This is a genomic window from Planococcus lenghuensis, from assembly GCF_001999905.1.
Classification (GTDB): Bacteria; Bacillota; Bacilli; order Bacillales_A; family Planococcaceae; genus Indiicoccus; species Indiicoccus lenghuensis.
In genome coordinates, this window is the sequence record NZ_CP019640.1 from 860,334 (window position 1) to 918,004 (window position 57,671).

General features: G+C 50.0%; 47 protein-coding genes, 3 rRNA genes and 2 riboswitches (2 of these 52 cut by a window edge). Of the genes, 47 read left to right on the forward strand and 3 right to left on the reverse strand.

All coding sequences use genetic code 11. The features are described 5' to 3' along the window. The 5 genes from guaA to rrf form a co-directional block, all read left to right on the forward strand. A protein-coding gene (guaA, locus tag B0X71_RS04350) for a glutamine-hydrolyzing GMP synthase (protein WP_077590891.1) crosses the window boundary here: on the forward strand, nucleotides 1–1,098 show its 3' portion. 441 nt of this gene lie to the left of the window's left edge; the window shows 1,098 of its 1,539 coding nt (coding positions 442–1,539); its start codon lies beyond the left edge, outside the window; it ends in the stop codon at nucleotides 1,096–1,098. Between the two features lie 41 nt (nucleotides 1,099–1,139). After that, a riboswitch (purine riboswitch) is annotated at nucleotides 1,140–1,241 on the forward strand. 116 nt (nucleotides 1,242–1,357) lie between these two features. Further along, nucleotides 1,358–2,692: an NCS2 family permease gene (locus B0X71_RS04355; protein WP_077588303.1), complete on the forward strand. Its 1,335-nt coding sequence runs from the start codon at nucleotides 1,358–1,360 to the stop codon at nucleotides 2,690–2,692. Nucleotides 2,693–3,175: 483 nt separating this feature from the next. After that, a 16S ribosomal RNA gene (locus B0X71_RS04360) occupies nucleotides 3,176–4,729 on the forward strand. Nucleotides 4,730–4,917: 188 nt separating this feature from the next. Further along, nucleotides 4,918–7,851: ribosomal RNA gene (locus B0X71_RS04365) — 23S ribosomal RNA — on the forward strand. A 176-nt stretch (nucleotides 7,852–8,027) separates the two neighbouring features. Beyond that, nucleotides 8,028–8,143: ribosomal RNA gene (rrf, locus tag B0X71_RS04370) — 5S ribosomal RNA — on the forward strand. The 16S, 23S and 5S rRNA genes sit together here, the layout of an rRNA operon. A 2-nt stretch (nucleotides 8,144–8,145) precedes the next feature. Here rrf and B0X71_RS04375 read toward each other — a convergent pair. Further along, nucleotides 8,146–9,942 (reverse strand): IS1182 family transposase, encoded by a 1,797-nt coding sequence (locus tag B0X71_RS04375; protein WP_077588304.1) that lies wholly within the window; start codon nucleotides 9,940–9,942, stop codon nucleotides 8,146–8,148. A 453-nt stretch (nucleotides 9,943–10,395) separates the two neighbouring features. Between B0X71_RS04375 and B0X71_RS04380 the strand changes: the two genes are divergently transcribed. The 37 genes from B0X71_RS04380 to B0X71_RS04560 all read left to right on the forward strand — a co-directional run bounded on the left by B0X71_RS04380 (nucleotide 10,396) and on the right by B0X71_RS04560 (nucleotide 49,843). After that, complete coding sequence (locus tag B0X71_RS04380) at nucleotides 10,396–10,938, forward strand: DUF2179 domain-containing protein (protein WP_077588305.1); 543 nt, start codon at nucleotides 10,396–10,398, stop codon at nucleotides 10,936–10,938. A 151-nt stretch (nucleotides 10,939–11,089) separates the two neighbouring features. Next, complete coding sequence (locus B0X71_RS04385; RefSeq protein WP_077590892.1) at nucleotides 11,090–11,608, forward strand: DUF2179 domain-containing protein; 519 nt, start codon at nucleotides 11,090–11,092, stop codon at nucleotides 11,606–11,608. A gap of 231 nt (nucleotides 11,609–11,839) precedes the next feature. After that, complete coding sequence (locus B0X71_RS04390) at nucleotides 11,840–12,457, forward strand: TerD family protein (RefSeq protein ID WP_077588306.1); 618 nt, start codon at nucleotides 11,840–11,842, stop codon at nucleotides 12,455–12,457. A gap of 15 nt (nucleotides 12,458–12,472) precedes the next feature. Beyond that, nucleotides 12,473–13,048 (forward strand): TerD family protein, encoded by a 576-nt coding sequence (locus B0X71_RS04395; RefSeq protein WP_077588307.1) that lies wholly within the window; start codon nucleotides 12,473–12,475, stop codon nucleotides 13,046–13,048. A gap of 118 nt (nucleotides 13,049–13,166) precedes the next feature. Further along, nucleotides 13,167–14,303 carry an HpcH/HpaI aldolase/citrate lyase family protein gene (locus tag B0X71_RS04400; protein ID WP_077588308.1) on the forward strand — a complete coding sequence of 379 codons (1,137 nt, stop codon included), beginning with the start codon at nucleotides 13,167–13,169 and terminating at the stop codon, nucleotides 14,301–14,303. Then, nucleotides 14,254–15,621: a phosphoribosyltransferase family protein gene (locus tag B0X71_RS04405; RefSeq protein WP_232336784.1), complete on the forward strand. Its 1,368-nt coding sequence runs from the start codon at nucleotides 14,254–14,256 to the stop codon at nucleotides 15,619–15,621. Before B0X71_RS04400 ends, B0X71_RS04405 begins: the two co-directional genes overlap by 50 nt. Then, nucleotides 15,611–16,726 carry a cysteine protease StiP family protein gene (locus B0X71_RS04410; RefSeq protein WP_077588309.1) on the forward strand — a complete coding sequence of 372 codons (1,116 nt, stop codon included), beginning with the start codon at nucleotides 15,611–15,613 and terminating at the stop codon, nucleotides 16,724–16,726. The genes B0X71_RS04405 and B0X71_RS04410 overlap by 11 nt, the downstream gene beginning before the upstream one ends. Continuing rightward, nucleotides 16,723–17,526, forward strand: coding sequence for an HAD hydrolase family protein (locus B0X71_RS04415; RefSeq protein WP_077588310.1), 804 nt, complete (start codon nucleotides 16,723–16,725; stop codon nucleotides 17,524–17,526). Before B0X71_RS04410 ends, B0X71_RS04415 begins: the two co-directional genes overlap by 4 nt. 27 nt (nucleotides 17,527–17,553) lie before the next feature. Beyond that, nucleotides 17,554–19,167 (forward strand): YceG family protein, encoded by a 1,614-nt coding sequence (locus tag B0X71_RS04420; RefSeq protein WP_077588311.1) that lies wholly within the window; start codon nucleotides 17,554–17,556, stop codon nucleotides 19,165–19,167. 18 nt (nucleotides 19,168–19,185) lie between these two features. Beyond that, nucleotides 19,186–20,265 (forward strand): toxic anion resistance protein, encoded by a 1,080-nt coding sequence (locus B0X71_RS04425; protein WP_077588312.1) that lies wholly within the window; start codon nucleotides 19,186–19,188, stop codon nucleotides 20,263–20,265. A gap of 248 nt (nucleotides 20,266–20,513) precedes the next feature. Then, entirely contained in the window at nucleotides 20,514–21,035 is a 522-nt protein-coding gene (locus B0X71_RS04430) for a DUF2179 domain-containing protein (RefSeq protein ID WP_077590894.1), read from the forward strand. Next, the gene (locus B0X71_RS04435; RefSeq protein ID WP_077588313.1) at nucleotides 21,032–21,223 is read left to right on the forward strand and encodes an NETI motif-containing protein; all 192 of its coding nucleotides are present in this window, start codon (nucleotides 21,032–21,034) and stop codon (nucleotides 21,221–21,223) included. Before B0X71_RS04430 ends, B0X71_RS04435 begins: the two co-directional genes overlap by 4 nt. A gap of 80 nt (nucleotides 21,224–21,303) precedes the next feature. Further along, nucleotides 21,304–21,403: riboswitch (purine riboswitch) on the forward strand. Between the two features lie 148 nt (nucleotides 21,404–21,551). After that, on the forward strand, nucleotides 21,552–22,040 hold the full coding sequence (gene purE, locus B0X71_RS04440) for a 5-(carboxyamino)imidazole ribonucleotide mutase (RefSeq protein ID WP_077588314.1): 489 nt from the start codon (nucleotides 21,552–21,554) through the stop codon (nucleotides 22,038–22,040). Beyond that, nucleotides 22,037–23,161 (forward strand): 5-(carboxyamino)imidazole ribonucleotide synthase, encoded by a 1,125-nt coding sequence (gene purK / locus B0X71_RS04445; protein WP_077588315.1) that lies wholly within the window; start codon nucleotides 22,037–22,039, stop codon nucleotides 23,159–23,161. Before purE ends, purK begins: the two co-directional genes overlap by 4 nt. Before the next feature lie 17 nt (nucleotides 23,162–23,178). Next, nucleotides 23,179–24,486 (forward strand): adenylosuccinate lyase, encoded by a 1,308-nt coding sequence (purB, locus tag B0X71_RS04450; protein ID WP_077588316.1) that lies wholly within the window; start codon nucleotides 23,179–23,181, stop codon nucleotides 24,484–24,486. 3 nt (nucleotides 24,487–24,489) lie between these two features. Further along, complete coding sequence (purC, locus tag B0X71_RS04455) at nucleotides 24,490–25,206, forward strand: phosphoribosylaminoimidazolesuccinocarboxamide synthase (protein ID WP_077588317.1); 717 nt, start codon at nucleotides 24,490–24,492, stop codon at nucleotides 25,204–25,206. Continuing rightward, nucleotides 25,203–25,457 carry a phosphoribosylformylglycinamidine synthase subunit PurS gene (gene purS, locus B0X71_RS04460; protein ID WP_077588318.1) on the forward strand — a complete coding sequence of 85 codons (255 nt, stop codon included), beginning with the start codon at nucleotides 25,203–25,205 and terminating at the stop codon, nucleotides 25,455–25,457. The genes purC and purS overlap by 4 nt, the downstream gene beginning before the upstream one ends. After that, nucleotides 25,454–26,137 (forward strand): phosphoribosylformylglycinamidine synthase subunit PurQ, encoded by a 684-nt coding sequence (gene purQ / locus B0X71_RS04465; RefSeq protein WP_077588319.1) that lies wholly within the window; start codon nucleotides 25,454–25,456, stop codon nucleotides 26,135–26,137. The genes purS and purQ overlap by 4 nt, the downstream gene beginning before the upstream one ends. Then, on the forward strand, nucleotides 26,121–28,346 hold the full coding sequence (purL, locus tag B0X71_RS04470) for a phosphoribosylformylglycinamidine synthase subunit PurL (protein ID WP_077588320.1): 2,226 nt from the start codon (nucleotides 26,121–26,123) through the stop codon (nucleotides 28,344–28,346). Before purQ ends, purL begins: the two co-directional genes overlap by 17 nt. Beyond that, the gene (purF, locus tag B0X71_RS04475; RefSeq protein WP_077588321.1) at nucleotides 28,322–29,773 is read left to right on the forward strand and encodes an amidophosphoribosyltransferase; all 1,452 of its coding nucleotides are present in this window, start codon (nucleotides 28,322–28,324) and stop codon (nucleotides 29,771–29,773) included. Before purL ends, purF begins: the two co-directional genes overlap by 25 nt. Further along, nucleotides 29,757–30,824, forward strand: coding sequence for a phosphoribosylformylglycinamidine cyclo-ligase (purM, locus tag B0X71_RS04480; RefSeq protein ID WP_077588322.1), 1,068 nt, complete (start codon nucleotides 29,757–29,759; stop codon nucleotides 30,822–30,824). Before purF ends, purM begins: the two co-directional genes overlap by 17 nt. Next, nucleotides 30,808–31,383, forward strand: coding sequence for a phosphoribosylglycinamide formyltransferase (gene purN / locus B0X71_RS04485; protein ID WP_077588323.1), 576 nt, complete (start codon nucleotides 30,808–30,810; stop codon nucleotides 31,381–31,383). The genes purM and purN overlap by 17 nt, the downstream gene beginning before the upstream one ends. Before the next feature lie 25 nt (nucleotides 31,384–31,408). Next, entirely contained in the window at nucleotides 31,409–32,947 is a 1,539-nt protein-coding gene (gene purH / locus B0X71_RS04490; RefSeq protein WP_077588324.1) for a bifunctional phosphoribosylaminoimidazolecarboxamide formyltransferase/IMP cyclohydrolase, read from the forward strand. A 17-nt stretch (nucleotides 32,948–32,964) separates the two neighbouring features. After that, complete coding sequence (gene purD / locus B0X71_RS04495; RefSeq protein WP_077588325.1) at nucleotides 32,965–34,212, forward strand: phosphoribosylamine--glycine ligase; 1,248 nt, start codon at nucleotides 32,965–32,967, stop codon at nucleotides 34,210–34,212. Nucleotides 34,213–34,409: 197 nt separating this feature from the next. Continuing rightward, complete coding sequence (locus B0X71_RS04500) at nucleotides 34,410–34,994, forward strand: N-acetyltransferase (protein WP_077590895.1); 585 nt, start codon at nucleotides 34,410–34,412, stop codon at nucleotides 34,992–34,994. Between the two features lie 202 nt (nucleotides 34,995–35,196). Further along, nucleotides 35,197–36,927 (forward strand): adenine deaminase C-terminal domain-containing protein, encoded by a 1,731-nt coding sequence (locus tag B0X71_RS04505; RefSeq protein WP_077588326.1) that lies wholly within the window; start codon nucleotides 35,197–35,199, stop codon nucleotides 36,925–36,927. 33 nt (nucleotides 36,928–36,960) lie between these two features. After that, on the forward strand, nucleotides 36,961–37,281 hold the full coding sequence (locus B0X71_RS04510; protein ID WP_077588327.1) for a YerC/YecD family TrpR-related protein: 321 nt from the start codon (nucleotides 36,961–36,963) through the stop codon (nucleotides 37,279–37,281). A gap of 701 nt (nucleotides 37,282–37,982) precedes the next feature. Then, entirely contained in the window at nucleotides 37,983–38,684 is a 702-nt protein-coding gene (gene pcrB / locus B0X71_RS04515) for a heptaprenylglyceryl phosphate synthase (protein WP_077588328.1), read from the forward strand. Between the two features lie 31 nt (nucleotides 38,685–38,715). After that, nucleotides 38,716–40,935 (forward strand): DNA helicase PcrA, encoded by a 2,220-nt coding sequence (gene pcrA / locus B0X71_RS04520; protein ID WP_077588329.1) that lies wholly within the window; start codon nucleotides 38,716–38,718, stop codon nucleotides 40,933–40,935. A 15-nt stretch (nucleotides 40,936–40,950) separates the two neighbouring features. Then, entirely contained in the window at nucleotides 40,951–42,957 is a 2,007-nt protein-coding gene (gene ligA / locus B0X71_RS04525; protein ID WP_077588330.1) for an NAD-dependent DNA ligase LigA, read from the forward strand. Nucleotides 42,958–42,969: 12 nt separating this feature from the next. Continuing rightward, nucleotides 42,970–44,091: a CamS family sex pheromone protein gene (locus B0X71_RS04530; protein WP_077588331.1), complete on the forward strand. Its 1,122-nt coding sequence runs from the start codon at nucleotides 42,970–42,972 to the stop codon at nucleotides 44,089–44,091. A gap of 96 nt (nucleotides 44,092–44,187) precedes the next feature. Next, complete coding sequence (gene gatC / locus B0X71_RS04535) at nucleotides 44,188–44,478, forward strand: Asp-tRNA(Asn)/Glu-tRNA(Gln) amidotransferase subunit GatC (RefSeq protein WP_077588332.1); 291 nt, start codon at nucleotides 44,188–44,190, stop codon at nucleotides 44,476–44,478. Nucleotides 44,479–44,492: 14 nt separating this feature from the next. Then, complete coding sequence (gene gatA / locus B0X71_RS04540) at nucleotides 44,493–45,962, forward strand: Asp-tRNA(Asn)/Glu-tRNA(Gln) amidotransferase subunit GatA (protein WP_077588333.1); 1,470 nt, start codon at nucleotides 44,493–44,495, stop codon at nucleotides 45,960–45,962. Continuing rightward, the gene (gene gatB, locus B0X71_RS04545; protein ID WP_077588334.1) at nucleotides 45,959–47,389 is read left to right on the forward strand and encodes an Asp-tRNA(Asn)/Glu-tRNA(Gln) amidotransferase subunit GatB; all 1,431 of its coding nucleotides are present in this window, start codon (nucleotides 45,959–45,961) and stop codon (nucleotides 47,387–47,389) included. Before gatA ends, gatB begins: the two co-directional genes overlap by 4 nt. Nucleotides 47,390–47,479: 90 nt before the next feature. Continuing rightward, nucleotides 47,480–48,040: a thioredoxin family protein gene (locus B0X71_RS04550; protein WP_077588335.1), complete on the forward strand. Its 561-nt coding sequence runs from the start codon at nucleotides 47,480–47,482 to the stop codon at nucleotides 48,038–48,040. 102 nt (nucleotides 48,041–48,142) lie between these two features. Next, nucleotides 48,143–49,057, forward strand: a complete 915-nt coding sequence (locus B0X71_RS04555) for a diacylglycerol kinase (RefSeq protein ID WP_077588336.1) — start codon at nucleotides 48,143–48,145, stop codon at nucleotides 49,055–49,057. Nucleotides 49,058–49,135: 78 nt separating this feature from the next. After that, the gene (locus B0X71_RS04560; RefSeq protein ID WP_077588337.1) at nucleotides 49,136–49,843 is read left to right on the forward strand and encodes a YjjG family noncanonical pyrimidine nucleotidase; all 708 of its coding nucleotides are present in this window, start codon (nucleotides 49,136–49,138) and stop codon (nucleotides 49,841–49,843) included. 64 nt (nucleotides 49,844–49,907) lie between these two features. Here the strand turns inward: B0X71_RS04560 and B0X71_RS04565 are convergent, their stop codons facing one another. After that, nucleotides 49,908–50,324: an NUDIX hydrolase gene (locus tag B0X71_RS04565; protein ID WP_077588338.1), complete on the reverse strand. Its 417-nt coding sequence runs from the start codon at nucleotides 50,322–50,324 to the stop codon at nucleotides 49,908–49,910. 334 nt (nucleotides 50,325–50,658) lie between these two features. Here B0X71_RS04565 and B0X71_RS04570 point away from each other — a divergent pair, with 334 nt between their 5' ends. The 4 genes from B0X71_RS04570 (at nucleotide 50,659) to rlmD (ending at nucleotide 54,639) form a co-directional block, all read left to right on the forward strand. Beyond that, nucleotides 50,659–52,005, forward strand: a complete 1,347-nt coding sequence (locus B0X71_RS04570; protein ID WP_077588339.1) for a cytochrome ubiquinol oxidase subunit I — start codon at nucleotides 50,659–50,661, stop codon at nucleotides 52,003–52,005. Then, entirely contained in the window at nucleotides 52,002–53,030 is a 1,029-nt protein-coding gene (locus B0X71_RS04575) for a cytochrome d ubiquinol oxidase subunit II (protein WP_077588340.1), read from the forward strand. The genes B0X71_RS04570 and B0X71_RS04575 overlap by 4 nt, the downstream gene beginning before the upstream one ends. 12 nt (nucleotides 53,031–53,042) lie before the next feature. Beyond that, nucleotides 53,043–53,153 (forward strand): cytochrome bd oxidase small subunit CydS family protein, encoded by a 111-nt coding sequence (cydS, locus tag B0X71_RS21720; RefSeq protein ID WP_408634112.1) that lies wholly within the window; start codon nucleotides 53,043–53,045, stop codon nucleotides 53,151–53,153. A 121-nt stretch (nucleotides 53,154–53,274) separates the two neighbouring features. Next, entirely contained in the window at nucleotides 53,275–54,639 is a 1,365-nt protein-coding gene (rlmD, locus tag B0X71_RS04580; protein ID WP_077588341.1) for a 23S rRNA (uracil(1939)-C(5))-methyltransferase RlmD, read from the forward strand. Between the two features lie 609 nt (nucleotides 54,640–55,248). On the opposite strand, the gene B0X71_RS04585 is transcribed toward rlmD, so the two are convergent. Beyond that, a complete protein-coding gene (locus B0X71_RS04585) occupies nucleotides 55,249–55,746 on the reverse strand; it encodes a hypothetical protein (RefSeq protein WP_077588342.1) in 498 nt (165 codons plus the stop codon). 138 nt (nucleotides 55,747–55,884) lie between these two features. On the opposite strand from B0X71_RS04585, the gene B0X71_RS04590 reads away from it, so the two are divergent. After that, nucleotides 55,885–57,671, forward strand: the 5' portion of a protein-coding gene (locus tag B0X71_RS04590; RefSeq protein WP_332309463.1) for a LuxR C-terminal-related transcriptional regulator. It continues 268 nt past the right edge of the window; the window shows 1,787 of its 2,055 coding nt (coding positions 1–1,787); its start codon is at nucleotides 55,885–55,887; its stop codon lies off the right edge, out of view.

Consider the following 57,671-nt stretch of genomic DNA (forward strand, 5'->3'; position numbering starts at 1 on the left):
GCTACAAGTGCCGGCTGTCCGGTTGCTGCAATGGCAGACGAAAGCCGTCGCTTCTATGGCGTGCAATTCCATCCGGAAGTGCGTCACTCAGCATATGGCAATGAACTCCTCCGGCAATTTGTCTTCGATGTATGCGGAATGGAAAACAATTGGTCGATGGAAAGCTTCATAGAGATGGAAATGGAAAAGATCCGCGAGCAGGTGGGGGACCGGAAAGTATTGTGCGCACTGAGTGGCGGTGTCGATTCTTCCGTCGTGGCTGTATTAATCCATAAAGCAATCGGCGATCAGTTGACATGCATGTTCGTCGATCATGGACTGCTCCGGAAAAATGAAGCGGAAAGTGTTATGAAAACATTTGCGGATGGCTTCAATATGAATGTGATTAAAATCGATGCCCATGACCGCTTCCTCAGTAAGCTTAGAGGGGTTTCAGATCCTGAGACGAAACGGAAAATCATCGGCAATGAATTTATTTATGTCTTCGATGATGAAGCATTGAAATTAGAAGGAATGGACTTTCTTGCACAGGGGACGCTTTATACAGATATCATCGAAAGCGGGACGACCACTGCGCAAACGATTAAATCGCATCATAATGTCGGCGGATTGCCGGAAGAAATGCAGTTTAAGCTGATTGAGCCGCTTAACACGCTGTTCAAGGATGAGGTGCGCAAACTTGGTTCGGAACTCGGCATACCAGATGAGATTGTCTGGCGTCAGCCGTTCCCGGGACCGGGACTGGCCATCCGCATTATGGGCGAAGTAACAGATGAGAAGCTGGAGATTGTCCGTGAATCGGATGCGATTTTGCGTGAAGAAGTGAAAAAAGCCGGTCTTGATCGGGATATTTGGCAATACTTTACTGTTCTGCCCGATATCCGGAGTGTCGGTGTCATGGGAGACGCCCGTACGTACGATTATGCGATCGGCATCCGGGCAGTTACGTCGATTGATGGCATGACATCTGATTGGGCCCGTATTCCGTGGGATGTACTTGAGAAGATCAGCGTTCGTCTGGTCAATGAAGTTCCGAATATTAATCGGGTATTGTACGATGTCACGAGCAAGCCGCCAGCAACGATCGAGTGGGAATAAAAAATTCGGTTGTCCGATTCATGCTATTGTGCTATAGTTCCATAGTAATCAAATAACGTTGTCGTATAAAGTTGGGAATAAGGCCCAAAAGTCTCTACCGGATCACCGTAAATGATCCGACTACGATTATTGACTGTCTGCATTATGCAGACAGTCCCTTCTGTTTTATTCAGAAGGAATCGGAGCACGTGCGGCAATATAAACCGCATGTGCTTTTTGTTTTGCCTTATGCGATGGCACACGGAGGAAGAATTCAGTTATGAAGAAGTTTTTTCAATTTGAAGAGCTGGGCACCAATTACCGGCGGGAGTTTATCGGAGGGCTGACGACTTTTCTTGCAATGGCCTATATCCTTGTAGTCAACCCGCTGACGCTATCCCTTGAAACAATTCCGGATCTGCCGGAAGGAATAGGAATGGATTACGGCGCTGTATTCGTCGCGACAGCTTTGGCTGCAGCGGTCGGCTGTTTCTTCATGGGGTTCATTGCAAAATATCCGATTGCTTTAGCGCCGGGAATGGGATTAAATGCATTTTTCGCTTATACCGTAATTTTAACGTATGGAATTCCTTGGCAAACGGCTCTTACAGGTGTGTTGTTCTCAGGTCTGATTTTTATTGCATTGACATTGACTGGGATCCGGGAAACCATCATTAACGCAATTCCTGCTGAGCTGAAGTTTGCGGTGGGGGCCGGAATCGGCTTGTTCATCACGTTTGTCGGTTTCCAGAATGCCGGCATAATTGTCGGGAATGATGCTACGCTTGTCACACTGGGTGATTTATCAACCCCTGCTACACTGCTCGCGATTTTTGGTCTGGTCGTTACAGTGATTTTGATGACGCGCGGTGTAAAAGGCGGCATCTTCTATGGACTTGTGATTGCGGCAGTGGTCGGCGTGTTGTTCGGCGTCATAGACCGGCCAAGCGGTGTGATCGGGAACATACCGAGTATTACACCGACCTTTGGAGCGGCGCTCAGTCCGATTTTCAATGACCCGGCATCGTTGCTGACGATTGAATTTCTGGTGATTGTGCTGACGTTCCTGTTTGTGGATTTTTTTGATACGGCCGGAACATTGGTCGCGGTTGCCAACCAGGCGAACCTGATGAAGGATAATAAACTTCCCCGGGCAGGGAAAGCGCTCCTCGCTGATTCGTTGGCGACCGTAAGTGGTGCGATTTTTGGCACATCGACTACAACCTCTTATATTGAATCTTCTTCCGGTGTGGCAGCGGGAGCAAGATCCGGTTTTGCGGCAGTGGTTACTGGTATCCTGTTCCTGATTTCCATTTTATTTTTCCCGCTGCTTGAAGTAATTACAGGAGCTGTAACAGCGCCGGCTTTAATCATTGTCGGTGTGCTGATGGTCTCGGTAATCGGCAAGATTGACTGGAACCGGTTTGAGGTAGCTGTGCCGGCATTTCTTACTATTATCGCAATGCCACTTGGTTACAGTATTGCAACCGGAATTGCAATCGGGTTTATTTTTTACCCGATCACAATGATCATCAGTGGACGAACTAAAGAAATTCATCCGATTATGTATGGGCTTTTCGTTATATTCGTCCTGTATTTTATTTTCTTGGCATAAGAGAGGAGCCCGCCGATTTTGGCGGGCTTTTTCATGTAACGGAATTGCTTCCTTTCAAAGCTGTTAAAAGTCTGTAGTATTTATTTGAGGGTAAACATGGCCGAGGGTCATTGCCTTTCGAAGCTCCCCGTTTCAATGGGGAGTGGTTCGCAATTTTCTGTTATAATTATTATACGTGCCTAGATAAAAAATGATTTTCATGGTTGACTTTTTATATGGATGTTTTATATACTAGGGAAGTTGCTGTTGAGAGACAGTGGCTATGAAAATTGTTTCGTAATTTCTTGTTGACTTCCGAAAGGTATGTTGATATAATTAAAAAGTTGTCGCAAAGCAAATGGCGGCGATCGAAACTGAACCTTGAAAACTGAACAGCAAAACGCTAAGAAACAAACACGATTCTTAAGTGAATCAAATAGCAGCGCGTCATGCGTCACCTCCGTGACCATGGCCGCTGCGCCAGCAAGAGTCAATCAAGACTCCATATCGGAGAGTTTGATCCTGGCTCAGGACGAACGCTGGCGGCGTGCCTAATACATGCAAGTCGAGCGGACGAATCGGGAGCTTGCTCCTGATTCATTAGCGGCGGACGGGTGAGTAACACGTGGGCAACCTGCCCTGCAGATCGGGATAACTCCGGGAAACCGGTGCTAATACCGGATAGGTCGGAACCTCGCATGAGGTTCCGCGGAAAGACGGCATCTCGCTGTCACTGCAGGATGGGCCCGCGGCGCATTAGCTAGTTGGTGGGGTAGTGGCCCACCAAGGCGACGATGCGTAGCCGACCTGAGAGGGTGATCGGCCACACTGGGACTGAGACACGGCCCAGACTCCTACGGGAGGCAGCAGTAGGGAATCTTCCGCAATGGACGAAAGTCTGACGGAGCAACGCCGCGTGAGTGAAGAAGGTTTTCGGATCGTAAAACTCTGTTGTAAGGGAAGAACACGTACCAGTTAACTGCTGGTACCTTGACGGTACCTTACCAGAAAGCCACGGCTAACTACGTGCCAGCAGCCGCGGTAATACGTAGGTGGCAAGCGTTGTCCGGAATTATTGGGCGTAAAGCGCGCGCAGGCGGTCTTTTAAGTCTGATGTGAAAGCCCACGGCTCAACCGTGGAGGGTCATTGGAAACTGGAGGACTTGAGTGCAGAAGAGGAAAGTGGAATTCCACGTGTAGCGGTGAAATGCGTAGAGATGTGGAGGAACACCAGTGGCGAAGGCGACTTTCTGGTCTGTAACTGACGCTGAGGCGCGAAAGCGTGGGGAGCAAACAGGATTAGATACCCTGGTAGTCCACGCCGTAAACGATGAGTGCTAAGTGTTAGGGGGTTTCCGCCCCTTAGTGCTGCAGCTAACGCATTAAGCACTCCGCCTGGGGAGTACGGCCGCAAGGCTGAAACTCAAAGGAATTGACGGGGGCCCGCACAAGCGGTGGAGCATGTGGTTTAATTCGAAGCAACGCGAAGAACCTTACCAGGTCTTGACATCCCGCTGACCGCCCTGGAGACAGGGCTTCCCCTTCGGGGGCAGCGGTGACAGGTGGTGCATGGTTGTCGTCAGCTCGTGTCGTGAGATGTTGGGTTAAGTCCCGCAACGAGCGCAACCCTTGATCTTAGTTGCCAGCATTCAGTTGGGCACTCTAAGGTGACTGCCGGTGACAAACCGGAGGAAGGTGGGGATGACGTCAAATCATCATGCCCCTTATGACCTGGGCTACACACGTGCTACAATGGACGGTACAAAGGGCAGCAACCCCGCAAGGGCAAGCGAATCCCAGAAAACCGTTCTCAGTTCGGATTGCAGGCTGCAACTCGCCTGCATGAAGCCGGAATCGCTAGTAATCGCGGATCAGCATGCCGCGGTGAATACGTTCCCGGGCCTTGTACACACCGCCCGTCACACCACGAGAGTTTGTAACACCCGAAGTCGGTGGGGTAACCCTTACGGGAGCCAGCCGCCGAAGGTGGGACAGATGATTGGGGTGAAGTCGTAACAAGGTAGCCGTATCGGAAGGTGCGGCTGGATCACCTCCTTTCTAAGGATTTCTGTCGGAAGACAGTTCGGAACGGACCGTTTGGTCCGCTTAGCGTTTTGCGTTCAGTTTTGAAGGTCTCAGGATCTTCACGACTTGTTCTTTGAAAACTGGATAACACGACATTGAAAGCAATAAACCAAAGTAGCACCGTATCACGCGAGTGATGCACGTGATTCTTTTTAATTTGAGGTTAAGTTAGAAAGGGCGCACGGTGGATGCCTTGGCACTAGGAGCCGAAGAAGGACGGCACTAACACCGATATGCTTCGGGGAGCTGTACGTAAGCGACGATCCGGAGATTTCCGAATGGGGAAACCCCCCGCCTGTAATGGGGCGGGATCCATGCGTGAATTCATAGCGCATGAGAAGGCAGACCCGGGGAACTGAAACATCTAAGTACCCGGAGGAAGAGAAAGCAAATGCGATTCCCCAAGTAGCGGCGAGCGAAACGGGAACAGCCCAAACCAAGAGGCTTGCCTCTTGGGGTTGTAGGACACTCAACAGTGGAGTGATAAAAGAAGCGCATAGCTGAAGCGGCCTGGAACGGCCCGCGATACGCGGTAACAGCCCCGTAGGCGAAATGCGCTTCTCTCCCGAGTGGATCCTGAGTACGGCGGAACACGTGGAATTCCGTCGGAATCCGGGAGGACCATCTCCCAAGGCTAAATACTCCCTAGTGACCGATAGTGTACCAGTACCGTGAGGGAAAGGTGAAAAGCACCCCGGAAGGGGAGTGAAACAGATCCTGAAACCGTGTGCCTACAAGTAGTCAGAGCCCGTTAATGGGTGATGGCGTGCCTTTTGTAGAATGAACCGGCGAGTTGCGATTCCTTGCAAGGTTAAGCCGAGAAGGCGGAGCCGCAGCGAAAGCGAGTCTGAATAGGGCGAATGAGTAAGGGGGCGCAGACCCGAAACCAGGTGATCTACCCATGTCCAGGGTGAAGGTGAGGTAACACTCACTGGAGGCCCGAACCCACGCACGTTGAAAAGTGCGGGGATGAGGTGTGGGTAGCGGAGAAATTCCAATCGAACCTGGAGATAGCTGGTTCTCTCCGAAATAGCTTTAGGGCTAGCCTCAAGCGAAAGAGTCCTGGAGGTAGAGCACTGTTTGGATGAGGGGCCCATCCCGGGTTACCGAGTTCAGACAAACTCCGAATGCCAGTGACTTGTGCTTGGGAGTCAGACGGCGAGTGATAAGATCCGTCGTCAAGAGGGAAACAGCCCAGACCGCCAGCTAAGGTCCCCAAATATCCGTTAAGTGGAAAAGGATGTGGCGTTGCTTAGACAACCAGGATGTTGGCTTAGAAGCAGCCATCATTTAAAGAGTGCGTAATAGCTCACTGGTCGAGTGACACTGCGCCGAAAATGTACCGGGGCTAAACGGATTACCGAAGCTGCGGACTGTTCGTATGAACAGTGGTAGGAGAGCGTTCTAAGCCGCGTTGAAGCCGGACCGGAAGGACCGGTGGAGTGCTTAGAAGTGAGAATGCCGGTATGAGTAGCGAAAGAAGGGTGAGAATCCCTTCCACCGAATGCCTAAGGTTTCCTGAGGAAGGCTCGTCCGCTCAGGGTTAGTCGGGACCTAAGTCGAGGCCGAACGGCGTAGACGATGGACAACAGGTTGATATTCCTGTACCACCTCCCCGCCATTTGAGCAATGGGGGGACGCAGGAGGATAGGGTGAGCGTGCCGTTGGTTGCGCACGTCCAAGCAGTGAGGTGGGGAACGAGGCAAATCCCGTTCCCACAACCACCAGGCTGTGATGGCGAGGGGAAGTATCCCCGGAGTCCCTGATTTCACACTGCCAAGAAAAGCCTCTAGCGAGGCGGGAGGTGCCCGTACCGCAAACCGACACAGGTAGGCGAGGAGAGAATCCTAAGGTGTGCGAGAGAACTCTCGTTAAGGAACTCGGCAAAATGACCCCGTAACTTCGGGAGAAGGGGTGCTCTTTTGGGTGAACAGCCCGAGAGAGCCGCAGTGAATAGGCCCAGGCGACTGTTTAGCAAAAACACAGGTCTCTGCAAAACCGTAAGGTGACGTATAGGGGCTGACGCCTGCCCGGTGCTGGAAGGTTAAGGGGAGCGCTTAGCGCAAGCGAAGGTGCGAACCGAAGCCCCAGTAAACGGCGGCCGTAACTATAACGGTCCTAAGGTAGCGAAATTCCTTGTCGGGTAAGTTCCGACCCGCACGAAAGGCGTAACGATCTGGGCACTGTCTCAACGAGAGACTCGGTGAAATTATAGTACCTGTGAAGATGCAGGTTACCCGCGACAGGACGGAAAGACCCCGTGGAGCTTTACTGCAGCCTGCTATTGAAGTTGGATACAGCCTGTACAGGATAGGTAGGAGCCGAAGAAGCGTGAGCGCCAGCTTACGCAGAGGCAATGGTGGGATACTACCCTGGCTGTATTGGACTTCTAACCCGCCGGCCTTATCGGCCGGGGAGACAGTGGCAGGCAGGCAGTTTGACTGGGGCGGTCGCCTCCTAAAGAGTAACGGAGGCGCCCAACGGTTCCCTCAGAATGGTTGGAAATCATTCGCAGAGTGCAAAGGCAGAAGGGAGCTTGACTGCGAGACAGACACGTCGAGCAGGGTCGAAAGACGGGCTTAGTGATCCGGTGGTTCCGCATGGAAGGGCCATCGCTCAACGGATAAAAGCTACCCCGGGGATAACAGGCTTATCTCCCCCAAGAGTTCACATCGACGGGGAGGTTTGGCACCTCGATGTCGGCTCATCGCATCCTGGGGCTGTAGTCGGTCCCAAGGGTTGGGCTGTTCGCCCATTAAAGCGGTACGCGAGCTGGGTTCAGAACGTCGTGAGACAGTTCGGTCCCTATCCGTCGCGGGCGCAGGAAATTTGAGAGGCGCTGTCCTTAGTACGAGAGGACCGGGATGGACACACCGCTGGTGTACCAGTTGTCTTGCCAAAGGCATCGCTGGGTAGCTATGTGTGGCCGGGATAAGTGCTGAAAGCATCTAAGCATGAAGCCCCCCTCAAGATGAGATTTCCCATTACGTTTACGTAAGTAAGATCCCTCAAAGACGATGAGGTGGATAGGTTCGGGGTGGACGCATGGCGACATGTGGAGCTGACGAATACTAATCGATCGAGGACTTAACCAAAGAAAAGCGCAGGTGGCCACGCAAGGCCCGACCGGCGTAGAGACGGCCCATGGCGGAAATCCTGATTTCCAGAATGGGACGGCTTACGACCCGAGGGCCTGGCCACCGAGCTAGACACCACAGCATTTCAATGTCGGTTATCCAGTTTTGAGTGAACAAGCACTCAACCAAATAAGTCCAGTGATGATGGCAGAGAGGCCACACCCGTTCCCATCCCGAACACGGCAGTTAAGCTCTCTTGCGCCGATGGTAGTTGGGGGCTTCCCCCTGTGAGAGTAGGACGTCGCTGGGCAATTAAAAGCAGGGGCTGTCCAAAAAGCCCCCTAAATTAAAAACAGGGAGAGAATAACCAATCGGTTGTTCTCTCCCTGTTTTTTTAAAGTTCGCTTTTTCGGAAAGTGACCGGAGGAAACCGGCCACTTTCCGAAAATTATGCGCCATGGCGATGAGTCCGAATTCGATGTGCACTTTCTGAAGCCCCCGGAGATGGAACCGGCGGAACGCCAAATTGCCCTTGATATCGCCGAAACCGGTTTCCACCTCGATTTTTCTTCGGGCGTATACCAGTTTTCGGTCCTCACATTCAAGGGCTTCTTTCGCTTTCATTTTCAATTCCTCATAGACCGGGGTCCAATGAACCTGACGGTTCCCCTTTGCCTTGGTACACGATTCTTTCAGCGGACACCCGGTACAGTCTTCACATTCGTAGATTTTATAGGACTGAACAAAGCCCGATGCATTTTTCTTCTCCTGATATTTTTTGAAAACGACGCGGCGGCCGTTTGGACAGATGAATCGGTCATCCGCTTCTTCATATATCCAGTTTTTTGCATTCCATTTATTATTTTTAGACTTCTTTGTCTGCTCTTTCAGATAAGTACCATACGGGATCAGGAAGCCGGCAAGTGGTTCTTTTTCATCCCCGATCAGGTAGAGGTAGTTCTCTTCGCTTCCATAGCCGGCATCCGCGACGATGGTCTTCGGCATAGGCAGGGCAGATGCCTGCAGCGCTTCCAGATGTGGAATCAGGCAGCGAGCATCTCCTGGGCGCTGATGAATGGTATAGAACAGCACGAATTGATTCTCGGTCGCCATCTGGATATTGTACCCGGGTTTCAGCTGGCCATTCTTCATATGATCTTCCTTCATCCGCATGAATGTGGCATCCGGGTCCGTCTTCGAGAAGCTGTTGCGCTCTCCACAGATTGCGAGCTGTTCCGCATACGTTTCTTGGCGGGGAATGAAGTTTTCACGAATCAGTTTCACTTTCTTTTTCAGGAGACTATGCCGTTTGCGGAGTCCTTTTCTGTTTTCCACGAGCTTTTCCTCAGCGATGAGATCCGTCAGGATATCCACTTGGTCTTCCAGCCGGTTCGCAACTGAAGCCAATTCCACAGCCGCCGGCTCCTCGGCCAGCTGGCCCAGTTCCAATCCCTCCGCCTTGGCAATCTCCTGGATTTCCTGAAGCGTTTCCTGGATTCTGATTTTCAGTTTCGCTTCCCGCCCCGTCACCGCCTTACGGAAGACAAAGCTATACTTATTGGCGTCCGCTTCCATCTTCGTCCCGTCCAGGAAGTAGTTCTCAAACTCGACAAACCCTTGCCGGTGAAGTTCCAAAACAGTGAACTCGAATAACTGATCGATGACCGCTCCCATTCGGACGCTCCGGAAATGGTTGATGGTCCGGAAATCCGGTTTCTGCATCGCCGCCAGCCAGATCGCCGGAAGATCCTCGTGCAGCATCGTGGCGATGCCCCGGCAGGAATAAACTTTTTGGGAATAGGCATAGAGAATAACTTTGAGCATCAGTTTCGGGTGGAAGGGTGGCCGCCCGCCGCCAGGGTAGCAGGCGGTCAACACCTCATCGGGGAAAGCCTCAACCAACTGATCCACCACACGAGCCACATGATGGTCGGGAATCAGGGCGCCAATATCAGGAATGGATAAGGCCTGGGTCGGATCATACGGTTTGAATGCGGGCGCCGGCCGGCGCCCTTGGGTGGAGACTACGATTTCATGTTCAAGTAATTCACCTGACGGAAGAGGTGGTTGCATGGTATAATCGGTAGAAGCAATCGTTGGATTGCGCATAAAAATCGTCCTTTCTGAGTGGTTGTCTGGTAACTCCCATTTTACAGAAACGGACGATTTTTGTATGCATTGATGACTTGACTAGCGGGAAGGCCGGCGGCGACTCCTGCGGGACCAGCACGAGCTGAAGACCCTGGACCGAGTATAGCGAGGGAAGCGTCTGAAGCCGTGCCCGCGGAAAGCGTCCGCCGGGCCGAACCCCAGCTACTTCTTTACGAATAGAAAAAAGGGGCTGCCCCTCGAGGTCATTTTTCATGACCTTTCGGGACAGCCCCTGCTTTTTTACTTTGATTCCCTTTTTTCGTCTGACGGTGACAGACAATTATTTATTTATTTGGAAGAACAAGTAGCTATCTTGTCAAATTGCTACTCAGACTTCTTAAAAACATTGAATTGATGAGCTTCCTACTTTAATATGGGGGAATCCGGATTATGAAGAGGAAGTGATAACAGATGACTTTTGATGGGGCAGCGATGATGATCATCATCTTCTTGATCAATATCGTTTACGTGACATTTTTGACTATGCGGACGATTTTAACCTTAAAAGGTTACCGGTATATAGCGGCTGCTGTCAGTGTGATGGAAGTGCTGATCTATATTATCGGTTTAGGGCTGGTGCTTGATAACCTGGACGAGATTCAAAACTTGATCGCTTATGCTCTTGGGTTTGGTTCCGGTGTTATAGTCGGCATGAAGATTGAGGAGAAGTTGGCACTCGGTTATATCATGGTCAGTGTCATTGCGCTGGATCGGTCGGAACTGTCTCCCAAAAAATTACGTGAAAAAGGATATGGCGTAACGGATTGGACTGCCAATGGCCTTGATGGAGACCGGCAGGCCATGCAAATTCTGACACCCCGAAAATATGAATTGAAGCTGTATCAATTGATCAAAGAATTGGACCCGAAAGCTTTCATTATTTCTTATGAACCGAAGACCATTCACGGCGGTTTCTGGGTCAAGAATATTAAAAAGGGAAAGCTGTCCCGCTAAAAGGTATAAAGAAAGCAGAAAAAGGATGCATGGGTAGGTCTCTTCAATATATTCCCGCCTTCTTGAATTTTTAAGATCATTCCAGTAACATAGAAGAGATTCTGAAGTATCAGCAGGAAGGGATGGCTTTGTGACAGTTGAAATGATAGCGATGGCAACACTGATTTTTGTGATTAATATTGTAGTGATCACGCTTTATACAATACGGATGATTTTAACGATGAAAGGTTATCGATATATTGCTGCAGCTGTGAGCATTGCAGAAGTAGTTATTTATATTATTGGTCTGGGACTGGTTCTTGCTAATATCGATCAAGTTCAAAACGTAGCGGCATATGCTTTGGGTTACGGAACCGGTGTAATTATAGGGATGAAAGTGGAAGAGAAACTGGCACTCGGTTACACGATGGTGAATGTCATTACAGCGGATGCTCATACCTATTTGCCGGCGCAGCTCAGACAGCGGGGATACGGAGTTACTGACTGGCAGGCTAACGGTCTGAATGGTAACCGGCAAGCTATGCAAATTCTGACTCCCCGGAAAAATGAACTGAAACTGTATCAGCTCATCAAGGAGTTGGATCCGAAGGCCTTTATCATTTCCTATGAACCGAAAGAGATATTCGGCGGCTTCTGGACGAAGAGTATCAGACAGCAAAAAGCTGCATGAAAATTGCACATACTCTTATTTACTCACATGCTGGAAGCTCATGCTTCCGGCTTTTTTATTTGGTTTACTGCCGTATAATGATAGGGAATTGCCAGACATACAGGAAAAAATTTGAGATATTGCGATAATTCATTCATAATGAAGGGGGAACGCATCAAAGGGAATGATTCGATGAAACCTTTGATAGAGAAGTACGTATAGAATAAAGAGCAATTAACAGGAGGGAATTGAATGGCAGTCAACCTGGTAAAAGGACAGAAAATTGATCTGACAAAAGGACGCTCTTCGTTATCGAGTGTCATGGTCGGACTCGGCTGGGATCCAGTCAAAAAAGGAAAAAGCGGAGGCGGCTTTCTGAGCAGCCTTCTTGGCGGAGGCGGTGGCGGAGCAGAAGTGGATTGTGATGCATCCGTACTGCTGCTGGATGCGAATGATAAGCTGACAGCCAAAGAAAATCTAGTCTATTTCGGCAATAAAACGAGCAAGGACCGCAGTGTGGTTCACTCGGGTGACAACCTGACAGGCGCAGGGGCTGGAGACGATGAAGTAATTACCGTCGATTTACGTGCGGTCTCTCCTTCTGTACATAAACTGGTGTTTGTGGTGAACATTTACCAGGCGAAACAGCGTAAACAGGATTTCGGATTGATCCAAAATGCTTTCATTCGCTTGGTCGATAACAGCAGCAAGGAAGAGCTCGTCCATTATGATTTAACTGATAGTTATGCCGGTAAGACTTCACTGATTCTGGGCGAATTGTACCGGAGCGGGGAAGAGTGGAAATTCTCGGCGGTCGGTGAAGGAACAACAGATGTCGATATCAGTTCAATTGCCAATAAATATGCATAAGGAGATGTTGAAATAATGGGAATCAATTTATCAAAAGGACAGAAAATCGATTTAACGAAAACGAATCCAGGTCTGGTGAACGTAACAGTCGGACTGGGCTGGGATACAAATAAATATGATGGTGGAAAAGATTTCGACTTGGATTCTTCCGTCTTCCTATTGAATGGTGATGGAAAAGCAACATCGGAAAGCGATTTTGTTTTCTACAATAACACAACCGGTGGCAATGGTTCGGTCGTTCACACAGGCGATAACCGTACCGGTGAAGGTGCAGGGGATGACGAGCAGGTCAATGTGAATCTCTCAACTGTTCCAGCCTCAGTTGAAAAAATCGATTTCTGTATTACGATTCATGAAGCGGAAGCAAGAGGACAGAATTTTGGCCAAGTCAGCAATTCATATGTACGGATTTTAAACGCCGACACAAATGAAGAACTGATCCGTTATGACTTAGGAGAAGATTTCTCCATCGAAACTGCAGTTGTCGTCGGTGAACTGTATCGCCACGGCAGTGAGTGGAAGTTCAATGCAATCGGCAGCGGCTATCAGGGCGGACTTGCTTCACTTGTTCAGGATTTTGGATTAAGCTAAACAGCATGGCGACAAAAAGCAAGGGAATCTGTCCTTGCTTTTTGTTTGCCTGTTAAACGGGGTAAGGAAGAAGTATTGCGCTGCAATGCTTTCTTTATTTTTTTTGGGAGTGTGAACGATGAAACATTTTAGAGGCATGAGCAGGGAGGCATTGCAGGAATGTTTTTATGTCTGCCCGTCAGAGTTTTCACGGGATGCAGGCAAGCGGACACTGGGCATTGCAATGGGGGCCTCGCTGTATATGCCGGGCACGATGAAAGAAATTGCTGTGAAGCTGACCGGGACCCGGCTCAGTAGTCTGACAAGTGTCATTCTGTGTTTGGAAGATGCAGTTTCAGATGGGGAGCTGGCTGAAGCAGAGGAAAATGTTATCCGGGAACTAAAAGTGATTGAATCGCTTTACATAACGGGAAAGTTCAGTGACGGTAATTTGCCGTTGCTGTTTATCCGTGTGCGAAATACCAATCAGCTGCAGGATATTGCTGAGCGCCTCGGCAGTGCGCTCGAATTGGTGACAGGTATTGTCTTTCCAAAATGTACTTCGTCGAATGCACAGGGATTTTTTCGCTGCCTTCAGGAGCTGAATATGCAGCGGGCTATAAATTTGTACGGGTTGCCGATTCTTGAGACGAAGGAGATTCTATATTCGGAATCACGGGAACAGGAGCTTGCCCGGCTTTATGTAATTTTCAAGCAGTTTGAAGAACTGATCTTGACGATTCGCGTAGGTGCGACTGATTTTGCAAGTCTTCTCAGTCTGCGGCGCTCTAGACTGCGACCGATTTATGATCTTCGGCTGGTTGCGGATTGTCTATTGGCTATTGTGAATAAATTCGGCAGAAGAGATGACAGTTTTTTGATATCAGGACCGGTATATGAGCATTTTGAAGATGCAGCCAGCACTGGGACCTTTGATAACCCTTCGAGTGCCGATGCTGTGCTGTGGGAAGAAGTGCAGCTGGACAGCCTGAATGGATTCATGGGGAAAACTTGTATTCACCCTTCCCATATCGCGATTATCAATGCAGCTTACGCAATACCAAAGGAAGCATATGATGACGCAAGAGCAATTACGGAACAAAGCATTGAAATGAACGGCGTGCTGAAAAGCCCGGCAAAAAATAAAATGAATGAGGTCAAGCCTCATTACAATTGGGCGCTGAATGTATTGGCGCAAGCAGAGATATATGGGGTGTTAAAAGAAAATGTCACATCATTCGACTTTCTCCGCCGCCTCCGCACAGCACTTGTATAAAGTGCATGGAGATTTGAAACTGACAATCAAAGTGACGGAAAATCCATACGGGATTTCGCCGGACTCCTTGTTTGGCATGGGCATGCGGATCAATAAAAAACGGCAGTTCCTGTTTGTCAGCCGGCTGCTCGGCAAGCACTTGGCAGTTGATCCGGCATTATCACTGGGCACAGGAACTGTTTTGGCGTCTATGCTGCTGGAAAGTGAAGGCCAGGAATCACACCCGGAAACCAACCGGATTGCTGCTATGATTAACAGGCAGCAGCCGGATCGTGCCTTAGTCAAAAAATCATTAGCTTATAAAGCACAACTTCCGACGAGGACTGTCTTTATCGGGTTTGCGGAAACAGCGACCGGCTTGGGTCATGCTGTATTCCAGCATTTCAATGAAGCTGTCTACCTTCACACCACCCGGGAAGAAATGGTCAATGCGGAGCCATCTTTTCGTTTTGAAGAGGAACATTCACATGCAACATCTCATCGGGTATATGCACCGGAACATGTTTTACAGGAAGCGGAGACAATTGTGCTGATTGATGATGAAATCACATCAGGACGAACTGCCGCAAATCTGATTATTTCTCTGAATGAGGCGTATCCTGGAAAACGATACAAGGTTCTGTCGATTTTGGACTGGCGCAGTGATGAGCACCGGCAAGAGTTTACAGAAGCGATGGCCATTCGTCATGTTTCTGCAGAAGTGCTTTCAATGTTGGCCGGTGAGTTTGTGCTGCACAGTGAAGACACAGCTGAAGAACCGGCACTGGACTACTTGTCAGGTTCCGGAGAGTTCAGTGCGGTGACCGGTGAATTGCCGGCAGAAATGCATGCACCTTTTAAAAGTGCTTTTGCCACGTACAGCCTGTTCACCGGCCGCTTTGGTCTGACAAGCAAACAGCATGATCGGATGGACAACTGGATTCGACAACTTGGAGACCGGATTCGCATGGAGCCGAACGATGCGAACATACTGATCATTGGGATCGGAGAAAACATTTATATTCCACAGCGGCTCGCATTGGAACTGGGCTCAAATACACGGGTACAGACAACGACCAGGAGTCCGATCTTCCCTTCAGATAAAATAGGATATCCAATAAAATCAAAAACTAAATTTTTACTTCCAGATTCTTCCGGAACAGAGCAGTATTTATATAATTTAAACGCTATTAAAGCCGACAGAATCATTGTTGTTGCGGAATCAGTGCGTGAACAGGAGAGCTGGCAGCCACTGCTTGCGCATCTTGGAGAGCTGGCACCTGTTACGTGGCTCGCTCTGACATCAGAAGAAAAGCAGGTGAATAGCAATGAAACTTGATACAGCCGGTCTGGTGCCCACTAGTTATGATCCTGAAGATATCATTTTTTTATTAAAGGATCTGTCGGATGCAACGATTGAAGCTCCCGTCGAAGAGCGGGAACAGGCATTCCGGAAGGGGAGTCATTATTCAGAGTCACTGCCGGTCGAGTACCGGCCGACTGCCGCCTATACAGAATTATATCATCAGGCATTAGCGGCTTCTGCCGAAGAAATTGCCAGACTGACGGGCGTGCTGGCCAGAAGAATCCGCCGTTATGCCGCTACGGACGAGGTGGTGCTCGTATCCCTTGCGCGGGCGGGCAGCCCGGTCGGTATTTTGCTGAAGCGCTATGCAAAGCAGGCAATGGGCTTGGATTGGCCGCATTTCAGTGTCTCCATCTTGCGCGGCAAAGGCATTGATGCTGAAGCGCTTCAGACTGTGCGGGAACTGTATCCGGAGAGTCATATTCAATTTGTTGATGGCTGGACAGGGAAAGGGGCTATCCAGCAGGAATTGAGCAGGTCGGTCGGGGAATTGAACGCGGATTTCCAATTGGATCTGAATGATGATCTGGCAGTTCTGTCGGATCCCGGCGCTTGTTCAACGTTGTTTGGCACACGGGAAGATTTCCTGATTCCGAATGCCTGTCTGAATGCCACGGTTTCAGGCCTTGTCAGCCGGACTGTACTGAACACCAGACTGATCCGGCCTGGCGAATTCCATGGCGCTAAATATTACGCAGATCTGGAAACAGAGGATGTCTCCAATGATTTTATCGATCGGATCTCCAGTGAATTCAATGGGCAGGAACCGGCGATTGAAGCGAGCCTGAAGGGCCGGTCCGTCCTGGATCCGCGGACATGGCAGGGAATGGAGGAAGCGGAATCCATTGCCAAGCGACATTACTTAAGCGCTGATATCTCTAAAGTGAAACCCAGTGTCGGTGAAACAACAAGAGTTCTGCTGAGAAGGCAGCCATATAAAGTGCTTGTGCAAGATAGCGGCCATGAAGCTGTTCAGCATATTCTCTATTTATGCCGGGAAAAAGAAGTGCCTGTTGAGGAAGTACCGGATTTGTTTTACCGGGCCATCGGCTTGATCGAAGCGGAGGACCGGCGATGACCGTGTTATTTGCAAGTGATCTGGACCGGACGCTTATTTACAGCAGACGTTCAATGGGACCGGATGCCGATCCGGAGATGCTTACAGCAGTAGAAGAAATCAATGGAAAACTGACTGCTTTCATGACGACTGCCGGCTTGGCACTTCACCGGCAAATGTCATCGAAGATCTCATTTGTACCGGTGACAACCCGGACAGCTGAACAGTATAAACGGGTGACCGGGCTGCTGGATGAGGTTCAGGAGCCAGAATATGCAATTGTCGCCAATGGCGCAGTCATTTTAAAAAATGGGGTACCGATGGCTGAATGGTCGGCCCGGATACAAAAACAGCTGCTCGAGGACCGGGCGACAGTTAAGCATGTTCTGAAGCAGCTGGAAGTATATACCGGTAAGGAATTCATTCTGGAAGTGAAGCAGGCGGAAGAATGGTTTATCTATATGATTATTGATGAACAAAAATTTTCACCGGCAGAACTCGAACACTTAGCGAAAATCTTTTTCAGGCAGGGTTTCACATTTTCTCAGCAAGGCAGGAAACTGTACATCATGCCGAATTGCATTAATAAGGCAACCGCTTTGAATTTCGTCATTAAACAACTACAGGCGGAGACCGTGCTGGCAGCCGGCGATTCACTGCTTGATCTGGAGATGGTCAAAGCTGCGGATCATGGTTTCATACCCGCCCACGGAGAAGCGGCACAAGATGCGGAGGTTCCTGCTTCTGTCCGGATCACTGCTGCGAGCGGCATTCAGGCAGGAGAAGAAATTCTGCAGAATGTTCGACGTTTTTTGCTATAATTAGGTAAGAACGAGGGGGGAGAGGCCATGGTTATTTTAAAGCCAGTCAGACTGACAAAATGGGATTCGACTGATAGCGGGAACTGGCTGAAGAATTCGCTTCAGCAGGACAGCCAGGTTTCTGTTGAGGAAGAAACACTCTCCTACCCGCAATTGGTCTGCCAATATGTTGGTGTACCACTCGATTATGATGAGTATTTCGCTTTCCTGTATACGCAGGTGGAGCAAGCAGAAGGCAAATTGATCATTTTAACAGATGCACTAAACAAAGTGATTCCATCGGAGAAATTACAATCGATCAACGCCTTATTTGAGATTCATAAGAAAGAAAAGGGCCTGTCGCCAAATCGGATGGTCGCATTCATGGACGGTCATGCCCTGCTGCCGCGCCTGAAAGACCCGCAGCTGAACCGGCATCTTCGATTGGTACTGATTTCTGTGCTGACAAAGCTGCAATCCGCCTATACAGAAGGAACGCTTCATCATGAATACCGCCGGATCACGATCGATTTGATCAAATGGATTTTCAATCATGTGGAGCCGGCACTGGCCGATCTTGATTTTCGGACAGGATTGCCTGGTTTTCTCTGGTATGGCGAAGCGACACCGAGCGAACGGTGGTTCCTCGCTTTTCTGGCGGAATTCGGCTTCCATCTCGTCGTGTTCAATCCGCTCGGTGAACAATGGCCGGCAGACATGCTGGAAATCAAGGAAGAACAGAGTTATAAGTTTCCGAAAATGGCTTCTGATCTGAAGCCGCTTCCGGCTGAAAAACCGGATGTTGTCGGGACTGTGGCCTTTCAGGCAACGCAGGAAATCAATGAGCTGTTGCATCATGACAATTCCGGACTTTATAAGCCGTTCCAATTGAATTCATTTTTAGTGGATCCTCTCCGGCTGAAAACGACAGAAGACGAAGCCTTCCTGCTTGCTAAAGAACGGGCGATGGTCCGGCCCCGGTTTGCAGCGGCTAATGGCACAGTCACGCTTCCTGTTATTTTTGCCAAGATGATGGGCATCGATCAAAACCGGAAACGGTTCTGGGCGAATGTCCATTCATTGACCGAGCGGGAAGATACCCATGTCATCCGTGAATTTCCGTTCACAAAAGAGCGGAAAGCAAATCCGCTGTTTCATTACCGGGATGCTTTGGGCCGTGATGGCAAGCTTGATCCGGAAAAAATGAGACGTGCGAATTGGTGGACCTACGGAAAACTGCCGGCCGGCACACAGGCCGCGATAGGCGAGGCGATTTCCCGGCATGTGAACAAGCCGCTCCTGATGCGACAGGGTCAGGAGACAGAAGAGGAATTGAAGCTCTTTGCTTTTGCTCAATCCATGCAATTGCCAGGATTTGCGCTCCGGCTGATTCAATTATTTGATTACCCGCAATTTGTGCCTACAATTTTTATATATAATGAAGAAACAGGACCTGATCTGAGCCGGGCAGATGCAAATGCGCTGTGCATAATGCATCAATTGGGCTTCGATATCATTGTGGTGAATCCGAAAGGCCACCAGGACATTGAACGATGGATCAGAGAAGGCGTTTATGATCTTCATTGGCTGAGTGATCGCAGTTTTAATGAACCGTTTAAAGAAGAAGGTGCAGTACAGAAAATATTGAAACGATTTTTATAACACAAAGGGGGTATTCAAATGGAAACTCAAAATCTGGAACTGGCACAAAAAGAAGAGCTGCTTGAAAAAGATGACAACGAATTGAAAGTTCAGCTGAAACGCGACCCGGAAGTGCTGCAGCTTGTTGCGAAAATTGATCCGAAAAATCAAGTGTCGCTGCTGGAGTTCGGGCGGGAGCCGGCGAATGAGATTTCAGCATTCACCGGACAGGTGCTGAACACAATCCAATCGAGCAGTATGGAAGAATCGAGCGAATTGCTCAAGCAACTCGGTAAAATCATGGATAAATTCGATAAAAAAGACTTTGTCGAAAAACCATCTCTCATGAACAAATTGTTCAAAAAAAGCGAGAAGCTGATTGAAAAGCTGTTTAATAAATACCAGACAATGGGTGGAGAAATCGACAAGGTCTACGCGGAAATTACAAAGTATGAAGCGGAAATGAAAAAGTCGACGAACACGCTGGAAGAATTGTATGACCAGAATTTCAATTACTTCATGGAGTTGGAAAAGTACATTACAGCAGGCGAACTCAAGCTAAATCAAATGCGCGAGAATCTACCAAAAGTAGAAGAAAAGGCGCAATCCGGCAATCAGATGGCCTTGATGGAGCTGACAACGCTGCAAAACGCAATCGAAGTGCTCGATCAGCGCATTTATGATCTTGAGATGGCGAAGCAAGTATCTTATCAGGCGGCACCGCAAATCCGGATGCTGCAGCGCGGGAACACGAAGCTGATCGGCAAAATCAATTCAGCCTTCGTCACGACGATTCCGATTTTCAAAACCGGTCTCATTAATGCAATTGCGGCCAAGCGGCAGAGCCTTGTCGCTCAGTCGATGAATGAATTGGATAAACGGACAAATGAAATGCTGATCCGCAATGCCAATGATATTTCCCGGCAAAGTGTGGAAATCGCCCGTTCCGCCGGCCAGCCAAGCATAAAAATCGAAACGATAGAACAGACATGGGATACCATCATGCAGGGCATGACCGAAACCCGGGCCATCGAAGAAGAAAACACGAAGATGCGGGAAGAAGGACGTCAGCGTCTGGAGCAGCTGCAGCAGAAATACGAAAACATGCAGCGGAAGTAACTGCATTTACCCCGGCAAAGAATATTCTTTCTGTAGAAGCCAAAACCCGTTTCACTTACCCTGAGAGCAGGCAAGTGAAACGGGTTTTTATTGCTGCAAAAGTCCCGTTCGCACAATGGACATTATTTCTTTCGTTTTCATAAATAAGCAGTTTGGGTTCTTGCTTTCTTAAACCGGTTTTACTAAGATGAACTTTATTGTGCAATAAAGAAAGAGGAGTGAACGTTTTGAATTTCGATCCAATTACGATGGTTTTGATCATCTTTACTATTAATGTCGTTTTCGTAACCATCGCAACGATCCGGATGATTCTCACATTGAAGGGTTATCGCTACATTGCAGCCCTCGTCAGTATGGTGGAAACAACGATAAATGTAATCGCGCTGGGTCTGGTGCTTGATAATCTGGGGGAAATCCAGAACTTGGTCGCTTATGCGCTTGGTTTCGGTTCCGGTGTAGTCGTCGGTTCGAAAATTGAGGAAAAACTGGCCCTCGGCTATAGTATGGTGAATGTGATTTCACTCGACGAAGAAAATTCACTGCCAAGAAAATTGCGGGAAAAAGGTTACGGTGTTACAGATTGGGTTGCGAGCGGCCTGGACGGCAACCGGCAGGCGATGCAGATTTTGACGCCGAGAAAATACGAGTCAAAGCTATACCAGACAATCAAAGAACTGGATCCGAAAGCGTTCATTTATGCTTCTGAACCGAAAACCATCCATGGCGGCTTCTGGGTAAAAACCATTAAGAAAGGGAAGCTGGCGGGATGACTAAAAAAACAGTTTGGTTTGAAGTGCAGGAAGATGAAACAGTCGAGGCTTGCCTGGAACGAATGAAAAGCGAAGGGTATATGCCTGCCGGCCGGAAAGAAGAACCGATTTTCGAAGAACGGAACGGACAGCCGGTGCCGGTCCGGCAGCTGATCAAATTCAAAGGCATCCGGACAGACGAAAAGTAAATATCAGTAAAAAGACGAACGATATGGCATGTCCTCACTTCATCATTCGGTTTTCATTGACGTGTTTAATGGAAGTTGATATGATGATGAAGGAAACCCGACATATATGCAGGAGGATTGGCTCCTGCGTCTCTACCCGGACACCGTAATGACCGGACTATGCGGGAAAGCAACTTTTGGACTTTAAACGAAAGAGGCGATGAGGAGATGCTAGGTTCCGTCATCGGTTTCTTTTATTTTTTAGATGTCCTCAGGTAAACTGCTTTTCACGCATCCGTGAGCAGTTTAGCTGAGGACATTTTTTATTTGCTGAAGGAGGACTCGGTGGATGAAAGCGCGTGTTGGTGTAATTATGGGAAGCGCAAGTGACTGGGAAGCAATGAAACATGCATGTGATGCACTTGATGAGCTTGGTGTGGTTTACGAAAAGCAAGTCGTTTCTGCACACCGTACGCCTGATCTGATGTTTACGTACGCAGAACAGGCCAGAGGGAAAGGTCTCAGCGTAATCATTGCCGGAGCGGGAGGGGCAGCCCATCTGCCTGGTATGGTGGCCGCGAAGACGACACTTCCGGTGATCGGTGTGCCCGTGCAATCGAAGGCGCTGAACGGGCTGGATTCGCTTCTGTCGATTGTACAGATGCCCGGTGGCGTTCCGGTTGCAACCGTCGCAATCGGGAAAGCAGGCGCTGTGAATGCCGGTCTCTTGGCGGCACAAATTTTATCGATAACAGATGGAAATGTGGCATTGGCGCTGGAAAACCGAAGACAGCGAATTCACGATGAAGTACTCGAAAGTTCAGGTGATCTGATATGACGAAAACGATTCTTCCCGGCCAGACGATTGGCATTATCGGCGGCGGACAGCTTGGTCGAATGATGGCCCTTGCGGCAAAAGAAGCCGGATTTCGGATTGCGGTGCTTGATCCGACCATCGATTCGCCGGCCGGTCAAGTGGCGGATGTGCGGATTGCGGCTCCCTATGACGATTCAGCGGCATTGCAGGAATTGGCGGAAGTCAGCGACGTTATTACGTATGAATTTGAAAATATTGATGCGGATGGGCTGGAAGCGCTGTGTGAAATTGCTTATGTACCGCAGGGAGCTGAGCTGATCCGGGTTACCCAGAACCGGATTCTTGAAAAACAGAGAATTCGCGAAGCTGGCGTGCCGGTAGCTCATTATATAGAAGCAGACTCTTATGGAGACTTGCTGGCAAAGTATTCGGAACTTCCTTATCCGTTCATCGTAAAAACCGCAACCGGCGGCTACGACGGAAAAGGGCAGCAGAAAATCGACTCGGAACAGGAGCTGGCGTTGGCGGAACCGCTGTTTACTAATGGCCCGTGTGTGGCTGAAGCGTTTGTGCCATTTAAAAAAGAAATTTCCGTGATCATTCAGCGGAGTACGGCCGGAGAGACAGCCATCCTGCCCATCGCGGAAAATGTGCACAAGAATCACATCCTGCACGAATCGATTGTACCGGCCCGAGTGCAGGAAGCGACAATAGCGATGGCCAAAATGGCGGCGGAACAAATTGCAGCTCACTTGGACCTTATCGGAACGCTTGCGGTTGAGATGTTCGTGTTGCCAGACGGCAGCATCGTCGTCAATGAGCTCGCACCGCGTCCCCATAACTCCGGCCATTATTCCATCGAAGCGTGCAGTGTATCGCAATTCCATCAGCACATCCGCGCCATCTGCGGCTGGCCGCTGAAAGAACCGGAATTATGGTCGCCGGCTGTCATGGTGAACGTGCTCGGGGAACATATCGCACCGCTCACATCAAAAGGGATCCATCGTCCGGATTGGTCGATTCATCTTTACGGCAAGGCAGAAGCAAAACAAAAGCGTAAAATGGGACATGTAACCATCCTCACAGCGCAATTAGATGAAACATTGAATGAAATAAAAGAGACCGGCATCTGGCCGGAGTAACTGGAGGCACTTGACTGATGATTGAACGTTATACACGGCCTGAAATGGGCGCGATCTGGACAGATGAAAACCGCTATGATGCATGGCTTGAAGTGGAGATTCTGGCGTGCGAGGCATGGGCGGAACTCGGCGACATTCCAAAAGAAGATGTGAAAAAGATCCGGGAGAACGCATCGTTTTCCATTGACCGCATCCTTGAAATCGAACAGGAGACGCGCCATGATGTCGTCGCATTCACCCGTGCGGTCTCGGAAACGCTCGGCGATGAACGGAAATGGGTACATTACGGCCTGACATCAACGGATGTGGTCGATACGGCGTTGTCTTATCTCATCAAGCAGGCGAACAATATCCTGCGCAACGACCTGACGAAATTCATTGAAGTGCTTGCTGCGAAAGCGCAAGAGCATAAGTATACGGTCATGATGGGACGGACGCACGGCGTGCATGCGGAACCGACGACGTTCGGTCTGAAGCTTGCACTTTGGCATGAAGAGATGAAGCGCAACCTGGAACGGTTCGAAGCGGCCGCAGCGGTTATCGAGACCGGCAAAATGTCAGGAGCGGTCGGCACGTATGCGAATATTGATCCGTTTGTGGAACAGTACGTATGCGAGCAGCTTGGATTGGCCGCTTCGCCGATTTCCACCCAGACACTGCAGCGTGACCGCCATGCCCAGTACATGAGCACGCTCGCCCTGATCGCGACATCGGTTGAGAAGTTTGCGACAGAAGTACGCGGCTTACAGAAGTCGGAAACGCGCGAAGTGGAAGAGTTCTTTACAAAAGGTCAAAAAGGATCATCTGCGATGCCGCATAAACGCAATCCGATCGGCTCGGAAAATATGACCGGTATGGCGCGCCTCATCCGCGGGTACATGGTTACAGCCTACGAAAACGTCTCTCTCTGGCATGAACGGGACATTTCGCATTCATCAGCGGAACGCGTGATTTTGCCGGATGCGACGATCGCGCTCAATTATATGCTGAACCGCTTTAGCAATATCGTGAAGAACTTGACGGTATTCCCGGAAAACATGAAACGCAATATGGATTCGACGCTCGGCCTGATTTATTCACAGCGCGTCCTGCTTGCACTGGTCGATAAAGGACTCGCGCGCGAAGAAGCGTATGATGCGGTGCAGCCATGTGCAATGGAAGCGTGGGAACGCCAATTGCCATTCCGGGATATCGTGGAAACGAACGAAACGATTACGTCCCGCTTATCAAAAGAAGAACTCGATGATTGCTTTGACTATAATTACCATCTTCAGCATGTCGACATGATTTTCAAGCGACTCGGATTAAACGGATCGGGGGAATAACGAGTGGAAAAAGGCCAGCTGTTATATGAAGGGAAAGCGAAGCGCCTGTATGCAACCGATGAAGCGAACGTGCTGTGGGTCACCTACAAGGATTCCGCCACGGCATTCAACGGTGAGAAGAAAGCGGAAATCGCCGGCAAAGGGACATTGAATAACAGGATCACCTCTCTCTTGTTTGAAAAACTTGCGCAAGCGGGCGTGCCGTCTCATTTTATCCGGCAGCTGTCCGATCAGGAACAACTCGTAAAACAAGTGGAAATCGTCCCGATCGAAGTGGTCGTGCGCAATCTGTCAGCCGGCAGTCTGGCGAAACGGCTCGGTATCGAAGAAGGCCGGGTATTCAGTGAAGCGATTGCGGAATTTTACTTGAAAGATGATGCACTCGGAGACCCACTGATCACGGAAGACCATATCCGGTTGCTGGACCTTGCGACCGCTGACGAAGTGGAGACATTGCGGCACAATGCATTAAAGATTAATGATGTGCTGACCGGCTTTTTCAAGGAAATCGGCGTGAAGCTGGTGGACTTTAAAGTGGAATTTGGTCGCGATGAAGCAGGGAACATCCTGCTGGCTGATGAAATTTCGCCCGATACGTGCCGCTTATGGGATATGGAAACAAACGCAAAACTCGATAAAGATGTGTTCCGCCGCGATCTTGGTGATCTTACAACCGTGTACACGGATATTCTGACTCGTCTGGGAGGACAATTGACATGAAAAAAGTGAAAATTTATGTGACCTTGCGTGAGAGTGTACTCGATCCCCAAGGAGCTGCTGTCCAAGGGTCTCTTCATAAACTCGGTTACGGGGAAGTGGTGGACGTGCGCATCGGGAAATACATGGAATTGATGATCAAACCGGATGGTCGCAATGTGGATACACTTGTGCAGGAAATGTGCCGGAAACTCCTGACGAATACTGTGATTGAAGATTACCGCTATGAAGTGGAAGAGGCGGTCGCCCAATGAAGTTTGCGGTGATCGTGTTTCCAGGCTCTAATTGCGATTTGGATCTGTACCATGCAGTGAAAGATGAACTCGGTGAAGAAGTGGAGTATGTCTGGCATGATTCACCGGATCTTTCCGGTTTTGATGGCGTACTGCTGCCGGGCGGCTTTTCATACGGCGATTATTTGCGCTGCGGAGCGATCTCCCGATTCTCTGCTGTCATGGAAGAAGTGAAAAAAGCGGCGGATGCCGGTAAACCCGTTCTCGGCATCTGCAACGGGTTTCAGATTCTCACCGAAGCAGGCCTGCTGCCAGGCGCGTTGCTGCGCAATAAAAACCTGAAGTTCATGTGCCGGACAGTCGAACTGACCGTTGAAAACGCGGATACGATGTTCACGGGAGAATATGAACAGGGCGAGACGGTCCGCATCCCGGTTGCGCATGGTGAAGGCAATTATTATTGCGATGACGAGACGCTCGCGCAGCTGAAAGCAAACAATCAGATTGTGTTTACGTATAACGAAGACTGCAACGGCAGCCGTGAAGGGATTGCCGGCATCACGAATGCGCGCGGCAATGTCCTCGGCATGATGCCGCATCCGGAACGGGCCGTCCATGAACTGATCGGCGGAACCGATGGGCTGGCTTTGTTCAAATCAATCGTCAAACAGTGGAGGGAAGCACATGTCACTCATGCTTGAACCGAACATCACAGAAATCAAAGAACAAAAGCTGTACCGGCAGATGGGTCTGACCGATGAAGAATTCGCCAAAGTTGAAATGATTCTCGGCCGTACGCCCAATTACACGGAAACCGGCTTGTTCTCTGTCATGTGGTCTGAACACTGTTCCTATAAAAACTCGAAACCTGTCCTCTTCAAATTCCCGACAACAGGTGAACGCGTCTTGCAAGGGCCTGGGGAAGGAGCCGGCATTGTTGATATCGATGACGGGCAAGCGGTTGTCTTCAAAATGGAATCCCATAATCATCCATCAGCGATTGAACCGTACCAAGGAGCGGCAACAGGTGTCGGCGGGATCATCCGCGATGTATTCTCGATGGGAGCGCGGCCTGTGGCGCTCCTGAATTCCTTGCGTTTCGGTGAATTGACGACCCCCCGCGTAAAGCATTTATTTGAAGAAGTTGTAGCCGGAATCGCCGGCTATGGCAATTGCATCGGCATTCCGACAGTCGGCGGCGAAGTGCAGTTCGATGCGTCGTATGATGGCAACCCGCTTGTGAACGCCATGTGTGTCGGATTGATCGACCATCAAGATATCCAAAAAGGCGTGGCGAAAGGAACTGGTAACCCGGTGATGTATGTCGGCGCAAAAACGGGCCGCGACGGCATCCACGGCGCCACGTTCGCATCCGAAGAACTGTCGGAAGCTTCGGAAGAAAGACGTCCTGCTGTGCAAGTCGGCGATCCGTTCATGGAAAAATTGCTCATGGAAGCATGTCTGGAACTCGTGAAGTCCGATGCACTGATCGGCATTCAGGATATGGGCGCAGCGGGGCTGACGTCTTCGAGTGCAGAAATGGCTTCAAAAGCAGGTTCCGGTATTGAAATGAATTTAGATCTCATCCCGCAGCGCGAACGGGGCATGACCGCGTATGAAATGATGCTGTCGGAATCACAGGAACGCATGCTTGTTGTCGTGCAGCAAGGCCGGGAAGATGAAGTGACCGCATTGTTCGATAAATATGGGTTGGATGCAGTGACGGTCGGACGGGTAACGGACGACCAAACGCTTCGCCTGGTTCATAAAGGGGAGACGGTTGCGGAAGTGCCGGTGGATGCATTGGCGGAAGATGCACCGGTTTACCATAAACCATCCCGGGTGCCAGCTTACTTCAATGAGTTCCAGGCGATTGAAAATGCAGAACCGGAAGTGACGGATCTGGAAGAGACGCTGCTGTCGCTTCTGTCCCAGCCGACAATCGCATCGAAAGAATGGGTATACGACCAATATGATTACCAGGTGCGGACCAGCACAGTCGTGACACCGGGGTCCGATGCGGCGGTAATCCGCGTGCGCGGGACGAATAAAGGGCTTGCGATGACAACGGATTGCAACTCCCGCTATATCTATCTGGATCCGGAGACCGGCGGGAAAATTGCTGTAGCTGAAGCCGCGCGGAACGTCGTTTGTTCAGGCGCGGAGCCGCTTGCGATTACGGACTGCCTGAATTTCGGCAATCCGGAAAAACCGGAGATTTTCTGGCAGCTTGAAAAAGCGGCGGATGGAATGTCTGAAGCGTGCATCCTGCTCAATGCACCAGTGATTGGCGGCAATGTATCACTTTACAATGAAACGAATGGTACGGCTGTTTATCCGACCCCGACGATCGGTCTGGTTGGTCTCGTGGAAGATTTATCTCATGTAACAACTCAATATGTAAAACAAGCCGGAGATTTCGTCTATATGATTGGTGAAACAGTAACGGAATTCGGCGGCAGCGAACTGCAAAAGCTGACGGCCGGTCAGATGTTCGGCAAAGCGCCGGCGATCGATCTGCATGTGGAAGCGAAGCGTCAGCGGGAGCTGCTTGCTGCAATTCGCCAGGGACTTGTCGCTTCTGCCCATGATGTGGCGGAAGGCGGCACAGCGGTTGCACTCGCTGAGAAAACATTCATGAATGGACTCGGACTTGATGTCATCCTTGCAGGTTCACCTGTTACAGCTTTATTCAGCGAAACTCAGTCCCGGTTCATTGTTACAGTTGCACCGGAACATGCAGCAGCGTTCGAAGAGACCGTCACGGATGCACGACAAATCGGAACGGTTACAGAAGGCAATGTGATCATTAGAAGCGAAGATGGATCGGTTTTAATCGACCGGCCGGCTGATGACTTGCGCGCCGTCTGGAAAGGAGCTATTCCATGCTTGCTGAAATCAGAAGCTTAAATGAAGAATGCGGCGTATTCGGTATTTGGGGACACGAACAGGCATCACAGATTGCGTATTACGGACTTCATGCCTTGCAGCACCGGGGGCAGGAAGGTGCCGGTATTGTCGGAACAGATGGCGAAACCCTGAAAGCACAGAAAGGCGAAGGGCTTGTAAACGAAGTGTTCACACTCGAAAAGCTTGCTGAGATGAAAGGCCATGCAGCAATCGGACATGTGCGTTATGCGACAGCCGGCGGCGGCGGGATACAGAATGTTCAGCCGCTGCTGTTCAATTCATCCACCGGCAGTCTGGCGATTACGCATAATGGCAATTTGGTCAATGCCAATCAGCTGAAAGCCCATCTGGAACGCCAGGGAAGCATTTTTCAAACGACTTCTGATACGGAAGTGCTGGCGCATCTGATGAAGCGGAGCGGCTATGAAACGATTGAAGAATCCGTGAAAAGCGCATTGTCACTTTTAAAAGGAGCTTATGCTTTTGTACTCTTAACGGAAGACAAAATGATGGTCGCGCTGGATCCGCACGGCTTGCGTCCGCTGTCGATCGGCCGTCTGGGCGACGCTTGGGTTGTGGCATCGGAAACGTGTGCATTTGATATTATCGGAGCGGAATTTATCCGCTCCGTGGAGCCCGGTGAATTTCTGACGATTTCTGATGAAGGGCTGCGGCTTGACCGCTTTTCCTATCCGTCCAAACGGGCGATCTGCACAATGGAATATGTTTACTTTTCCCGTCCGGATTCAGACATCGATGGCATCAATGTGCATAGTGCCCGTAAGCGGCTCGGCAAACAGCTGGCACGCGAAGTGAATATTGAAGCGGATGTGGTCACCGGTGTGCCAGATTCAAGCATTTCCGCGGCGATAGGATTCAGTGAAGAAAGCGGTATCCCGTACGAACTCGGTTTGATTAAAAACCGCTATGTCGGCCGGACATTCATCCAGCCGTCTCAGGACCTCCGGGAACAGGGCGTGAAAATGAAACTGTCACCGGTACGGCAAGTCGTCGCAGGCAAACGGGTCGTCATGGTCGATGATTCGATTGTCCGCGGCACCACTTCCCGCCGTATTGTCGCCATGCTGAAAGAAGCGGGGGCGACGGAAGTGCACGTTGTGATTTCCTCACCGCCGATCAAGAATCCGTGTTTTTATGGCATCGATACATCGACTTCAGGAGAACTAATCGCATCCAATCATTCTGTTGAGGAAATGCGTGAACTGATTGGAGCGGATTCACTGACGTTCCTGTCCGTTGAAGGAATGGTTGAAAACATCGGCCGTACGGATGCGGGAGCGGACTGCGGACATTGCCTGGCGTGTTTTACAGGTGATTATCCGACAGACATCTATCCGGACACTGTGCTGCCGCATGAAAAAGAATTAGTGCAGCTGGGAGGAACGTCGAGTGGCAAAGGCATATGAACAGGCAGGCGTGAACATTGAAGCAGGCTACGAAGCGGTCAGCCGGATGAAGGCGCATGTGGAACGGACAGCCCGCCTTGGCGTCATGGGCGCCTTTGGCGGATTTGGCGGCATGTTTGACTTATCACAGCTGAATCTGAAAGAACCGGTATTGGTATCCGGAACAGACGGTGTCGGAACAAAACTCAAGCTTGCCTTCCTGACAGACAAACATGATACGATTGGGATAGACTGCGTGGCAATGTGCGTGAACGATATCGTCGCGCAAGGTGCGGAACCGCTGTTTTTCCTCGACTATATTGCAACCGGTCAGACGGAACCGGCAAAGATTGAAGCGATCGTAAAAGGTGTCGCGGATGGTTGTAAAGAAGCGGGGGCGGCATTGATCGGCGGGGAAACGGCTGAGATGCCGGGTTTGTATGAAGTCGACGAATACGATATCGCTGGATTTGCCGTCGGCGCTGCGGAAAAGAAGAACATTGTCACAGGTGAAGCTATTCAGGCCGGCGACGTGCTCATCGGACTCGCTTCAAGCGGCATCCATTCAAACGGTTATTCCCTCGTGCGGAAAATTCTTTTTGAGGACCATAAACTCGACATCCATGAACCGGCAACTGGCTACGAGCAACTTGGTCCGATCGGTGAGCAGCTTCTAACACCTACGAAAATTTATGCCAAGGCGGTCCAAGCTATGTTGCCGGAAGGCGGCGTAAACGGCATGGCGCATATCACCGGCGGCGGGTTTTATGAAAACATTCCGCGGATGATGCCGGACGGACTTGGAGCGGAAATTGAACTCGGCAGCTGGCCGCTGCCGGCTATTTTCAACTTGCTGCAGGATAAAGGGAACTTGACGGACCGCGACCTTTATTCGGTATTCAATACCGGTATCGGCTTTATCATTGCTGCTGCACCGGCCAAAGCCGAGAAGCTCATGGAAGCGGTAAAAGCATCCGGCGAACAGGTGTACAGAATCGGAAAAGTCACAGACCGTGATGGGATCCGCTTCAACGGGCAGCATGACGGGAGCCTGAATGATGACGACGAATAAAATCGCTGTGTTTGCGTCCGGAAGCGGTTCGAATTTCCAAGCCATCCATGATGCAATCCGGAACGGGAAACTCGCGGCGGAGCTTGTGCTCGTCGTGACGGATAAGCCGGATGCCTATGTACTCAGAAGAGCAGCTGCCGCAGGAGTCGAAGCTCTTGCCTTGCGCCCGCAGGATTTCATTTCAAAAGCGGATTACGAACGGGCAATCTTAATCGAGCTGCACAGTCAGGGAGCGGAATGGCTCGTGCTGGCCGGCTACATGCGATTGATCGGTCCGGTGTTGCTGGAGGCCTATCCGAATCGCATTGTGAATATCCATCCGTCGCTTCTGCCGGAGTTTCCAGGAAAAGATGCGATCGGTCAGACGTTAGCGGCAGGCCGTGAAGAAGCGGGTGTAACCGTGCATTTTGTTGATGCCGGCATGGATACAGGCCCCATCATTGCTCAACGCACATTCCGACTGGACAACCGCGATCGGCAGACGGTCGAGGAAGCGGTTCACCGGATCGAACACGAGCTGTATCCGGCAACGTTACAAAAACTATTCAGCCGGCAGTGATGCCGGCTTTGATTTGGGAGGAACTATGCAGAACAAACGGGCGTTACTCAGCGTATCAGATAAGACAGGCATCCTGACATTCGCGCAGGAACTTGAAGCACTCGGTTATGAAATTCTTTCCACTGGCGGGACGAAACGGTTTCTGGAAGACAACGGCGTCGCCATCACACCGGTCGGCGATGTGACAGGATTCCCGGAAATATTGGACGGACGGGTAAAAACACTCCATCCGATGATCCACGGGGGCTTGCTTGGCAGACCGGCGGATCCGAATCACGTGCAACAGATGACGGAACACGGGATCCACCCCATCAGTGTGGTATGTGTCAATCTGTATCCGTTCAGGGAGACGGTTTCAAAAGCGGATGTAGCGTATCAGGATGCGATTGAAAATATCGACATCGGTGGCCCTGCGATGCTCCGGGCTTCTGCAAAGAATCATGAATCCGTAACGGTGATCACGGATGCAGCAGATTATGACGTTGTCATAGAAGAATTGAAAACGCAGGGTGAGACGGCATTTAAAACCCGCCGACGGCTCGCGGCGAAAGTATTCCGCCATACTGCAGCTTATGATGCATTGATTGCAGGGTATCTGACCGAACAGGCGGAAGAGACATTCCCGGAACAGCTGACATTTACATACGAATTGCAGCAGCCGTTGCGCTACGGGGAGAATCCGCATCAGAACGCGGCTTTTTACAAAAGTCCGCTCGGTTCTGATTTTTCGCTCGCCAATTCGCGTCAACTGCACGGCAAGGAGCTTTCTTATAATAATATTCAAGATGCAAATGCGGCATTGCAGATCATCAAGGAATTCAAAGAAGCAGCAGCAGTCGCCGTAAAGCACATGAACCCATGTGGTATCGGCGTGGGCACAGGCGCAGCAGATGCTTTCAGGAAAGCATACGCTGCTGACCCGACATCTATTTTCGGTGGCATCATTGCGCTTAACCGCCCGGTGGACCGGGAAGCGGCGGACGAATTATCCAAACTATTCCTCGAAATTATCATCGCGCCATCCTTCGAACAAGAAGCGTTGGATAAGCTGACCGAGAAAAAGAATGTCCGGCTGTTGACGATTCCGTTTGAACAAAAGCGGCAGGACCGGTGGAACAGCGTATCTGTTGAAGGTGGTTTACTGCTGCAGGATGCGGATGCGAAAGGCTACGAGGACGCGACAATCGAAGTGGCGACCGACCGGAAGCCGACAGAAGATGAACTGGCTGCATTGAAACTTGGCTGGGCAGCAGTGAAGCATGTGAAATCGAATGCGATTGTTGTAGCATCAAAAGATGCGACACTTGGCGTAGGAGCCGGGCAGATGAACCGGGTCGGCGCCGCGAAGATCGCGCTTGAACAGGCGGGCGAGCAGGCGAAAGGCGCTGCGATGGCATCGGATGCATTCTTCCCGATGAACGATACGGTTGAATTGGCCGCACGCTACGGCATCACAGCAATCATTCAGCCCGGCGGTTCCAAAAAGGATCAGGATTCTATTGATATGGCAAATGCACACGGGATTGCCATGGTGTTTACCGGAATCCGGCATTTCAAACATTAAAACAGGGGGCGACTTCCATGAACGTACTCGTAATCGGCCGGGGCGGCCGTGAGCATGCCATCGTCCGCCAGTTCGCTGCCTCGCCATCTGTGGAAAAGGTATATGCGGCACCCGGTAATGACGGAATGATGGAAGCGGAACGGGCGAATATCAGCGAAACAGATTTCCCGGCACTTGCCCGGTTTGTCCGTGAACACGATATAAAGTTGACGTTCATCGGTCCTGAACAGCCGCTGACAGCCGGTATCGCTGATTTTTTCAATGAACAGGGACTTGCTGTCTTTGGTCCCTCGCAGGCAGCCGTCCGCATTGAAAGCAGCAAGACGTTCGCGAAAGAATTGATGCAGCGCCATGCTATTCCGACGGCAGCTCACGCGGTATTCACAGATGCCACTGAAGCGATTTCTTACATCAAGAAGCAGGGAGCCCCAATTGTCGTGAAAGCGGATGGCCTGGCAGCCGGCAAAGGCGTCATTGTGGCAGAGACGGTGAAAGAAGCCGTGGTTGCAGTAAAAGAAATGCTCGAGGATCAGAAATTCGGTGCATCCGGTTCCTCAATCGTCATTGAAGAATTTCTTGATGGAGAAGAATTTTCCTTCATGTCATTCGTCCATGACGGTCACATTTTTCCGATGCCGCTGTCACAGGACCATAAACGGGCATACGACGGGGACAGAGGCCCGAATACAGGCGGCATGGGCGCTTATTGCCCGGTACCGCAAATCCCTTCTGCAATCCGGGATGAGACTTTAGAAAAGGTTGTCCGCCCGGCTGTCAATGCCATGGCACAAGAAGGAATCCCGTTTACCGGCATTTTATATGCCGGTTTGATTCTTACAGCGGACGGGCCAAAAGTGATCGAGTTCAATGCGCGCTTCGGTGATCCCGAAACACAAGTCGTCCTGCCGCTTCTGAAATCCGATTTCGGCTTGTTTATCGATCGGCTGCTTGCCGGTGAGCCATTTGAACCTGATTGGAAAGAGGAAGCGATACTTGGAGTTGTCATCGCGGCAGACGGATATCCGGATTCCCCGCAAAAAGGCCATCAGTTGCCGGACCTGCAGGAAATGAAGGATGTTGCCGTCTACCATGCAGGCACAAAAAAACAGGATAACCAGTTTATCGGGAATGGCGGCCGTGTGCTGCTGGTGGCTTCTGCCGGCGGAAATATTCAGGAGGCTGCTGCCAACGTGTACCAAGCATTGGGTAAACAGGATTGGCCTGGGTTTTTCTACCGGTCGGATATCGGCTGGCGTGCAAAATAAAGCCTAATATGATATAATAAGAGACAGCATGATTTCAAGGGAAACATGCTGTTTTTGTTTGCCTGATCCCCAAAAACAGGCAAAAAGCAACACGAGGTTTTCAATTGCCCACTTTTACCTCACGTTTTAACCTCATAATCACTCCTGACAAAAATGCCGGGCACCTAAAAACGAAAGGAGCACGACACATGAATCACTTGAATTGGTATGAAAAACTCAATCAGTACTTCCCAGTACAGGAAATGAAATCAAAAGAGCATATGGAGACGCTGCTGAAAGAACGCAGTGACGTATATCACAAAGATGAAGGGCCGTATCACGTGCTGATGTATGCGGAATTCCCGAATTTCTCATTTGTGGATTATTTGTTCGTTTCGGCGGAATCCCGCGGCATGGGTATCGGCAAAAAGACGCTTCAAATGCTGAAGGACAAAAACAAGCCGATCATCCTGGAAGTGGAACCGGTCGATTACGATGACTCCGATTCAGAAAAACGGCTTCGCTTCTACGCACGCGAAGGATTCCAGCATGCAAGTTCCATTGGCTATTCCCGCCGGTCACTTGCGACAGGTGAAGAAAATGTCATGGAAATCCTGTATTGGGCGCCGAACGGAGAAAGTGAAGAAGAGATTTTCGAAGGCATGAAGAACATGTATGAAAACATTCACACATATAAAGATGAGCAGTTCTACGGTGAATGCTATGATCCGGTGGCAAAAGTGCTCACCTTTGAAGAAGAAGAAAAAGACAATATTTTAGAAGCGGTGGCAAAGCCGGTCTGATGCGTCTGAACCCCTTAAACGGTATTCCGTTTAAGGGGTTTTTTGATAACCATTTCAGTCACGCCGCCTATAGCAGTGGAATGCTTTGTGAATTAATTCACAAATTTGTCATATCTAATCTGAATTTTCGTGCAAAGCTAGGTTTTCATCCTTCATTATGCTAATATAGAAAACAAGGAATTTGCAGATGAGGGGCGGTTACATGAACACACAAGGTTGGAAAATCAAAGAGTTAAGGGATCAGTTGAAAGTCATTTCCGATGAAGCACCCCCTGACATCGTATTGAAAAATGCAACGTATTTACATAGCATTTTCAAAAAGTGGATGACCGGCAACATCTGGATCAAACAGGATCGGATCGTGTATGCCGGCAAGGAATTGCCCCCGGTGCATGAGAAAACAGAAACAATCGATCTGACAGGAAAACGGGTCGTGCCAGGATATATCGAACCGCATGTTCATCCATTCCAGCTATATAACCCGCAAAGTTTCGCAGACTATGCTGCGCAGGGCGGAACGACGACGTTCATTGCCGACAATATGACACTCTTTTTAGCATTGGAAAATGAGAAAGCGTTTACAATTGTGGATCAGTTGCATGAGCTGCCGTTCTCATTCTACTGGTGGAGCCGGTTTGATGCGCAGACTGAACTGGCGGATAACGGCAACCGGTTCACGACAAAAACTGTCGGAGAATGGATCGATCGGCCGGATGTGCTGACAGGCGGCGAGCTGACAGCATGGCCGCGCCTTCTGGCGGGAGATGACCAGATGCTGTATTGGATCCAGCTTGCCAAACAGAACGGGCAGAAAATTGAAGGGCATTTTCCGGGCGCATCCGAAAAAACGCTTGTGCGCATGAAACTTCTCGGAGCGGATGGTGATCACGAGGCCATGACGGCGGAAGAAGTGGAAATGCGTCTATTGCACGGGTATACGGTCACATTGCGCCAGTCTTCCATCCGGCCGGATCTGCGGAAGCTTCTGCAGGGAATTCAGGAACGCGGAATCGAAGCCTACGACCACCTGCTGATGACAACAGACGGATCCACGCCAGGATTCCACTCCGATGGCGTCATGGATCTCTGCATCCGAATTGCATTGGAAGAAGGTGTGCCGCCGATTGACGCGTATTTAATGGCATCTTATAATGTGGCGAAGCATTACGGAATAACGGACCAGCACGGATTGATTGCAACCGGGCGCTATGCGGATCTGAATGTCCTTGATGATGAACAGAACCCTGTTCCTTCTGCTGTATTATCCAAGGGTGTCTGGCTGAAAAGGAATGGCCGAAAAGTGCAGACGCTGGGAGAAATTGATTGGTCGGATATGCCGAAGTTCAATCCGGACTTTGAACTGAACGAAGAAGACTTCCAATTTTCAATGCCGTTTGGAATGGAAATGGTCAATGATGTTATTATGAAACCTTATTCCGTCTCATACGACCCAAGAGACGGTGAATTATCAAAAGAGCACGATGAATGCTACCTGATCCTGCTGGACAAATACGGAAAGTGGCGTGTGAATACGCTGATCAAAGGTTTTGCCAATCAGGTGGAAGGCTTTGCTTCATCTTATTCCAACACCGGTGACATCATTCTGATCGGTAAAAGTACCCGGGAAATGCGGAACGCTTTTGAAGAAGTAAAACGGATGGGCGGGGGGATTGCACTGACAGAGAATGGCCGGACAGTGGCAAGTATACCGCTTCCGATTGGCGGAAGTTTATCTGCTGAACCGATGGAAAAATTAATGGAGCAGGAAGCAGTCCTGAAGGCGGCATTAAAGGAACGGGGCTTTAGACATGGCGATGCCATTTACACGCTGTTATTCCTGCAGTCTACCCACCTGCCCTATCTTCGGGTGACACAGCGGGGAATTTACGACGTGATGAATAAACAAGTGCTGTTTCCGTCATTTATGCGATAATGGAACTGTTAGACAGCAAAGGGGAGATGACGTTTGCAGATAGATAAAATACGGGGCTCGCAGACAGACCAGCTGTTCCGGGCGGTGCTGGAATTGAAAGACCTGGAGGAGTGTTACCGGTTTTTTGATGATTTGTGCACCATTTCGGAAATCCAAGCCATGGCTCAGCGGCTGGAAGTGGCCCACATGCTTCGCATGAAAAAAACATATGAAGCGATCAAAGATCATACAGGTGCAAGCACGGCTACCATTTCGCGGGTCCGGCGATGCCTGAACTACGGCAATGATGGATACGATGAAATGCTCAGCCGGCTGTATCAGGACGGCACGGCATCGCCGCTTACAGAAGACTGAATGGAGGGATTCCTCTTTCAGTCTTTTTTTACTGATTTTTGCTGAAATCGGATTAATTATATAGATTGAACTTACGATTTTTACATTTCCGGTTAGGTCTTTTGTTCACGCAACGCCCGCTCGGTCTTCCGCAGGCGTCTCGCAAGGTTGCTGCTCACAAAGCACGGAGAAAATGACTGCCTTACATGGTGTCTTTTAAATTAAGTAGGATAGACCGCTTATGCCAGTCAATCATGAATTGCGCTTCCCTGTTTCAATATTCCTTGTTTAGCGATGACAGTAACAGAGGTGATTTGTTGAGGTAAGAGCAGAAAGTGGTGATTCTGACAGGGTCAGCGAATGAGTGGGGCAAGAGGTTTTGACCCGCTCATTTGCGACGAGCATGCACAGGAGCATCGGTTTTAACTGCGCCAAAGCGCATAGCGCCGAGAAGCAATCTTCTTTGCTCTTCCCCGAGCGACCAATGCGAATTCGCTGAAGATTCTTTTGTTCAACCTATATAGTTTAGTATACGGAGGTGTATGAAGTCAGATTTGTTCACTTCAGAGCTTCAGCAGTAAATAAATTTCTTCACTTTATAAAATATTAAATAATTCTTATGAGGCAAGAAACGATGTTTTTCGTCCCCGAGGTAGGTTTTACAGTTGAACCGTTGTATAATGGAATGATGAAAATCTGATTGTAAAGATAGGTGAAGTTCATTGGATTTCCATACATGGCAACACATATTCAAGCTGGATCCTGCTAAACCGATTTCAGACGACCATCTGGAGCAGGTGTGTGAATCAGGGACAGACGCAATCATCGTCGGCGGAAGTGACGATGTCACGCTGGACGGAGTGCTGGATTTATTGGCGCGCATTCGGCGCTATACGGTTCCGGTTGCACTGGAAGTATCAGTGATCGAGGCGGTGACGCCCGGCTTTGATTTTTATTTTATACCGACTGTACTGAACAGCGATGATCCGAAATGGATTAAAGGGCTTCATCATGAAGCGATAAAAGAATTCGGTGAATTGATGGACTGGGACGAAGTGGTTCCGGAAGGCTATTGCATCTTGAACCCGGACTGCAAAGCAGCGGCGCTGACGGGCGCTGATGCGGAATTGTCTGCGGAAGGCGTGCTGGCATATGCTCGTCTGGCAGATAAATTGTTCCGTCTGCCGGTTTTTTATATGGAGTACAGCGGTACATATGGGGATGCAGATCTTGTCCGGCGTGTTCAGCAGGTGCTGGATGATGCCCGGCTGTTCTATGGCGGCGGGATCGATTCGCCGGAAAAAGCCCGTGAAATGGCAGCCGTTGCAGATACAGTGGTTGTTGGGAATGTCATCTATGACAATTTGAAACTGGCTCTAAAAACTGTTAAAGCAGTTGCCGAAACGAAAGCGAAACAGGTATGATGAAGAGAACAAGCGTTCGAGGAGGCAAATTATGAACCAATTGGCGAAGAACTTGCTGAACGGCATGAACCCGCAGCAGGCAGAAGCGGTGCAGTATACGGAAGGGCCGCTTCTGATCATGGCAGGTGCAGGATCAGGCAAAACACGTGTGCTTACGCACCGCATTGCATATCTTGTGCTTGAAAAAGACGTTTATCCGTCTCATATTCTGGCAATCACATTTACAAATAAAGCCGCCCGTGAAATGCGGGAGCGGATTGATGGCTTATTGGGTCATGGCAGCGGACAGCGGATGTGGGTATCCACCTTCCACTCGATGTGTGTGCGCATTCTGCGCCGGGATATCGACCGGGTGGGGATTTCGAAAAACTTCTCGATTCTCGACGGATCCGATCAGCTGACGGTGATTAAAAACGTCCTGAAAGAACTGAACATGGATCCGAAGAAATTCGATCCGCGGACAATGCTGAATGCTATCTCGTCAGCAAAAAATGAATGCATCAGTGCCCGGCAATTCAAGGAAAACTTGAATGCGCTGAATCCATACGAAAAAGCGATTTCTGATGTGTACACATCCTATGAAAAACGGCTGCTGAAAAACCAGTCGCTCGATTTCGATGATCTGATCATGACGACACTTAATCTTTTCGAACAAGTACCGGAAGTGCTCGATTTCTATCAGAACAAATTCCAGTATATTCATGTCGACGAATACCAGGATACGAATAACGCCCAATACCGGCTCGTGAAGATGCTTGCGAGCAAATTCAAGAACATTTGCGTGGTGGGTGATTCGGACCAGTCGATCTATCGCTGGCGCGGCGCGGATATCCAAAATATCCTGTCGTTCGAAAAGGATTACCCGAATGCAAAAGCGATCATGCTTGAGCAGAATTACCGGTCGACAAAAACGATTCTGCAGGCAGCCAATGAAGTGATCAAGAACAATACGAGCCGCTACCCGAAAGAACTTCGGACAGATAATGCGGACGGCCAGTCCATCACTTTATTCAAAGCCGGGAACGAGCGCGAGGAAGCGCAGTTCATCGTTGAGAATATCCAGAACCTGATGCGTGAAGATGGCTACAAACCGGCTGATTTTGCGATTCTGTACCGGACAAATGCTCAATCCCGGATGATGGAGGAAATGCTTGTTAAATCGAATATGAGCTATACCATCGTCGGCGGCACGAAATTCTATGATCGCAAAGAGATCAAGGACCTGCTCGCTTATTTGCGTCTCATCGCTAATAACGACGATGATCTTTCGCTGGCTCGGGTCATCAATGAACCGAAGCGGGGGATCGGCGGCACAAGTTTCGAGAAAATCGTCCGGTTTTCAATCGATCAGGACCTGACGATCTTGGATGCGCTCAATGAAGTCGATTTCATGGGGCTGACACCGAAAACTGCCGCGTCAGCAGCGGAATTCCGTGATATGATTCAGGGATTCACGCAAATGCAGGAGTACTTATCCGTAACAGAATTGGTGGAAGAAGTGCTGGTGAAATCCGGCTACCGGCAGATGCTGCAGGCGGATAAGACGATCGAAGCGGAAAGCCGCCTTGAAAATATCGATGAATTCCTGTCTGTGACCCGCGCATTTGAAGAACAGAACGACGATAAATCACTCATTGCCTTCCTGACCGACCTCGCACTCGTTGCCGATATCGATTCACTCGGCAATGACGGCGCAGATGAGTCGGAAGGCCAAATCGTCCTCATGACCATGCATGCAGCAAAAGGACTGGAGTTTCCAGTCGTGTTCATCATTGGACTCGAAGAAAATGTCTTCCCGCACTCCCGCTCCATTCACGATGAAGAGGAAATGGAAGAAGAACGGCGCTTATGCTATGTCGGGATTACGCGCGCCGAGCAGAGGCTCTATTTGACGCACGCCGCCTCCCGCACGCTGTTCGGGCGAAGCAGCTATAACATGCCGTCCCGCTTCCTGAACGAAATATCGGAAGAGCTTATGGAACCGGCAGGAATTCAGCGGCCGGCATTCAAAGTAGCAGGCCGGCCGGCAACGCAGAAGCGGGCACCGGTCCGCAAACCGGTTTCTGCGGGTTCCGGCAGTGAGAAACTGAACTGGCAGCCAGGAAACAAAGCACAGCATAAAAAATGGGGCACCGGCACGGTCGTCAGCGTACGAGGTGAAGGCGATCAAATGGAACTGGATATCGCATTCCCAAGCCCGACCGGTGTCAAACGGCTTCTTGCGAAATTTGCACCGATTGAAAAAGTCTGATCTGGAGGAACGCCAATGGACCGATTACAAGCTGAACAGCGCGTTGAACAATTAAACAAACAACTCCGGGAATATGGACACGCTTATTATGTTCTCGACAGGCAGGCCGTGCCGGATGCTGTCTATGATCAGTTGCTTCATGAGCTGATCGATCTGGAAACCCAGTACCCGGATCTTGTTTTTCCGGATTCGCCGACGCAACGGGTTGGCGGCGAGCCGTTGTCAGGCTTCAGCAAAGTAACCCATGCTTATCCTATGCTAAGTCTGTCCAATGTGTTTGGAGAAGAAGACTTACGGGAATTCGACCGCCGGGTGCGCAGCGGCGCAAGCGGCGAAGTGGAATACGTATGTGAACTGAAAATTGATGGGCTCGCTGTGTCGCTCCTGTATGAAGACGGGAAATTCATCCGCGGCGCAACCCGCGGAGACGGGCGCGTCGGAGAAGATATCTCGGCGAATCTCCGCACCATTCGTTCGGTCCCTCTTAAACTGAACGAGACCGCGACGATTGAAGTGCGCGGGGAAGCGTTTATGCCGAAAGGTTCGTTCCACCAATTGAATGAGGAACGGGAAAGCCGCGGGGAAGAGTTGTTTGCCAATCCCCGGAATGCGGCAGCAGGTTCCTTGCGTCAGCTGGATCCGCGCATTGCAGCCAGCCGCAATTTGAGCGTATTCGCATACGGAGCGGGCGGAGACGGAAGCAACCTGCCGGTGGCCGGCCATGAGGAAACACTTCGTTATATGGAAAGTCTGGGCTTCAAAGTGAATTTGGAACGCGAAGTGTGCAGAAGTGTTGAGGAAGTGCTCGCTTATATCGAAAAATGGACTGAGCAGCGCAATGAATTAGCCTATGAAATCGATGGCATTGTCATCAAAGTAAACAGTTACGAGCAGCAGGAAGAGCTGGGTTTTACATCGAAGAGCCCACGCTGGGCGACTGCTTACAAATTTCCGGCGGAAGAAGTCGTGACAAAACTGCTCAATATCGAATTAAGTGTCGGCCGTACAGGAGCAGTTACGCCAACCGCTATCCTCGAACCGGTGCGCGTCGCCGGAACAACGGTGCAGCGTGCATCCCTGCATAACGAAGACTTGATCCGTGAGAAAGATGTGCGCATCGGGGATCAGGTGATCATCCGGAAAGCGGGCGACATCATTCCGGAAGTTGTGGCGGCTCTCACGGAACAGCGGGAAGGAACAGAAGAACCGTTTGTGATGCCGACGGAATGTCCGGCTTGCGGAAGTGAACTTGTCCGGATCGAAGGGGAAGTCGTGCTTCGCTGCGTCAATCCGAAATGTCCGGCACAAATCACGGAAGGGCTGATTCATTTCGTCTCGCGCAACGCCATGAATATTGAAGGACTCGGTGAGAAAGTGGTTGAACAGCTGTACCGGGAAGGGCTCGTCAAGGATGTGTCCGATCTGTATAAACTGACGCAGGAAGATTTGCTGACGCTTGAACGGATGGGTGAAAAATCCGCATCCAATCTGATCGCTGCGATCGATACGTCCCGGTCCAACTCCATGGAACGGCTGTTGTTCGGTCTTGGGATCCGGCATGTCGGTGAAAAAGCCGCCCGGCTGCTGTCTGAAGAGTTTGGTACGATTGACCGGCTCATGACCGCTTCACTCGATGAGCTGACCGCTGTTCATGAGATCGGTGAAAAAATGGCGGATGCTGTTGTGACCTATTTTGATAATGAAGATGTTCAGGCGCTCGTGGAACGTCTCCGTGACAGAAACGTCAATTTAGCGTATACCGGCAAACGGGTCCGGCTCGCGGAAGGCGAAACCGTCTTTGCGGGCAAAACGGTTGTGCTGACCGGGAAGATGACGCAGTTGAGCCGCAGTGAAGCAAAAGAACGGATCGAGGCACTTGGCGGAAAAATATCCGGCAGTGTGAGCAAAAAGACGGATCTTGTCATTGCCGGTGAAGAAGCCGGATCAAAACTCGACAAAGCCCGGGATTTGGGAATAGACGTATGGGATGAACAACGGTTTTTGGAAGAACTACATGATTGAGAGGGACCGGAAATGAAACGAATTTGGTGGATTCCGGCAATGCTTCTGCTGCTGATTGGCTGTACGCCTTCGTCGGACGAAGCGGAAGTCGTGGAAAACGAAGAGGCGGAAACCGCATTAATTCCAAGTATTCAGCTCGATGACCGGTATTACCGGACACTGCTGCCGTATAAAGAAAGTGCAGCGCGGGGCATGACGGTACACCGGTTGAATACCCGCTATGATATTGAAGAAGCCGGAACCGGACTGATGCGGCTGGCCCAACGGCAGTTTTCGCCGGATGATTATTTTTTCCAGGAAGGCCAACAGCTCTCGGCGGATGACATCAGATCTTGGCTCAGCCGGGAATCAGAAGACAACCCGGTCGGCCTGAATCCTGCGGATAGCCGGACAGAAGCAGAGACCGCAGCAGGGGAGCGGCCGGAACCGGAAGCACTCGCTCATATCATTGAACAGAATTATTTAGTGAAAACGGACGAAGAGACCATCCGGCTCGGCGGCATTGCGATTGGCCTTGCCCTGAATTCGACTTACTATAACCGGACAACGGACGGTACGTACGAGGAAGAGATCCCGCGTGCGGAACTGGAAGCGGCAGGGAAAGAAATTGCCGGTGAAGTGGCCAGCCGGCTCCGGCAAAAAGAGGGACTGACGAATGTTCCGATTGTCATCGGCCTTTTTGAGCAGAACGGCCGCAATGCCATCGTGCCGGGTTCGTATTTTGCCGTTGGCACCGTCCCGGCAGGCAAGAAGGAAGTCGGAAATTGGCAGGAAGTCCAGGAAGAGCATATCGTTTTCCCGACGACTGAGCCAGCTGAGACATACCGGGAGACAGATACAGCATTCCGCAATTTCGAGCAGGATATTGAGGAATACTTTTCTGATTTTACCGGAGTTATTGGTGCCGGGTTTTATGCGGAAGGTGAACTTCAGGAATTGACGATTGAAATTCCGGTTCAGTTCTACAGCTCAACAGAAATTATTGGGTTTACACAGTACGTGACAGGACTTATCATCGATCACTTTCCGAATAATTCACTGATTGAAGTCAGCATTGCATCGGAAAACGGCCCGGAAGCGCTGATTTTGCGGAAGCCCGGTGCAGAAGATCCGGAAGTTCATATATATAGATGATCCAACAGGGAGTGCCATGCAGGCGCTCCCTGTTCATTTTTTAGAAAAAATGATATGATAACCGGTATGGTTTAGATACCCGGAGGTGTAGGAAATATGGCGAAAATCACGAAAGAAAAAGTGACGGAAGTAGCGCATCTGGCCCGGCTGGCAATCTCGGAAGAGGAAGCTGAACATTTTGCTGAACAGCTCGAGGCAATCACGAATGCGATGGAATTGCTGAATGAATTGGATACAGAAAATGTGGAGCCGACAACACATGTCTACCCGATGGTGAACGTGCTGCGGGAAGATCAGGCAGAGCCCGGAATTCCGCGTGAACTGGCATTGAAAAATGCACGGGAGCACGAAGCAGGACAAATTAAAGTGCCGAATGTATTGGACTGACAGGAGGAAAAAACATGAGTTTATTCGATAAAACAGCCGATGAACTTCAACGGTTGATAAAGGCAGGCGAGCTGTCATTTGCGGATGTGACGCAGGAAGCGTTTGACCGCATCCGGGAATTGGATCCGGAAGTTGCGGCCTTTTTGCAACTGAATGAGGAGCAGGCGACTGCACGTGCTAAAGAATTGGAGCAGACACCCGCCAGTGAACGAGGGCCGTTGTTTGGTATGCCGATCGGTGTGAAAGACAATATTGTAACCGAAGGAATTGAAACGACCGCCTCAAGCCGTATTCTGGAAGGTTTTATCCCGATTTATGATGCGACGGTCGTCCGGAAATTGAAAGACGCCGGTATGGTCATCACCGGTAAGCTGAACATGGACGAATTCGCGATGGGTTCTTCCAATGAGAACTCGTATTATAAGAAAACAAAAAACCCGTGGAACCTTCAGACGGTTCCAGGCGGGTCATCCGGCGGATCAGCGGCTGCAGTGGCAGCAGGGGAAGTGCCGTTTGCTCTTGGTTCTGATACTGGCGGATCCATCCGGCAGCCAGCCGCTTTCTGCGGAGTCGTCGGCATGAAACCGACATATGGCCGCGTTTCGCGTTTCGGCCTGATTGCTTTTGCTTCATCCCTTGATCAAATCGGTCCGGTAACCCGGACTGTTGAAGATAATGCGAAACTGCTGCAAGTGATTTCAGGACACGATGACATGGATTCGACATCAGCCGACGTGCCGGTTCCTGATTTTGCCGCTGCGCTCACAGGGGATATCAAAGGACTGCGGATCGGTGTGCCGAAAGAGTATTTAGGCGAAGGCGTCAGTGAAGGAGCCAGACAGGCTGTGCTGGATGCGCTCCGCGTCTTGGAAGAAAAAGGCGCGACATGGGAAGAGATTTCAATGCCGCATTCCAAGTATGCATTGTCTACGTACTATCTGCTGTCGTCTTCAGAAGCTTCCTCGAATCTTGCCCGATTCGATGGTATCCGCTACGGTTACCGGACAAATCAGGCGGAAAATTTGCTTGATTTCTATATGAACACGCGGGCAGAAGGCTTTGGCGATGAAGTGAAGCGGCGTATTATGCTCGGGACCTATGCACTCAGCTCGGGATATTATGATGCTTACTATAAAAAGGCCCAGAAAACCCGGACGCTGATCAAGCAGGATTTCGATCAGGCTTTTGAAAAATTCGATGTGATCATTGGACCGACAACACCGACACCGTCATTCAATATCGGTGAGAAAATCGATGATCCGCTGACGATGTATGCAAACGACATTTTAACCATTCCAGTAAACCTTGCCGGTATTCCGGCCATTTCAGTGCCATGCGGTTTTGATAATGGGCTGCCGCTCGGTCTGCAGATCATTGGGCGCCCATTTGATGAAGAAACGATTTATCGGACAGCACATGTATTCGAACAGGCAACGGACTTCCACAAACAGAAGCCGGGACTGTGGGAGGTGGCAGCAAAATGAATTTTGAAACAATCATTGGACTTGAAGTGCACGTTGAGCTGAAGACAGATTCAAAAATGTTTTCGCCATCACCGGCTCATTTCGGGGCAGAACCCAATACGAATACGAATGTAATTGATCTCGGATACCCGGGTGTACTCCCGGTCGTGAATAAACGGGCCGTGGAATTCGGCATGCGGGCTGCGCTTGCGCTGAATTGTGAAATCGCCCGCCATACGAAGTTCGACCGGAAAAACTACTTTTATCCGGATAATCCGAAAGCTTATCAGATTTCCCAATTCGATGAGCCGATCGGCGAGAACGGCTGGGTGGAGATCGAAGTGGACGGCAAGAAAAAACGCATCGGTATCACCCGCCTCCATTTAGAGGAAGATGCCGGGAAACTGACACATACAGATGAAGGTTACTCCCTCGTTGACTTTAACCGCCAGGGGACGCCGCTGATCGAAATCGTTTCTGAACCGGATATCCGGACGCCGGCAGAAGCCTATGCATACTTGGAGAAGATCAAAGCGATCATCCAGTATACGGGTGTATCTGACGTGCGCATGGAGGAAGGCTCCTTGCGCTGTGATGCCAATATTTCCTTGCGGCCATACGGCCAGGACGAGTTCGGAACAAAGACGGAACTTAAGAACCTGAATTCATTCAGCTACGTCCGCAGAGGGCTGGAGCATGAACAGGTACGCCAGGAGCAGGTGCTGCTCTCAGGCGGTGTCATCCGCCAGGAAACCCGGCGCTTTGATGAATCGACCGGTAAGACCGTCCTCATGCGGGTCAAAGAAGGATCGGATGACTACCGCTACTTCCCGGAACCGGATTTGCTTGATATCATCATTGATGACGCATGGATTGAGCGCGTACTTGGTGAAATTCCGGAGCTGCCGGATGCGCGGAAAGAACGGTATGTCACAGAGCTTGGCTTGCCGGCATATGATGCGGCTGTTTTAACCCTTGCCAAATCAATGTCGGATTTCTTTGAAGCGACTGTCGAAGCGGGAGCTGATCCGAAACTCGCTGCCAATTGGCTCATGGGCGACGTATCGGCTTATCTGAATTCCGTGCAGAGAGAAATCAATGAAACACCGCTTGAGCCGAAAGAATTGGCTGCCATGATTAAATTGATCGAAAAAGGAACCATCTCTTCAAAAATCGCGAAGAAAGTGTTCCGTGAATTGATTGAAAAAGGCGGTTCTGCCGAAGAAATCGTTAAAGCGAAAGGACTCGTGCAGATTTCGGATGAAGGGGAGCTGCTCCGCATGGTGACGAAAACACTTGACGCCAACCCGCAGTCCATCGAAGATTTCAAGAATGGCAAAGACCGGGCGATCGGTTTCCTCGTCGGTCAGATCATGAAAGCGACGAAGGGACAGGCGAACCCGCCGCTTCTGAACAAACTACTGCTTGAAGAAATCGCAAAGCGCTGATCGAAGACCGGAATCCGATGAGGGTTCCGGTTTTCAATAGCATCTTCGATATGAAGGGCGTAAACTGGTGATGAAGGAGTGACTGGATCAATGAGAACAGAACAGCAGTATTTTGAAGATGCATTGCCGCTGGAGAAGTACATGGCGCAGATGGAAGTGCATCAGGAGAAGTCCTATCAAGTCTACGAGCGATTTGAATTGCCGGAAGATGAGGCGTTTTTCGATTTGCTCCGCGAAAAGCAGCCTCACGTGTTGGCGATTACAGAAGATTGGTGCGGCGATGCGATGATGAATAACCCGATCCTGCGGAAAGTCGCCGAGCGGGCAGACTTGGAAATCCGCTGCGTTTACCGGGATCAGAATCTGGAGCTGATGGACCGTTACTTGACGAATGGCGGCCGCTCAATTCCAAAATACATCATTTTATCATCGACTGGAGAAGTGCTTGGGACATGGGGCCCGCGGGCACCGCAGATTCAAGAGTTTGTCATGACGGAAAAAGCCAAGCTTCCGGACCCGGATGATGCACGCTTCGAGCTTCAGCAGAAAGCCTTCCATAGCGATCTCACCGAGCGGTTTGCAAGCAGTGAAGAGTTCTGGCAGCTCGTCTATGAAGACTTGCGCAATACGTTTCGGGAAGCATTGAAGTGACAGCGCAGGGACAATTGGATCAGCAGTCCATATAAGTGCTGGCAACCTTTTTGTGTTTTTACAGTCCTACACGAAGAGAATGAAAAGGAAGGCTGAGTTCTGATGAAACGTGCACGCATAATTTATAATCCGACTTCCGGACGGGAGCTGTTCCGCCGGCATTTGCCGGAAGTGCTGGAGCAGCTGGAACGGGCAGGCTATGAAACCTCTTGCCATGCCACCACAGGACCGGGAGATGCGACAAGAGCGGCAATGTTAGCGGTGAAACGGGAATTTGATGTGGTGATTGCAGTCGGCGGAGACGGGACGCTGAATGAAGTGGTGGCCGGGGTGTCAAATTCCGAAAAAAAACCGAAGATCGGCCTTATCCCGATGGGCACCACGAATGACTTTGCCCGTGCCATTCATATTCCGCGGGATATCAATAAAGCGATCGAGATTATCATACAGGGCAAAACGATTCCGGTGGATGTCGGACTCATGAATGGCAAGCGGCACTTCATTAATATCGCTGGTGGCGGACGGATGACAGAACTGACGTACGAGGTACCGAGTAAGCTGAAAACCGTGCTTGGTCAGATGGCCTATTATCTGAAAGGGATTGAAATGCTGCCGTCTATCCGATCATCAAGAGTACGAATCGAGTATGATGGAAATGTATTGGAAGGCAGCGTCATGATGTTTTTGATCGGCCTGACAAATTCGGTTGGCGGTTTTGAAAAACTGGCACCGGATGCCAGCATCAATGATGGCAAATTTACCTTGCTCATTCTGAAAGAGGTCAATATAGCGGAATTTGTCCGGCTGGCTTCCCTTGCATTGCGCGGTGAACATTTATCAGACCCTAATGTTGTTTATGTAAAAGCGAGCAAAGTGACCGTCACTTCAGAAGAGCGGGTCGTACTGAACCTGGACGGGGAATACGGCGGTGCGCTGCCTGCCGTATTCGAGAATCTGGCGCGCCATATTGAGGTATTTGTCCCGCCTGACTCCGTTGATAAACTGAATTTGAAGTGACAGCCAGACAGCGGGAGGCTCAAGCTCTCCCGCTGTCTTTTTAAGTGTACGCAGCAATAGAGATGAGGAGGCGGATGGATGAAATCGTACAAGACGCTGCTGTTTGATTTGGATGATACACTGCTGGACTTTAAGGCGGCGGAACAGGAAGCGCTTAAATCACTGTTCAGCGCGCAAGGGATGTCGCTGACAGATAAAGTCGCTGCCCGTTACCGGCTTCTCAACAAAGACTTGTGGCAGTCGTTTGAGGAAGGGAAGATAACAAAGGAGGAAGTGATCCATACCCGGTTTGCAAGGCTGTTCGCCGAATACGAAAAAGAAGTGGATGGCCGGGAAATGGATGATGATTACCGAAAACATTTGGAGAGAGGGGTCCAGTTTGTGGCCGGGGCCCGGGAGTTGGTTTCATCGCTTCATGGGAGATTCAGTTTATACATTGTCACGAACGGAATAGCCAGAACTCAATTGAAACGGCTGCATGATTCAGGGCTCTATCCGCTGTTCGATGGCATTTTCATATCAGAAGAATTGAAAGCTCAAAAACCGATGAATGCATTTTTCAAAGCTGTTTTTGCTGAAATTCCTTCCTTTACTCCGGCTGGCACGTTGATTATCGGCGATTCCTTCAATGCGGATATCCGGGGCGGTCAGGCGGCGGGCATCGATACATGCTGGTTTAATCGGCATAACCTTCCCCGTCCCGGCGATATTCAGCCCACATATGAAGTAAGAGAGCTGCAGGAGCTGCAGCGGCTGCTGCAAGATAAACCGGGGAAGCAGAATTGACAAATTGAAAAGCGGTATAAAACAGCCGGCGATCAGACAAGGTCTGATCGCCGGCTGTTTCTGTTTAAAGCATGTCGATTGCCTCATCCTGGTCTTTTGCCAGTTTCGGCAGGTCTTTGAGAGATGCCCAGCGGTACCGGAAGATACGGCCGCTGCCCGGTTCCTTATGCTCCCAGGCACTCGGCCCATTCCCGGTATACTCGAAATGGAAGATATTATGCTCATATGCTTTTTCAATATCCCGTGGATATACCATATGCTTATGGATCTTACCGATAAATACAAGATTTTCCCGTGCAAGACCGGTTTCTTCCGCCACTTTGCGGTATAAGGCATCAATCACCATTTCATTTTCGCCAATTGTGCCGCCAGGTACCTGGAGCCCCTGTTCCGGTTCCCCACTATATTCGAAAATCAGAAGTTCCTGTCCGTCTCCCTCTCCCCGAGTGATGTATGCGTAAACTTTTCGTTTTGTTTCCATAGTAGCTCAGTCCTTTTAATATAGGTATCTATCTAGAATACTAAAAATTTAAATTATTATCAAATCATTTCTTAATCTTGTTGTCACAGCATTTTCATAATTGACCGATTCTATGAGCCGGCCAGGCGTTTTCTCTCTATGGATTAAGGTACAATATAGACATAGAGGAAGGTGAAGGCCATGTATAAACAGCAAGAACGGATGCTGATCTGGCTTTCTTTTATTGTCGGCGGCATTATGTTCCTATCGATTCTCAGCAGAATATTCGGCGGCTGAAGACGAAGCCGCCAGTCAAATCGAAACGTTGCTGGACATAAGGAGAGGAGATGCATAGATGGTCAACGGAGACGCAGTGTTTTACAGTCGGTTACTGACTGAACTGACACTGTCATTTCATATCATTTACGCAACAATCGGAGTCGGAGTCCCGCTTATGATCATGATCGCCCAATGGGTTGGAATCCGGAAAAATGACGAGCATTATATCCTGCTCGCCAGACGCTGGGCGCGCGGTTTTGTCATTACTGTAGCGGTAGGGGTCGTCACTGGAACAGCTATCGGTCTGCAGCTATCGCTGCTATGGCCGAATTTCATGGAATTGGCGGGGAATGCGATTGCCTTGCCACTGTTCATGGAAACGTTCGCGTTTTTCTTTGAGGCCATATTTCTCGGTATCTACCTGTATACATGGGACCGGTTCGAAGATCAGCGGAAGCATTTCCTGCTGCTGATCCCTGTGGCAATCGGCGCGTCATTTTCAGCTGTTTTTATCACGATGGTGAATGCATTCATGAGCTCGCCTCGGGGCTTTGATCTGGTGAGCGGGGAATTGGTGAATATCAATCCGGTCCTTGCCATGTTTACTCCGGCCATGCCGACAAAAGTTTCACACGTTGTGGTGACAGCCTATATGACAGCGGCATTCGTTCTGGCAGCAATTGCTGCGTTCCGTATGTTGCGCGGCTCGGATCACATTTATCATAAAAAGGCATTGTTCCTGACAATGAAACTCGGGCTCATCTTTGCGATTGCCACTGCGATTATCGGTGATTTTTCCGGTAAGTATCTGGCTGTGTACCAGCCGGAAAAACTGGCGGCTGCGGAATGGCATTTCGAAACAGAAGGCGACGCGTCGCTTGTGCTGTTCGGGTTGCTGGAGGGGGAAGAAGTCAGATATGGCCTTGAACTTCCTTACGCACTCAGCATTCTGGCACATGGCAATCCGCGTTCGGAAGTAATCGGGCTGAACGATTTTCCGGCCGATGAGCTGCCGCCGCTGTATATCCATTATTTATTTGATTTGATGGTGACCATTGGTATGGCCCTCACGCTGCTGTCACTCATTTACGTCGCTGCGAAATGGCGCGGATGGAAATTCATCGAATCCCGCTGGTTCCGCTGGCTCATTGTGCTCGGCGGTCCGCTGTCCCTTGTGGCCATCGAGATGGGCTGGTGGTTCACAGAAGTCGGCCGGCAGCCTTGGGTTCTCCGGGGCATCATGCGGACGGAAGAGGCGGCTACAACAAGCGGTCAAGTCGACCTTATGCTGATCCTGTTCGCCGGTCTGTATTTGATCCTGGGTATCGGCAGTATCGTCGTGCTGACGCGTATGTTCCGCCGCAACCCGGTTGAGCAGGAGCTCGCCGACCGAGAAGCCGAAAGAGGAGGTGGCCGGGCATGACACTTGAAATCGTCGGAATATCCGTCTTATGGATGTTCCTCTTCGGATATGTGATCATCGCCAGTGTCGACTTTGGTGCCGGTTTCTTTAATGCCTACAGTGCATTTACAAACAAAGAGCATGTCCTGACGAATATCATTCAGCGCTATTTGTCGCCGGTATGGGAAATTACAAATGTGTTCCTGGTATTTTTCTTCGTGGGGGCCATCGGCTTTTTCCCGAAAACAGCGTTTTATTACGGAACAGCCCTGCTGGTCCCTGCGTCGATCGCTATTGTGTTATTAGCTATCCGCGGATCCTACTACGCATTCGCGACGTATGGAGCCAGGATAAGCCACAAAGGCTACATCTACATGTATGGGCTGGCCGGGTTGCTGATTCCGGCCGCCTGGTCGACGGTACTGACCATCTCTGAGGGCGGTTTTATTTATTTGGAAAACGGGGCACCGGTACTGGATTACTGGGCATTGTTCTCAAGCCCGCTTACCTGGAGCATCGTGGTTCTGGCCCTATCCGCCGTTCTGTACATCTCTGCTGTGTTCCTGACGTGGTATGCACGGAAGGCGGGGGATGACCGGGCATCTGATCTCTTGCGGAAATATTCGCTGATCTGGTCGGTTCCGACCATCGTGACGGCGACGGGTATCATCGTCGAACTCCGGGCGCATAATGAAGAACATTTTGCCAATCTGATTGGTCTATGGTGGGTATTCGCGCTGTCGGCCCTGCTGTTTTTCGGAACGGTATTTCTGCTGTGGAAGCGCCGCAATTACGGCATGGCGTTCATCTTGCTCGTCGGGCAATTCTTCCTGGCGTTTTCCGGTTACGGCGTTTCTCATTATCCGTATCTGCTGTATCCGTACTTGACGCTTTATGATGGCTTTACAAATGAGGCAATGGCCATTGCGCTCATTATCGCCTTCCTGGCCGGTTTCGCCCTGCTTTTGCCATCACTGTATCTCGTACTTCGGCTGTTCCTGTTCGACAAGGACTATGTTCAAGGTAAGTCGGATTATCATGTATAAGGAGGGGACTGCATGACTGAATTTATGATTTTTGTCGCCCCGTTTCTCGTACTCTTCGGCTCGATGATTGCCGGTTTCTGGCTGGCCATGAAAGATGGACCGGTAACAAAAGAGAAAAAATGACGGATAACGTGCAGCGGCCGCTGCGCGTTTTTTTATGGTCAGCCTGGGGCAATGCAAGGCTGAACAAGGCGCTTTTGCGTTTCTTATGGTAAGATTAGTGACGCGAAATGGAGTGAACCAAGTGAAACCTGTACAGAAAAATGACCGCTTAAACGTATATGTGGAGGACTTAACCCATGAAGGGGCAGGCGTGGCAAAAATCGATGGTTATCCGTTGTTTATACACGGAGCACTTCCGGGAGAAGAAGTGGAAGTGCATGTTGTAAAAACACTGAAGTCATATGGCTTTGCAAAATTGCTCGATATCAAACTCTCGTCCCCTTTCCGGGTTACGGCTCCGTGTCCGGTATTCGATGTATGCGGCGGCTGTCAGATGCAGCATTTATCCTATGATGGTCAGCTGGCTTTCAAAGAAAAACTGGTCCGCGATGCGATGGCACGGCTTGGAAAACTGCCGGATGTGCCCGTCCATGCCATTAAAGGAATGGACAATCCATGGCGCTACCGCAATAAATCCCAAATTCCATTCGGGGAACGGGATGGGGAAACAATTGCCGGTTTCTATCGTACACGTTCTCATGATATCGCGGATACGGATACATGCATCATTCAAAGTGAAGAAGCGGATATTGTTATGCGTGAGCTGAAGCATCAACTCCATGCGTTTGGTATTCAGCCGTATGACGAAACCGCACATAGCGGACTGCTCCGTCATGTAGTGGTCCGGAAAGGGCGGGCGACAGGAGAAGTCATGGTTGTGCTCGTCACCCGAAAGAAAAAGCTGCCGCAACAAGAAGCGGTGATTGCGTTGATTCGGAACCAGGTACCGAATGTGAAATCGATTGTGCAGAACGTTAACCCAGGCAAAACGAATGTGATTTTCGGTGATGAGACCGTGACACTTTGGGGCAATGACGTGATCGAGGACCGAATTGGGGATGTGCGTTTTGAAATTTCCGCACGGTCATTTTACCAGGTCAATCCGGATCAGACGGAAGTGCTGTATAAGCAGGCGCTCGATTATGCCCAATTGAACGGCGATGAAACGGTAATCGATGCGTATTGCGGTATTGGAACGATCTCACTGTTTTTGGCACAGAAAGCAAAAGCGGTGATGGGTGTCGAAATCGTGCCGCAGGCGATTGAAGACGCCAAGCGTAACGCTCAATTGAACGGATTCACCAATACGTTGTTTGAGGCCGGGCCGGCGGAAGAAGTCATTCCACGCTGGTTCAAAGAAGGGCGAAAAGCAGATGTACTCGTAGTTGATCCGCCGCGCAAAGGGTGTGACGCCCATCTGCTTGGCACCATTTTGGAACAAAAACCGGAGCGAGTTGTTTATGTATCATGCAATCCGGCGACACTTGCCCGGGACTTGCGTATTTTGGAAGACGGCGGCTATCGCACCCGGGAAGTGCAGCCGGTCGACATGTTCCCGCAGACAACGCACGTAGAGGCCGTTGCATGGCTTGAACTCGGGATGTGACTTTTTAATACATGGTAAAAGGGGTTGTCCCAAAAGGTCATGAAAAACGACCTCGAGGGGCAGCCCTTTTTTCTATTCGTAAAGAAGTAGCTGGGGTTCGACCCGGCGGACGCTGTCCGCGGGCACGGCTTCAGCCGCTTCCCTCGCTATGCTCGGTCCAGGGTCTTCAGCTCGTGCTAGTCCCGCAGGAGTCGCCGCCGGCCTTCCCGCCTTTATGCATTCTACATGGTTGTCTCCTTTAACTAGCTTGGAACGGCAGAAGCCAGCAGAAATGCGAAAACCCCAGACTGCTCCTGCATCGCTTCGCTAGCTTCGTCGCAAAGCTGAGGGCTCTTCAAGAGCCCTCAGCTTGCCTGCGGAAAAACGGACGGATCAAGACTCCGCATGCCGGCGGAGCCGGCAGAGGAGGCTTGGCCGTTCGTCCGCGGCAAACGGTTTTATCTGCGACGAGCTTGCGCAGGAGCAAGTGAGTGTTTGCGCAGCAGAAGCCGTTCCATTATGGAAGAACATCTGGGCAAGATAAGCCTAAGGGCTTTTTGGACAGCCCCTTAATCGTTCTGCTATATTTTACGCGCGCTAAAAAAGCTCTTTACTGGTTACTATTGGCATTTACTCCGGACAAGATATATTTGGATTGAACGGTGCAAAATCACCGGCTGGATTGTCTTGCCAAACCCAAGCATGGAGCGAATGTTGTGGTACGGCACTTGGTGGGTCGAATAATTCACCGAATAATTCATTCTCATCAATTGACAAGTATTCCACACCGATAAGTTTTAGGCCGCCTTTTGTCGGAACATAAAGCAAAGCTTCAGGTTTCGCCATGTCGACTTCATTATCCACTAGAGCAGGATTCACGAAATGAATCCCCATTCCACCGAGACCAGGTACTTCCACGCATTCTTCTGTATTGATGTACCCCGCTTTCTCTGCCTGCTTCAAACTATGATACCTTGCTGTCGCTTTTTTTACTGCAATTTTTTCTTTATGAGTCAATTCCCCACGACCGCCTCCTCCATCTTCATGCGCTGTAACCCCAACCCCGCCTGATACGAGCAAACCAGCAATCGCCATGGACCCAATAGCAGTTTTCATGTGCTTGTTCATCTCGATGCCTCCTTAAAATTTTTTAGATGAGCAGGATTATGATTCCGTGACAGAGTGAGAAAAACTTACCGTTAAACTTATCTTAACATTCTAAATACTTAATGTTATAGTATACCAAAGCATACATCTGAAGGGTGAGTGCCTTTGAATCGCATCCGGTCATCGTTGTATAAAACGTCTCAGCATCATCGGAGTATCCGGTTTGCAGAAACCCGTTTTTTTACAGGCAGGGAGCGGGAACTAACTATGCTGTTGAATGCAATTTCCGGTCAGCGGGAATACCGCCTCGTTCATGTGTGCGGCACAGGAGGAATCGGCAAGACGGTTTTGCTTCGGGAAGTAGAAATGCGTGCTGCCCAGAGAGAAGTGGAATTTCTGCTGATAGACGGAGAAAGTGCTTTTTACTCACCATCTCAATTTACTGAAAGCCTGTTTTTTCTATTAGAAGAACACGGGTTATTGGAAGGGTATTCTTCTCGGAGTATTTCTCTTGCCGCTTGTCTTGCAGCATTAAAAGTAGCCGCGGAATCGAGGCAAATCGTTCTTGCAGTGGATTCATATGAGCATGTCGCATCCTTGGATAACTGGTTTCGCCGGAGCGTTATAGAACCGTTATTGCCTCAGGTCGTTGTCATCCTGGCTGGAAGACAATCACTGAAAGGGGAATGGGTTCATTCGCCAGCTTGGCGGCGAATGATCAAAGAGCTGCACCTGAAAGAGTTCGATTACAGTCAGACAGCGTCTTATTTGACCAAATTTCAAATCAGTCAGCATCATAGGGAGACTATTTGGCGTTTTGCAAAAGGGCATCCGCTGACGCTGTCTCTGGTCGCTGCGTTGCCGGAGACGAGCATTGCAGTAATGGACAAGAAAGACCGGCAGGCTGATGAAGTATTTGAATCGGTTGCGAGACGATGGCTCAAGGAAGTGAACAATCCTTACCTGGACGATTATATAGAAGCAGCCAGTATACTGCGGAAGTTCGATCAAGCAGTGCTTTCTTACTTGATGCAGACCGAGCCGGATAATGCTGTTTTTTTTGCGTTTACCGAATTATCCTTCGTAAAAAAAACAGGAGCCCATTGGAGTCTTCACGAACTATTCCGTAACTTCATGGCTCAGGATTTTAAGAAACGAAACGGCGAAAAACACGGACTTATCAGTCAGCGGGCTATTCAGTACTATATGGACCGACTGATGTCATCCAAGCGATCTGCAACGGACTTTGCTGAATTGTTTTACCATATCGGCAATGAAAAAATTAAAGCAGCGTTTTTCCAAGATCTTACCCGAAAAAGTTACTATGTCGAGAAAGCGGAACAGGCTGACATGGAAGATGTAAGTACTTATTTTCAAAAAAGAAAAGAGCTGAGCATGGAAAACTCTGTGGACTTTTATGAGCAGGATACGGCAGAAACGATCACCCATTTCGTTTCAGAAGCACACAATAGAAAGGAAAACGAGTTATTTTTCGATCTCGAAGACTATAAGGAGCTGGGCTGCGAAGCGTTTCATTTGCTTCGCGATGATAAAGAAGGTGAAGCACTGGGACTGTCCGTTGTGATTCCAATTTCAGCAGATACAATAGATTATTTGAAAACAAAACCGGTATCACGCGCTTATTTTCGTCAATTATCCGCTGAAGAACTGATAGAGTACCATGTTGAAGACCGCATTGCCGGCTGGTTTATCCGCATGATAGACTGTCTGGATCCGACGGATGCAGAAGCCCGTTCCTGTTTATTGCATGAGTTGTTTCCGCTTTTGTTATCCGGTGGCCGAATTCTGGTCTCAACACCACTGCCGTTTTATCAACACCTTCTTCACGAATTTGGATTCGAAGAAGTTCCGGGAGCTACCCACTATGATTACGGAAAGGATCAACCTTCTCCCACCTATTTATTGGACGTGCGCGGGCATCGGAT

Excerpts from the sequence above, each read along its gene's own strand:
- B0X71_RS04565 (WP_077588338.1), bottom strand. The coding sequence starts at position 50,324 with ATGGAAACAAAACGAAAAGTTTACGCATACATCACTCGGGGAGAGGGA.
- B0X71_RS04570 (WP_077588339.1), top strand. The coding sequence starts at position 50,659 with ATGGTCAACGGAGACGCAGTGTTTTACAGTCGGTTACTGACTGAACTG.
- B0X71_RS04560 (WP_077588337.1), top strand. The coding sequence starts at position 49,136 with ATGAAATCGTACAAGACGCTGCTGTTTGATTTGGATGATACACTGCTG.
- B0X71_RS04375 (WP_077588304.1), bottom strand. The coding sequence starts at position 9,942 with ATGCGCAATCCAACGATTGCTTCTACCGATTATACCATGCAACCACCT.
- B0X71_RS04405 (WP_232336784.1), top strand. The coding sequence starts at position 14,254 with ATGTCACATCATTCGACTTTCTCCGCCGCCTCCGCACAGCACTTGTAT.
- purL (WP_077588320.1), top strand. The coding sequence starts at position 26,121 with ATGTCACTCATGCTTGAACCGAACATCACAGAAATCAAAGAACAAAAG.
- B0X71_RS04585 (WP_077588342.1), bottom strand. The coding sequence starts at position 55,746 with ATGAACAAGCACATGAAAACTGCTATTGGGTCCATGGCGATTGCTGGT.
- B0X71_RS04435 (WP_077588313.1), top strand. The coding sequence starts at position 21,032 with ATGACTAAAAAAACAGTTTGGTTTGAAGTGCAGGAAGATGAAACAGTC.
- gatA (WP_077588333.1), top strand. The coding sequence starts at position 44,493 with ATGAGTTTATTCGATAAAACAGCCGATGAACTTCAACGGTTGATAAAG.
- B0X71_RS04530 (WP_077588331.1), top strand. The coding sequence starts at position 42,970 with ATGAAACGAATTTGGTGGATTCCGGCAATGCTTCTGCTGCTGATTGGC.
- B0X71_RS04555 (WP_077588336.1), top strand. The coding sequence starts at position 48,143 with ATGAAACGTGCACGCATAATTTATAATCCGACTTCCGGACGGGAGCTG.
- purE (WP_077588314.1), top strand. The coding sequence starts at position 21,552 with ATGAAAGCGCGTGTTGGTGTAATTATGGGAAGCGCAAGTGACTGGGAA.
- purF (WP_077588321.1), top strand. The coding sequence starts at position 28,322 with ATGCTTGCTGAAATCAGAAGCTTAAATGAAGAATGCGGCGTATTCGGT.
- B0X71_RS04385 (WP_077590892.1), top strand. The coding sequence starts at position 11,090 with ATGGCAACACTGATTTTTGTGATTAATATTGTAGTGATCACGCTTTAT.
- purN (WP_077588323.1), top strand. The coding sequence starts at position 30,808 with ATGATGACGACGAATAAAATCGCTGTGTTTGCGTCCGGAAGCGGTTCG.
- ligA (WP_077588330.1), top strand. The coding sequence starts at position 40,951 with ATGGACCGATTACAAGCTGAACAGCGCGTTGAACAATTAAACAAACAA.
- purB (WP_077588316.1), top strand. The coding sequence starts at position 23,179 with ATGATTGAACGTTATACACGGCCTGAAATGGGCGCGATCTGGACAGAT.
- purK (WP_077588315.1), top strand. The coding sequence starts at position 22,037 with ATGACGAAAACGATTCTTCCCGGCCAGACGATTGGCATTATCGGCGGC.
- B0X71_RS04400 (WP_077588308.1), top strand. The coding sequence starts at position 13,167 with ATGAAACATTTTAGAGGCATGAGCAGGGAGGCATTGCAGGAATGTTTT.
- B0X71_RS04355 (WP_077588303.1), top strand. The coding sequence starts at position 1,358 with ATGAAGAAGTTTTTTCAATTTGAAGAGCTGGGCACCAATTACCGGCGG.
- purQ (WP_077588319.1), top strand. The coding sequence starts at position 25,454 with ATGAAGTTTGCGGTGATCGTGTTTCCAGGCTCTAATTGCGATTTGGAT.
- gatB (WP_077588334.1), top strand. The coding sequence starts at position 45,959 with ATGAATTTTGAAACAATCATTGGACTTGAAGTGCACGTTGAGCTGAAG.
- purS (WP_077588318.1), top strand. The coding sequence starts at position 25,203 with ATGAAAAAAGTGAAAATTTATGTGACCTTGCGTGAGAGTGTACTCGAT.
- B0X71_RS04410 (WP_077588309.1), top strand. The coding sequence starts at position 15,611 with ATGAAACTTGATACAGCCGGTCTGGTGCCCACTAGTTATGATCCTGAA.
- B0X71_RS04430 (WP_077590894.1), top strand. The coding sequence starts at position 20,514 with ATGGTTTTGATCATCTTTACTATTAATGTCGTTTTCGTAACCATCGCA.
- B0X71_RS04395 (WP_077588307.1), top strand. The coding sequence starts at position 12,473 with ATGGGAATCAATTTATCAAAAGGACAGAAAATCGATTTAACGAAAACG.
- B0X71_RS04415 (WP_077588310.1), top strand. The coding sequence starts at position 16,723 with ATGACCGTGTTATTTGCAAGTGATCTGGACCGGACGCTTATTTACAGC.
- pcrA (WP_077588329.1), top strand. The coding sequence starts at position 38,716 with ATGAACCAATTGGCGAAGAACTTGCTGAACGGCATGAACCCGCAGCAG.
- B0X71_RS04380 (WP_077588305.1), top strand. The coding sequence starts at position 10,396 with ATGACTTTTGATGGGGCAGCGATGATGATCATCATCTTCTTGATCAAT.
- B0X71_RS04550 (WP_077588335.1), top strand. The coding sequence starts at position 47,480 with ATGAGAACAGAACAGCAGTATTTTGAAGATGCATTGCCGCTGGAGAAG.
- B0X71_RS04390 (WP_077588306.1), top strand. The coding sequence starts at position 11,840 with ATGGCAGTCAACCTGGTAAAAGGACAGAAAATTGATCTGACAAAAGGA.
- B0X71_RS04575 (WP_077588340.1), top strand. The coding sequence starts at position 52,002 with ATGACACTTGAAATCGTCGGAATATCCGTCTTATGGATGTTCCTCTTC.
- purH (WP_077588324.1), top strand. The coding sequence starts at position 31,409 with ATGCAGAACAAACGGGCGTTACTCAGCGTATCAGATAAGACAGGCATC.
- cydS (WP_408634112.1), top strand. The coding sequence starts at position 53,043 with ATGACTGAATTTATGATTTTTGTCGCCCCGTTTCTCGTACTCTTCGGC.
- B0X71_RS04425 (WP_077588312.1), top strand. The coding sequence starts at position 19,186 with ATGGAAACTCAAAATCTGGAACTGGCACAAAAAGAAGAGCTGCTTGAA.
- purD (WP_077588325.1), top strand. The coding sequence starts at position 32,965 with ATGAACGTACTCGTAATCGGCCGGGGCGGCCGTGAGCATGCCATCGTC.
- B0X71_RS04505 (WP_077588326.1), top strand. The coding sequence starts at position 35,197 with ATGAACACACAAGGTTGGAAAATCAAAGAGTTAAGGGATCAGTTGAAA.
- B0X71_RS04420 (WP_077588311.1), top strand. The coding sequence starts at position 17,554 with ATGGTTATTTTAAAGCCAGTCAGACTGACAAAATGGGATTCGACTGAT.
- gatC (WP_077588332.1), top strand. The coding sequence starts at position 44,188 with ATGGCGAAAATCACGAAAGAAAAAGTGACGGAAGTAGCGCATCTGGCC.